The organism is Ruegeria sp. YTSA219, assembly GCF_059609985.1.
Map to the genome: position 1 here is coordinate 1 of NZ_JBXWMT010000012.1, position 54,768 is coordinate 54,768.

63 protein-coding genes (1 of these 63 only partly in view) are annotated in these 54,768 nt (G+C 58.2%); 23 read left to right on the top strand and 40 right to left on the bottom strand.

Annotation, left to right across the window (positions count from 1 at the left end):
- Positions 1-269: 269 nt before the first annotated feature.
- On the top strand, positions 270-1,082 hold the full coding sequence (map, locus tag AC2FFB_RS15365) for a type I methionyl aminopeptidase (RefSeq protein ID WP_271952408.1): 813 nt from the start codon (positions 270-272) through the stop codon (positions 1,080-1,082).
- Here the strand turns inward: map and AC2FFB_RS15370 are convergent.
- Genes AC2FFB_RS15370 through AC2FFB_RS15385 form a run of 4 tightly spaced genes read right to left on the bottom strand, consistent with a single transcriptional unit; the run spans position 1,070 to position 3,670 of the window.
- The gene (locus tag AC2FFB_RS15370) at positions 1,070-1,249 is read right to left on the bottom strand and encodes a hypothetical protein (protein ID WP_496690245.1); all 180 of its coding nucleotides are present in this window, start codon (positions 1,247-1,249) and stop codon (positions 1,070-1,072) included. The two genes, map and AC2FFB_RS15370, sit on opposite strands and share 13 nt — an antisense overlap.
- Positions 1,250-1,273: 24 nt before the next feature.
- Entirely contained in the window at positions 1,274-1,921 is a 648-nt protein-coding gene (locus tag AC2FFB_RS15375; RefSeq protein ID WP_496694336.1) for an HAD family hydrolase, read from the bottom strand.
- Positions 1,902-2,462, bottom strand: a complete 561-nt coding sequence (gene rsmD / locus AC2FFB_RS15380; RefSeq protein WP_496690247.1) for a 16S rRNA (guanine(966)-N(2))-methyltransferase RsmD — start codon at positions 2,460-2,462, stop codon at positions 1,902-1,904. Before rsmD ends, AC2FFB_RS15375 begins: the two co-directional genes overlap by 20 nt.
- The gene (locus AC2FFB_RS15385) at positions 2,459-3,670 is read right to left on the bottom strand and encodes an NAD(P)/FAD-dependent oxidoreductase (RefSeq protein WP_496875137.1); all 1,212 of its coding nucleotides are present in this window, start codon (positions 3,668-3,670) and stop codon (positions 2,459-2,461) included. The genes rsmD and AC2FFB_RS15385 overlap by 4 nt, the downstream gene beginning before the upstream one ends.
- Before the next feature lie 99 nt (positions 3,671-3,769).
- Between AC2FFB_RS15385 and AC2FFB_RS15390 the strand changes: the two genes are divergently transcribed.
- The 4 genes from AC2FFB_RS15390 (at position 3,770) to AC2FFB_RS15405 (ending at position 5,304) form a co-directional block, all read left to right on the top strand.
- On the top strand, positions 3,770-4,255 hold the full coding sequence (locus tag AC2FFB_RS15390) for a peroxiredoxin (protein ID WP_142638675.1): 486 nt from the start codon (positions 3,770-3,772) through the stop codon (positions 4,253-4,255).
- Positions 4,256-4,357: 102 nt separating this feature from the next.
- Positions 4,358-4,603, top strand: coding sequence for a glycine zipper 2TM domain-containing protein (locus AC2FFB_RS15395; RefSeq protein WP_496875138.1), 246 nt, complete (start codon positions 4,358-4,360; stop codon positions 4,601-4,603).
- A gap of 11 nt (positions 4,604-4,614) precedes the next feature.
- The gene (locus AC2FFB_RS15400; RefSeq protein WP_142638671.1) at positions 4,615-4,959 is read left to right on the top strand and encodes an EF-hand domain-containing protein; all 345 of its coding nucleotides are present in this window, start codon (positions 4,615-4,617) and stop codon (positions 4,957-4,959) included.
- Between the two features lie 33 nt (positions 4,960-4,992).
- On the top strand, positions 4,993-5,304 hold the full coding sequence (locus tag AC2FFB_RS15405; RefSeq protein WP_281973287.1) for a hypothetical protein: 312 nt from the start codon (positions 4,993-4,995) through the stop codon (positions 5,302-5,304).
- Here the strand turns inward: AC2FFB_RS15405 and AC2FFB_RS15410 are convergent.
- Genes AC2FFB_RS15410 through AC2FFB_RS15425 form a run of 4 tightly spaced genes read right to left on the bottom strand, consistent with a single transcriptional unit; the run spans position 5,301 to position 8,043 of the window.
- Positions 5,301-5,594 carry a 4a-hydroxytetrahydrobiopterin dehydratase gene (locus tag AC2FFB_RS15410; RefSeq protein ID WP_142638667.1) on the bottom strand — a complete coding sequence of 98 codons (294 nt, stop codon included), beginning with the start codon at positions 5,592-5,594 and terminating at the stop codon, positions 5,301-5,303. The two genes, AC2FFB_RS15405 and AC2FFB_RS15410, sit on opposite strands and share 4 nt — an antisense overlap.
- On the bottom strand, positions 5,591-6,778 hold the full coding sequence (locus tag AC2FFB_RS15415; RefSeq protein WP_496875139.1) for a GNAT family N-acetyltransferase: 1,188 nt from the start codon (positions 6,776-6,778) through the stop codon (positions 5,591-5,593). Before AC2FFB_RS15415 ends, AC2FFB_RS15410 begins: the two co-directional genes overlap by 4 nt.
- 45 nt (positions 6,779-6,823) lie before the next feature.
- Positions 6,824-7,591 (bottom strand): glycerophosphodiester phosphodiesterase family protein, encoded by a 768-nt coding sequence (locus tag AC2FFB_RS15420; protein WP_281995692.1) that lies wholly within the window; start codon positions 7,589-7,591, stop codon positions 6,824-6,826.
- Entirely contained in the window at positions 7,588-8,043 is a 456-nt protein-coding gene (locus AC2FFB_RS15425) for a RidA family protein (RefSeq protein ID WP_142638661.1), read from the bottom strand. Before AC2FFB_RS15425 ends, AC2FFB_RS15420 begins: the two co-directional genes overlap by 4 nt.
- 345 nt (positions 8,044-8,388) lie before the next feature.
- Here AC2FFB_RS15425 and AC2FFB_RS15430 point away from each other — a divergent pair, with 345 nt between their 5' ends.
- Together AC2FFB_RS15430 and AC2FFB_RS15435 are read left to right on the top strand one after the other, a co-directional pair.
- A complete protein-coding gene (locus AC2FFB_RS15430) occupies positions 8,389-9,159 on the top strand; it encodes an MlaA family lipoprotein (protein ID WP_142638706.1) in 771 nt (256 codons plus the stop codon).
- Entirely contained in the window at positions 9,149-9,757 is a 609-nt protein-coding gene (locus tag AC2FFB_RS15435; protein ID WP_142638660.1) for an MlaC/ttg2D family ABC transporter substrate-binding protein, read from the top strand. Before AC2FFB_RS15430 ends, AC2FFB_RS15435 begins: the two co-directional genes overlap by 11 nt.
- Before the next feature lie 2 nt (positions 9,758-9,759).
- Here AC2FFB_RS15435 and AC2FFB_RS15440 read toward each other — a convergent pair whose 3' ends face one another.
- The 5 genes from AC2FFB_RS15440 to AC2FFB_RS15460 all read right to left on the bottom strand — a co-directional run bounded on the left by AC2FFB_RS15440 (position 9,760) and on the right by AC2FFB_RS15460 (position 14,351).
- Positions 9,760-10,092, bottom strand: coding sequence for a putative quinol monooxygenase (locus tag AC2FFB_RS15440; RefSeq protein WP_281973291.1), 333 nt, complete (start codon positions 10,090-10,092; stop codon positions 9,760-9,762).
- A 91-nt stretch (positions 10,093-10,183) separates the two neighbouring features.
- A complete protein-coding gene (locus AC2FFB_RS15445; RefSeq protein WP_496694333.1) occupies positions 10,184-11,281 on the bottom strand; it encodes an ABC transporter ATP-binding protein in 1,098 nt (365 codons plus the stop codon).
- A gap of 4 nt (positions 11,282-11,285) precedes the next feature.
- Complete coding sequence (locus AC2FFB_RS15450) at positions 11,286-12,185, bottom strand: carbohydrate ABC transporter permease (RefSeq protein WP_496694332.1); 900 nt, start codon at positions 12,183-12,185, stop codon at positions 11,286-11,288.
- Entirely contained in the window at positions 12,178-13,050 is an 873-nt protein-coding gene (locus tag AC2FFB_RS15455; protein WP_142638652.1) for a carbohydrate ABC transporter permease, read from the bottom strand. Before AC2FFB_RS15455 ends, AC2FFB_RS15450 begins: the two co-directional genes overlap by 8 nt.
- Before the next feature lie 56 nt (positions 13,051-13,106).
- Positions 13,107-14,351 carry an ABC transporter substrate-binding protein gene (locus AC2FFB_RS15460; RefSeq protein ID WP_271952389.1) on the bottom strand — a complete coding sequence of 415 codons (1,245 nt, stop codon included), beginning with the start codon at positions 14,349-14,351 and terminating at the stop codon, positions 13,107-13,109.
- 214 nt (positions 14,352-14,565) lie between these two features.
- Between AC2FFB_RS15460 and AC2FFB_RS15465 the strand changes: the two genes are divergently transcribed.
- Positions 14,566-15,303 (top strand): response regulator transcription factor, encoded by a 738-nt coding sequence (locus AC2FFB_RS15465; protein ID WP_142638648.1) that lies wholly within the window; start codon positions 14,566-14,568, stop codon positions 15,301-15,303.
- Complete coding sequence (locus tag AC2FFB_RS15470) at positions 15,300-16,751, top strand: sensor histidine kinase (RefSeq protein ID WP_142638646.1); 1,452 nt, start codon at positions 15,300-15,302, stop codon at positions 16,749-16,751. The genes AC2FFB_RS15465 and AC2FFB_RS15470 overlap by 4 nt, the downstream gene beginning before the upstream one ends.
- Positions 16,752-16,755: 4 nt before the next feature.
- On the opposite strand, the gene fliP is transcribed toward AC2FFB_RS15470, so the two are convergent.
- From fliP to fliF, 4 genes are read right to left on the bottom strand one after another with little or no spacing between them, the layout of a single operon-like run.
- Positions 16,756-17,484 carry a flagellar type III secretion system pore protein FliP gene (gene fliP, locus AC2FFB_RS15475; RefSeq protein ID WP_496690251.1) on the bottom strand — a complete coding sequence of 243 codons (729 nt, stop codon included), beginning with the start codon at positions 17,482-17,484 and terminating at the stop codon, positions 16,756-16,758.
- Positions 17,484-17,771 carry a FliM/FliN family flagellar motor switch protein gene (locus tag AC2FFB_RS15480; protein WP_496875140.1) on the bottom strand — a complete coding sequence of 96 codons (288 nt, stop codon included), beginning with the start codon at positions 17,769-17,771 and terminating at the stop codon, positions 17,484-17,486. The genes fliP and AC2FFB_RS15480 overlap by 1 nt, the downstream gene beginning before the upstream one ends.
- Positions 17,764-18,360, bottom strand: a complete 597-nt coding sequence (locus AC2FFB_RS15485; RefSeq protein ID WP_281995695.1) for a FliH/SctL family protein — start codon at positions 18,358-18,360, stop codon at positions 17,764-17,766. The genes AC2FFB_RS15480 and AC2FFB_RS15485 overlap by 8 nt, the downstream gene beginning before the upstream one ends.
- Positions 18,360-19,946 carry a flagellar basal-body MS-ring/collar protein FliF gene (gene fliF, locus AC2FFB_RS15490; protein WP_281995696.1) on the bottom strand — a complete coding sequence of 529 codons (1,587 nt, stop codon included), beginning with the start codon at positions 19,944-19,946 and terminating at the stop codon, positions 18,360-18,362. The genes AC2FFB_RS15485 and fliF overlap by 1 nt, the downstream gene beginning before the upstream one ends.
- Positions 19,947-20,065: 119 nt before the next feature.
- Here fliF and AC2FFB_RS15495 point away from each other — a divergent pair, with 119 nt between their 5' ends.
- Genes AC2FFB_RS15495 through AC2FFB_RS15515 form a run of 5 tightly spaced genes read left to right on the top strand, consistent with a single transcriptional unit; the run spans position 20,066 to position 24,699 of the window.
- A complete protein-coding gene (locus AC2FFB_RS15495) occupies positions 20,066-20,563 on the top strand; it encodes a flagellar basal body-associated FliL family protein (RefSeq protein WP_281995697.1) in 498 nt (165 codons plus the stop codon).
- 9 nt (positions 20,564-20,572) lie between these two features.
- Positions 20,573-21,079 carry a hypothetical protein gene (locus AC2FFB_RS15500; RefSeq protein ID WP_496875141.1) on the top strand — a complete coding sequence of 169 codons (507 nt, stop codon included), beginning with the start codon at positions 20,573-20,575 and terminating at the stop codon, positions 21,077-21,079.
- On the top strand, positions 21,076-21,651 hold the full coding sequence (locus AC2FFB_RS15505; protein WP_496690253.1) for a MotE family protein: 576 nt from the start codon (positions 21,076-21,078) through the stop codon (positions 21,649-21,651). Before AC2FFB_RS15500 ends, AC2FFB_RS15505 begins: the two co-directional genes overlap by 4 nt.
- 46 nt (positions 21,652-21,697) lie before the next feature.
- The gene (gene motA, locus AC2FFB_RS15510; protein WP_496690254.1) at positions 21,698-22,567 is read left to right on the top strand and encodes a flagellar motor stator protein MotA; all 870 of its coding nucleotides are present in this window, start codon (positions 21,698-21,700) and stop codon (positions 22,565-22,567) included.
- Positions 22,564-24,699, top strand: coding sequence for a hypothetical protein (locus AC2FFB_RS15515; RefSeq protein WP_496694327.1), 2,136 nt, complete (start codon positions 22,564-22,566; stop codon positions 24,697-24,699). Before motA ends, AC2FFB_RS15515 begins: the two co-directional genes overlap by 4 nt.
- Before the next feature lie 122 nt (positions 24,700-24,821).
- On the opposite strand, the gene betB is transcribed toward AC2FFB_RS15515, so the two are convergent.
- A complete protein-coding gene (gene betB, locus AC2FFB_RS15520; RefSeq protein WP_496791239.1) occupies positions 24,822-26,276 on the bottom strand; it encodes a betaine-aldehyde dehydrogenase in 1,455 nt (484 codons plus the stop codon).
- A gap of 166 nt (positions 26,277-26,442) precedes the next feature.
- On the opposite strand from betB, the gene AC2FFB_RS15525 reads away from it, so the two are divergent.
- Entirely contained in the window at positions 26,443-26,772 is a 330-nt protein-coding gene (locus AC2FFB_RS15525) for a hypothetical protein (RefSeq protein WP_271952366.1), read from the top strand.
- A gap of 13 nt (positions 26,773-26,785) precedes the next feature.
- Here AC2FFB_RS15525 and AC2FFB_RS15530 read toward each other — a convergent pair whose 3' ends face one another.
- Entirely contained in the window at positions 26,786-27,289 is a 504-nt protein-coding gene (locus tag AC2FFB_RS15530; protein ID WP_281973307.1) for a potassium channel family protein, read from the bottom strand.
- Positions 27,290-27,362: 73 nt separating this feature from the next.
- Entirely contained in the window at positions 27,363-28,268 is a 906-nt protein-coding gene (gene trhO, locus AC2FFB_RS15535; protein ID WP_496694325.1) for an oxygen-dependent tRNA uridine(34) hydroxylase TrhO, read from the bottom strand.
- A 96-nt stretch (positions 28,269-28,364) separates the two neighbouring features.
- On the opposite strand from trhO, the gene pncA reads away from it, so the two are divergent.
- Positions 28,365-28,958, top strand: a complete 594-nt coding sequence (gene pncA / locus AC2FFB_RS15540) for a bifunctional nicotinamidase/pyrazinamidase (protein WP_142638619.1) — start codon at positions 28,365-28,367, stop codon at positions 28,956-28,958.
- On the opposite strand, the gene AC2FFB_RS15545 is transcribed toward pncA, so the two are convergent.
- Entirely contained in the window at positions 28,955-29,488 is a 534-nt protein-coding gene (locus AC2FFB_RS15545) for a hypothetical protein (protein WP_282022091.1), read from the bottom strand. The genes pncA and AC2FFB_RS15545 overlap by 4 nt on opposite strands.
- Before the next feature lie 165 nt (positions 29,489-29,653).
- Here AC2FFB_RS15545 and pncB point away from each other — a divergent pair, with 165 nt between their 5' ends.
- The gene (pncB, locus tag AC2FFB_RS15550) at positions 29,654-30,946 is read left to right on the top strand and encodes a nicotinate phosphoribosyltransferase (protein WP_142638615.1); all 1,293 of its coding nucleotides are present in this window, start codon (positions 29,654-29,656) and stop codon (positions 30,944-30,946) included.
- Between the two features lie 3 nt (positions 30,947-30,949).
- Here the strand turns inward: pncB and AC2FFB_RS15555 are convergent, their stop codons facing one another.
- From AC2FFB_RS15555 to AC2FFB_RS15580, 6 genes are read right to left on the bottom strand one after another with little or no spacing between them, the layout of a single operon-like run.
- Positions 30,950-32,401 carry an aldehyde dehydrogenase family protein gene (locus AC2FFB_RS15555; protein ID WP_496875142.1) on the bottom strand — a complete coding sequence of 484 codons (1,452 nt, stop codon included), beginning with the start codon at positions 32,399-32,401 and terminating at the stop codon, positions 30,950-30,952.
- A gap of 32 nt (positions 32,402-32,433) precedes the next feature.
- Positions 32,434-34,032, bottom strand: a complete 1,599-nt coding sequence (locus tag AC2FFB_RS15560; protein WP_496875143.1) for an ABC transporter ATP-binding protein — start codon at positions 34,030-34,032, stop codon at positions 32,434-32,436.
- Positions 34,029-34,844 carry an ABC transporter permease gene (locus tag AC2FFB_RS15565; RefSeq protein ID WP_496678434.1) on the bottom strand — a complete coding sequence of 272 codons (816 nt, stop codon included), beginning with the start codon at positions 34,842-34,844 and terminating at the stop codon, positions 34,029-34,031. Before AC2FFB_RS15565 ends, AC2FFB_RS15560 begins: the two co-directional genes overlap by 4 nt.
- A complete protein-coding gene (locus AC2FFB_RS15570; protein WP_282027660.1) occupies positions 34,841-35,788 on the bottom strand; it encodes an ABC transporter permease in 948 nt (315 codons plus the stop codon). Before AC2FFB_RS15570 ends, AC2FFB_RS15565 begins: the two co-directional genes overlap by 4 nt.
- Before the next feature lie 40 nt (positions 35,789-35,828).
- Complete coding sequence (locus AC2FFB_RS15575; protein ID WP_281973313.1) at positions 35,829-36,848, bottom strand: hypothetical protein; 1,020 nt, start codon at positions 36,846-36,848, stop codon at positions 35,829-35,831.
- Between the two features lie 27 nt (positions 36,849-36,875).
- Positions 36,876-38,363: an ABC transporter substrate-binding protein gene (locus AC2FFB_RS15580; protein WP_496875144.1), complete on the bottom strand. Its 1,488-nt coding sequence runs from the start codon at positions 38,361-38,363 to the stop codon at positions 36,876-36,878.
- A 170-nt stretch (positions 38,364-38,533) separates the two neighbouring features.
- On the opposite strand from AC2FFB_RS15580, the gene panB reads away from it, so the two are divergent.
- The 3 genes from panB to glpK all read left to right on the top strand — a co-directional run bounded on the left by panB (position 38,534) and on the right by glpK (position 41,761).
- Positions 38,534-39,373, top strand: coding sequence for a 3-methyl-2-oxobutanoate hydroxymethyltransferase (panB, locus tag AC2FFB_RS15585; protein ID WP_496875145.1), 840 nt, complete (start codon positions 38,534-38,536; stop codon positions 39,371-39,373).
- The gene (panC, locus tag AC2FFB_RS15590) at positions 39,370-40,212 is read left to right on the top strand and encodes a pantoate--beta-alanine ligase (RefSeq protein WP_496875146.1); all 843 of its coding nucleotides are present in this window, start codon (positions 39,370-39,372) and stop codon (positions 40,210-40,212) included. Before panB ends, panC begins: the two co-directional genes overlap by 4 nt.
- 70 nt (positions 40,213-40,282) lie before the next feature.
- On the top strand, positions 40,283-41,761 hold the full coding sequence (gene glpK, locus AC2FFB_RS15595) for a glycerol kinase GlpK (RefSeq protein ID WP_496875147.1): 1,479 nt from the start codon (positions 40,283-40,285) through the stop codon (positions 41,759-41,761).
- Between the two features lie 203 nt (positions 41,762-41,964).
- On the opposite strand, the gene AC2FFB_RS15600 is transcribed toward glpK, so the two are convergent.
- The 11 genes from AC2FFB_RS15600 to AC2FFB_RS15650 form a co-directional block, all read right to left on the bottom strand.
- Entirely contained in the window at positions 41,965-42,468 is a 504-nt protein-coding gene (locus AC2FFB_RS15600; RefSeq protein ID WP_281995559.1) for a hypothetical protein, read from the bottom strand.
- 167 nt (positions 42,469-42,635) lie between these two features.
- Positions 42,636-43,112 (bottom strand): SsrA-binding protein SmpB, encoded by a 477-nt coding sequence (smpB, locus tag AC2FFB_RS15605; RefSeq protein ID WP_271951849.1) that lies wholly within the window; start codon positions 43,110-43,112, stop codon positions 42,636-42,638.
- 46 nt (positions 43,113-43,158) lie between these two features.
- Positions 43,159-43,701: an isopentenyl-diphosphate Delta-isomerase gene (idi, locus tag AC2FFB_RS15610; protein WP_271951847.1), complete on the bottom strand. Its 543-nt coding sequence runs from the start codon at positions 43,699-43,701 to the stop codon at positions 43,159-43,161.
- Between the two features lie 199 nt (positions 43,702-43,900).
- Complete coding sequence (locus tag AC2FFB_RS15615; protein ID WP_496875148.1) at positions 43,901-44,314, bottom strand: c-type cytochrome; 414 nt, start codon at positions 44,312-44,314, stop codon at positions 43,901-43,903.
- A 113-nt stretch (positions 44,315-44,427) separates the two neighbouring features.
- Entirely contained in the window at positions 44,428-45,441 is a 1,014-nt protein-coding gene (locus AC2FFB_RS15620; RefSeq protein ID WP_496875149.1) for a P1 family peptidase, read from the bottom strand.
- An 82-nt stretch (positions 45,442-45,523) separates the two neighbouring features.
- On the bottom strand, positions 45,524-46,270 hold the full coding sequence (locus AC2FFB_RS15625) for an SDR family oxidoreductase (RefSeq protein WP_496752211.1): 747 nt from the start codon (positions 46,268-46,270) through the stop codon (positions 45,524-45,526).
- 59 nt (positions 46,271-46,329) lie between these two features.
- A complete protein-coding gene (gene arfB / locus AC2FFB_RS15630) occupies positions 46,330-46,749 on the bottom strand; it encodes an alternative ribosome rescue aminoacyl-tRNA hydrolase ArfB (RefSeq protein WP_142638575.1) in 420 nt (139 codons plus the stop codon).
- 262 nt (positions 46,750-47,011) lie between these two features.
- Positions 47,012-47,656 (bottom strand): queuosine precursor transporter, encoded by a 645-nt coding sequence (locus AC2FFB_RS15635; RefSeq protein WP_496824063.1) that lies wholly within the window; start codon positions 47,654-47,656, stop codon positions 47,012-47,014.
- Positions 47,657-47,747: 91 nt separating this feature from the next.
- The gene (locus AC2FFB_RS15640) at positions 47,748-48,632 is read right to left on the bottom strand and encodes an esterase-like activity of phytase family protein (protein WP_496875150.1); all 885 of its coding nucleotides are present in this window, start codon (positions 48,630-48,632) and stop codon (positions 47,748-47,750) included.
- On the bottom strand, positions 48,605-49,468 hold the full coding sequence (gene mepA, locus AC2FFB_RS15645; RefSeq protein ID WP_496692797.1) for a penicillin-insensitive murein endopeptidase: 864 nt from the start codon (positions 49,466-49,468) through the stop codon (positions 48,605-48,607). The genes AC2FFB_RS15640 and mepA overlap by 28 nt, the downstream gene beginning before the upstream one ends.
- Positions 49,465-50,832, bottom strand: a complete 1,368-nt coding sequence (locus AC2FFB_RS15650; protein ID WP_271951852.1) for an MFS transporter — start codon at positions 50,830-50,832, stop codon at positions 49,465-49,467. The genes mepA and AC2FFB_RS15650 overlap by 4 nt, the downstream gene beginning before the upstream one ends.
- 134 nt (positions 50,833-50,966) lie before the next feature.
- Here AC2FFB_RS15650 and AC2FFB_RS15655 point away from each other — a divergent pair, with 134 nt between their 5' ends.
- The 3 genes from AC2FFB_RS15655 (at position 50,967) to yaaA (ending at position 54,208) form a co-directional block, all read left to right on the top strand.
- Positions 50,967-51,257, top strand: a complete 291-nt coding sequence (locus AC2FFB_RS15655) for a YggT family protein (protein WP_108860000.1) — start codon at positions 50,967-50,969, stop codon at positions 51,255-51,257.
- 86 nt (positions 51,258-51,343) lie between these two features.
- Entirely contained in the window at positions 51,344-53,383 is a 2,040-nt protein-coding gene (gene recQ, locus AC2FFB_RS15660) for a DNA helicase RecQ (protein WP_496875151.1), read from the top strand.
- A 33-nt stretch (positions 53,384-53,416) separates the two neighbouring features.
- Entirely contained in the window at positions 53,417-54,208 is a 792-nt protein-coding gene (gene yaaA, locus AC2FFB_RS15665) for a peroxide stress protein YaaA (protein WP_282027662.1), read from the top strand.
- Here yaaA and AC2FFB_RS15670 read toward each other — a convergent pair.
- Positions 54,178-54,639, bottom strand: a complete 462-nt coding sequence (locus AC2FFB_RS15670; RefSeq protein ID WP_496875152.1) for a VOC family protein — start codon at positions 54,637-54,639, stop codon at positions 54,178-54,180. The two genes, yaaA and AC2FFB_RS15670, sit on opposite strands and share 31 nt — an antisense overlap.
- A 9-nt stretch (positions 54,640-54,648) precedes the next feature.
- Positions 54,649-54,768 carry the final stretch of a response regulator gene (locus tag AC2FFB_RS15675; protein WP_496875153.1) on the bottom strand. Its footprint extends 2,097 nt past the window's final position, so the window shows 120 of its 2,217 coding nt (coding positions 2,098-2,217); the start codon falls outside the window, past its right edge — the gene reads right to left on this strand; the stop codon is at positions 54,649-54,651.

Here is a 54,768-nt window from a genome sequence, read left to right on the forward strand (position 1 = left end):
GAGATCAGACATGTTCACCGCTCGTTTTTGAACCGTGAATCACGCCGCAAAACGGAAATCAATGGGTCCTGACCCTAAGCCGACATTAGCGCCCCCCTCCGACTGGGCAATGTGCTCAGAAAAAGCACGCGCCCAACAAAGGCGATCCGACCAATCCTTGAAGCCACGGCATTGATCCCCATCTTAACCCGCGACCGTGCGCCCTCTGGTACTTTCTGCACAAGCAGCGTAAAAAGGGTGCTGCGCGAAATATTTGGAGCCTCGCATCGATGAAAGAGCATCGTGGCCGTCTGACCAAGGACGGTATCCGTATCTATGAACAGGGTGACTTTGCCGGCATGCAGGCGGCAGGGGCTTTGGCTGCGCGGATATTGGATGATATTGCCGATCATGTGTTCGTCGGCCAGACCACTGGCGCGATTGACGGGCTCATAACGCAGATGGTCGAGGATGCAGGCGCAACTTCGGCCACGATTGGATATAAGGGCTATCAGCATGCCAGCTGTATCAGCGTCAATCATGTGGTCTGCCACGGCATTCCCGGCGACAAAAAGCTGAAGGATGGCGATATCCTGAATATCGACGTGACCGTTATTGTCGACGGCTGGTTCGGGGATACCTCGCGCATGTATGTAGCGGGAAAGCTGCCGCGCAAAGCCGAACGGTTGATCCAGATCACTCATGATGCCCTGTTCAAGGGCATCGAGATGGTCAAACCCGGCAACACGTTCGGCGATATCGGCCACGCGATTCAATCATTTGTCGAGGCACACCGGATGAGCGTAGTCCGCGATTTTTGCGGCCACGGGCTGGGCCGGGTCTTCCATGCACCGCCAAACGTTCTGCACTATGGCCGTCCGGGCACTGGTGCGGTTCTGGAAGAGGGCATGTTCTTTACCATCGAACCGATGGTCAATCTGGGCCGCCCCGAGACCAAGACGCTGGCCGATGACTGGACCGCCGTGACGCGCGACAAATCACTGTCGGCACAGTTTGAACACTCGGTCGGTGTAACGGCAGATGGGGTCGAGATCTTTACCCTGTCGCCAGGCGGTAAGTACCACCCGACTTATTCTTCCTGATCCGCGGCCTGTTCCCATAGCAGCTTTAGCAGCAAGGTTTCCGGCCCCCATGGCGTGACCGCATCATGGATGAAAACCGGCGCGCGCAGAGGTGTGCGCTGGGGATCGGTTGCGGTGTCAGCCTCTTGCGGAAGTGACCAATTCGACGGGGTCAGTGCACGGTCCATGCCCCGCAGGGTAACATGACAGGGTCAAATCCCCAAAAGCGCCGGGACCTGCGTCATGTCAGAGAAGACTTCGCCCCCCGCAGCGGCCAGTTTTTCACCGCCACCATGCGGCGCATAGGCCAAACAGCGCATATGTGCCCTGCTTGCTGCGGTCAGGCCGCTGAGGCTGTCCTCGATCACCACGGGGTTTACGGCGTTGAAACGCTCAGCCGCTGTCAGAAACAATGTCGGGTCCGGCTTGGCCGTTCCCAGGACATGGGCCGAAAAGGCGACATCGCGAAACCGATCCCATAACCCGTTCTGACCCAAAGTGATCTGCATCTTGTCCGGGCTGCCGTTCGAGGCGACACAGAAAGGCAACCCGTTTGCTTCGAGAACCGCCAACAGGTCCGCCACGCCGGGCATCAGCTGAACGCCAAGGCGGAGCCGGTCATAGGTTTCCGCATAGACCTCATCAACCCAGCCTGTGGGCAGCTCCGCGCCCAGCGCCCTTGCCTTGTCCCGCACCCCGGTCATGGTGCCCCCAACGAACAGCTTCATACTGTCTTCGATTGTCAGGTTCAGGCCATAACGGGCAAGATTGTCGACCAGTACCTGATTGGACAGCGGCTCACTGTCGACCAGGACTCCGTCGCAATCGAAGATCACCAGATCATGCATCCGGATCGCCATTCCACATCAGGGTGATATGCGTATCGCCATATTTGCGGCTGTTTTGCAGGACGAATCCTTCGGGCGGCTGCATGGGCGCGTTTTCCTCCCAGACCACAAGGGCGCCTTGTGCGAACCAGTCCTCTGACAGGGCAGCAATCGCCTTTTGCCCAAGGGATTTACCATAGGGCGGGTCCAGAAAGATCAGGTCATAAGGCGCTGCAGGATTGGCCCCCAACCGCGTGGCGTCGCGACGGATCAGCTCGGTACAGTCAGAACTACGGGTCAGGTCGATATTCTTGCGGATCAGGCCCTGTGACACGCGGCCATCATCGACAAAGCTCACATGTGCCGCACCGCGCGACAAGGCCTCAAGCCCCAGCGCACCGGTGCCTGCGAACAGGTCCAACACGCGCAGTCCGTCAAAATCAATCTGATGGGCCAGTACGTTGAACAGGCTTTCGCGCACCCGGTCTGTGGTCGGGCGCAGATGCGCGCCGGCGTCCCCCTTGCCGACCGAGGCCAAAGCTCGGCCTCGGAAGGCTCCGGCGATGATCCTCACGCTCTGAGCAGCGGTTTCAGGTCCGCATCCGGGTCGGCCACAATAGCAGGATCAGCTGTTTTTCCGCTTTCAATCAGACGCTTACCAACCATATAGGCACGCGGATCGTTCATCGCGTCGACCGCGATCAGCTGATCGCCCTTATAGTACCAGAAGGACACGGTCTGCCCGTCACCATTGCGGGTCACCACCCGGTCATACCCGGTGTTCAGGCCCGCGATCTGCAGTTTGACGTCATACTGATCCGACCAGAACCACGGGGTCGCAGTATAATCCTTTGCCGCGCCCAACATGTTCTGGGCAACAATCTCGGCCTGATCAATCGCGTTTGGCACGCTTTCCAGACGGATACGCCCGCCAGCATGCGGGAATGAGGCGCAATCGCCCGCCGCCCAGATCGACGGATCAGAGGTGCGCCCATGCGCATCGGTCTTGATGCCATTGTCCAGCTCAAGCCCGGCCATCTCGGCCAGTTGGGTTGCAGGAGCGATGCCAACGCCGACAACAACGAAATCGACCGCCAGTTCTGTTCCATCGGTCAGCACCGCGCCAGTGACCTTGCCGTTTTCACCCAGCAGTCGGTCCAACCCGACACCTTCGCGGATATCGGCGCCATATTCGGAATGCAGTGCTCGGAAATAGTCACTGGTTTCGGGGGCGGCGACCCGTTGCAAAATGCGGTCGGCCATTTCGACCAGGGTCACCTTGACCCCGCGCTTGGCGCAAACGGCTGCGGCCTCAAGCCCGATGTATCCCCCACCCACGATCAAAGCGCGCGCACCTTCAGAGACGAAGGGTTCCATTTCGTCCACATGGGCCAGATCGCGCACCACATGCACGCCGTCCAGATCGCCGCCAATAGCAGCGGGAAGGCGGCGCGGGTCCGATCCGGTGGTCAGGGCCAGCTCATCATAGGCAACAACCTGATCGCCCAGCGTTACTGTCTTGGCCTGCGGGTCGATGCCGGTCACGCGCTGACCAAGGCGCAGGGTGATATAGTTATCGGTATAGAAGTTTTCGGGGCGCAGGAACAGGCGCTCTAGCCCCATCTCACCCAGAAGATAGGCCTTGGACAAAGGCGGTCTCTGATAGGGCAAATGCGGCTCTGCGCCAATCAGAGTAATCTCGCCGTCGAACCCATCTTTGCGCAGCCGGGCGACAAGCGAAGCACCTGCCTGGCCGGCGCCAATCACGACAATATGGCTCATATTCCCCTCACCCTGTCGAATTCCCGTGGTCACTTTTGTTAGCTCACCTATATTGCGGCTAGGCCCGACTCTGCAAATCCAAATGACAGGAGCGAAAAAATGATTTCAACAGGTGACACTCTGCCCGACGCCACATTGACCCAAATGGGGGCAAATGGCCCTGAAGAGGTCCGCGTTTCGGACAAGACCAAAGGGCGCAAGGTTGTCATTTTCGCCGTGCCCGGCGCCTATACCGGCACGTGCACAACGGCGCATGTTCCAAGCTTTATGCGTACCAAAGACCAGTTCGATGCAAAAGGCGTGGAAGAAATCATCTGCATCTCGGTCAACGACCCCTTTGTCATGAGCGCCTGGGGCGAGTCCACCGGCGCAACTGCGACTGGCCTAACCATGTTGGCCGATGCGGCGTCTGAATTCACCAAAGCCATCGGGATGGATTTCGACGCCCCGCCCGTTGGTCTGATCGGCAGGTCCAAGCGCTATGCGATGCTGGTCGAAGACGGCAAAGTGGTCGCCATGAACCTGGAGGAAAATCCCGGCGTCTGCGAGATTTCCGCAGGTGAAGGGCTGTTAGAGGTTATCTGACCTGATCTGGCCCCAGTGCTGCTGGGGCCATTTTCGCAATTTAGCTTGCGGCACTCTCATGATGGGCGAATACTTGGTACATATTCATCAGGGAGTTTGTTTATGAACCTAAAGACATTTACCTTTCTTTTAGGTCTGACCGGCGGACTTGGCGCTTGTGGACCGGCCCCTACCCCGCAGCAACAGGCCGCACGACAGCATGAGATCGCCTGCCTGAGCGGCACAGTGGGTGGTGCCTTGTTGGGCGGTGTCATCGGCAATCAGTTTGGCGGCGGTTCCGGGAAAACCATCCTGACGGCAGCGGGTGCTGCGGTCGGCGGCGTTGAAGGTCAGAAGTTCGCATGTTGAGAGGGATGAAGATGAAAACCGCAATCGTCCTGTCGATGTTGTCCTTAGCGGGTGCCGCTACGGCCGAAACCGTGGCAGAGCTGCATGAGAATGAGCTTAAGGCCATCGACACCAATAATGACGGCTTCCTGTCGAAAGATGAGTTCGACGCCTTTTCCGACTATGCGTTCCAGACGATGGATGAGGACAAGAACGGCACATTGGGCCTGGATGAAGCCAAGCCGTTTCTGGATATAAAGCAATTCCAAAAGGTTGACCGGGACCGGGATAGTAATATTTCAAGAACGGAATACGATCAGCATATGACCGAAGATTTTATTTCTGCCGATCAGAACAGCAACGGTCAACTGGATTAGGCTCTGCGGCCCTGGACCAGACAGGAGTATGCAATGACCAAATGGAGCGCTCTTTTTGCGTTGGGGTTGCTTGCGGCATGTGATGTGCCGCAGGCCCCTATTGTGACCGGCCCTGATGGCCAACCGAGGATAGAGATCAGTACCAATGGCCTGACTTGCTATGACCGGCGTTGTCTCGACATCAACCCCGCAGCACGGTCCGTGCGCATGATCGGCAACAGAACTACCCGGATACCTGCCGAAATCGACGTTAGTGACAACCTGGTCACCCCAGCCGAGTTCAGGCGGCTGGGTCAGGTTGCCAGCCTTGCCGGTGGTGTCGGATCACGCGGTGACAGCGGCTAGACCAGGCTGTCCATCTTGCGGGCCAGTTTGGCGTCCAGCGCCGAAAGCCCGCCGACATCATGGGTGGACAGCGTCACCTCGACCGTGCGGTAGACATTGAACCATTCGGGATGATGGTTCCATTTCTCGGCAAACATAGACACTTGGGTCATCCAACCAAAGGCGTGGACGAAGTCCTCGAACATAAAGGTCTTGGTGATCGCATCCCGGTCCTTGACCATGGTCCAGCCGCTTTTGAACAGCGGGTCCAGCAAGGGGCCACGGGTCTCGGTCGACAGAAGTTCAGTCATTGGTGTTCCTCCGGGTTCGACTTTCTGAACGGGCCATAATCAGTCAGAATCTCGATTTCTTCTCCCACTGCTTGGGCCTCGGCGTCCAGATATTTTTTGATCGCATCGGCAAAGCTGGGGTCATTGACCCAGTGCAGGCTGTGCGTGCGCGTGGGAAGATAGCCGCGCGCCAGCTTGTGTTCGCCCTGCGCCCCTGCCTCGACCCGGGCCAGGCCTTGCGCAATGGCAAAGTCGATTGCCCTATAATAGCACAGTTCGAAATGCAGGCAGGCATGATGTTCGACGCAGCCCCAGTAACGGCCATAAAGCGTCTCGCGCCCGATAAAGTTCAGCGCCCCCGCAATCGGATACCCGCCGCGCTCGGCCAGAACCAATGCCATGTCATCCGCCATGGTTTCCTGAGCGATATCAAAGAATTGCCGCGTCAGATAGGGCACGCCCCATTTCCGAGCGCCGGTATCCTGATAGAACTCCCAGAACGCGTCCCAATGTTCAGGGCGCAGGTCATCACCCGTCAACGCGCGGATTTCGCCGCCAAAGGCGCAGGCCTGCGCGCGTTCCTTGCGAATGTTCTTGCGTTTGCGCGAGGATAAAGCGGCCAGAAATCCATCGAAATCCGCATACCCGTCGTTCAGCCAGTGAAATTGCTGGGAATGGCGCAGCATCAGGCCCATCTGCGCGCCAGCCAGCGCCTCATCTTCGGTGCAAAAGGTCGCGTGGACAGAGGAAACCTGATTGTCCGCCGCCAGCTGCACCGCCCCCTGCACCAAGGCGGACATGCCCACCGCCTGATATCCCGGCCGCAGCAGAAAGCGACGCCCGGTGGCCGGGGTGAACGGTACGGCAATCTGCAGTTTGGGATAATACCGCCCGCCGGCGTTTTCATAGGCATGCGCCCAGTTGTGGTCGAAGATATATTCGCCCTGACTATGCGATTTGGCGTACATCGGGGCGGCCGCGATCAACATTCCATCCAGATAAACCGTCAGGTATTGCGGCTGCCAGCCGGTACCCGGCCCGACCGACCCGCTCTCCTCCAAAGCCAAAAGAAAGCGATGAGTGGTAAAGGGATCAAGCGGACGGCCCCAATCCGCAGTCTCGGGGCAGGCACAGCTGTCCCACTCTGCCGCAGTAATCTGCGAGAGCGATCCAAGTACCCGAACCTCGATTTGTGCCTGATCCATGTGCCCTCTGCGTTTGATCTTTATCTGTGACGGAAGGGGCGCGGTTCAAGCCGGATGCGCAGCTATGTACCCTTCGAAAGTCACATTATCGGCAATCTTGCGAGCCTCGGCCTCTTGCGCGGCCGAGCGAACGGTCCAGCACAGGACCGGAACACCCTGCGCCTTCAGCTCGGCAACCCTTGGGCGGGACAAGTCTTCGACTTCGTGGCTGATGAAACTGGCCCCGACCCTTACGAAATCCGGGATGTCCCGCAGGTAATCGCACACCGCCGCAGGCAAAAGTTCGACTTTGGGCTGATACGAACAGGTCGTGATCCCCCTGGGCAAATGCGGCGCCAACCGCGCCAGTTCAGCCACCGAATTGGGGTTGAACGACATCAGCGCCACCGGACCTTCATAACCCTCAAGGGCTCGTACAGTATCGCGCTCGAGCGGGCCCACATTCGGGCCCATCACACCGTCCTGATCCTTAAGCTCGATCAGCAGGGGCACCTTGCCCGCCACGATTTCCAGCACATCATCCAGTGTCGGAATACCGTCATCAGCGTGCAACAGCTGTGTCTCGGACGCTACCTGCGCCGAAATCTGCCGAACTGGCCCCGGTCGCCCGGTCAGTCGCCCCAGGTCATAGTCGTGAAAGACCAAAGCCCGGTTGTCGGCGCTCAACTGCAGATCAATCTCAATCCCGTAACCGGCCTTAACAGCGGCACGAACCGCCGCCCGGCTGTTTTCCGGGCGGTTGTCCAATTTGTCGTGCAGGGCCCGATGTGTGATCGGGGCCTGTAGGAACGTAGCGGGCAGTACCGGGGTCATGCGATCTCGAAGATGCCTTCGATCTCAACCGCGACGCCCAACGGCAACGACGCTGCACTCACGGCCGAGCGCGAATGGCGACCAGCCTCGCCCAGCGCCTCGACCAGAAAGTCCGACGCACCATTGATCACCTGCGGCTGGTCGGTGAAATCGGCGGTTGAATTCACAAACCCTGTCAGTTTGATCACACGCACCAGCTTTTCTATATCGCCACCGCAAGCAGCCTTGACCTGCGCCAGAAGATTGATCGCGCAGACCTTGGCAGCCGCAGCACCCGCTGCAACATCCATGTTATCACCCAGCTTGCCGGTGATCAGTTCCGCATCCTTGGAAATCTGTCCTGAAACGTAGACGATATTGCCGACCCGCACGAAAGGCACATAGTTGGCGGCGGGCGCCGGCCCGTCCGGCAGACTGATTCCCAGGCTTTCCAGTTTTGCTGCGATACTCATCGGTTGATCCTCACCTGATATAGACTCGGCCGGACGCTATCCGGGATCGTTCGGCTGGAAAAGTGTGAAACCAGTAAAACTGCGGTCAGTGGCGTATTAAGCGTAACTTCTCTTATCCCGAGGTGTTGAACTTGTGTCACTTTACCTGATGCAGTCGGCCGGGTTAAACGCGAACTGTTTCAAAATGGGACCAAAACCTTTATGTGACGACAGATTGAGCCGCAAAATGGCCGCAGGCATTATTGATTGAGCGTCCAGCCCCACTCACAAAACGGCTGGCGCGTTTGGAGTTGAAATACCGTGTTGAGCAAGATCAGATTCAAGCCCCTGATTGTCGTGACCCTGATGACCGTTCTTGGCGCTTGTGCGTCCCAACCCGCCGATCAGGCCGCGCGAGGCGATACTTTCGATCCCTACGAGAATACAAACCGCGGCATTCACAAGTTCAATCTGGGCGTCGACCGGTTCCTGTTCCGTCCGGCCTCGAAAGGCTATGTGAAGATCGTGCCCGATCCGATGGTGACCAGTTTCAACCATTTTGCCGAAAACCTGACTATGCCGGGTCAGGCTCTGGATTATCTGCTGCAGGGCAATCTGAAGCAGTCGGGCAATGCCCTACTGCGGTTCCTCATCAATACGACCGTTGGTGGCGCGGGTCTGTCTGACCCGGCCAGCGAATTGAACCTGCCGCCCGTGGATACCGATTTCGGTGAAACCCTGCACGTCTGGGGTTTTGGCGAAGGTGCCTATGTGGAATTGCCCTTCTATGGTCCCTCAACATCCAGGGATGCGGTCGGCGTCGTCGTCAACCTGTTTTCGAACCCGATCAACTTCACACCAGTGCGCCCGGTTGAGAATATCGGCGTCTACGCCGAAATCGTAAGGCGGATGGGCGACCGTGGACGGTTCTCGGACACAGTCGATTCCATCCTCTATGAAAGTGCTGACAGCTATAAGCAGGCACAAACAATTTACCTGCAAAATCGACGTTTCGAACTGGCACGCGATGATGAGGACGCCTATCTGGGATTGTATGACGATCCCTATGCAGATATCGGGACCGACCCTGTCAGAGACCCCTACCTTGACCCCTACGAGGATCCATATGCCGAGTAATTATTTGAAGAGAAGAGAGTTTATTGCATCTGGCATCGCCGGCCTGGCGCTAGCCACCCTCCCTTTGCCAAGCTTTGCACAGACAGAGGCCAGTGCAAAAGCGTTGGTCGTTAGCGTTGTGGATGACATCAACCGCGTCATCAGTTCGGGAAAATCCGAAAAGAGCATGATCCGCGATTTTGAAAAGATCTTCGTGCAATATGCCGACGTTCCGATCATGGCCCGCTATGTGCTGGGGGCCGATGGCCGCTCGGCCAGTGCGTCACAGATAAAGCAGTTCACCGACGCGTTTCAGGGCTATATCTCGAACAAATACGGACGTCGCTTTCGCGAGTTCATTGGCGGCGAGGTGACCGTTCGAAATGCGCGCAAGATCAAAGCCGGATACGAGGTGCGTACCTCGGTCAAGCTGCAGGGCTCCTCGCCCTTTGAGGTGACCTTCCTGGTGTCCGACAAATCCGGCCGCGACAAATTCTTCAACATGTTTATCGAAGGCGTGAACATGCTGCTGACCGAACGTACCGAGATTGGCGCCATGCTGGACGCGCGCGGCGGTGATCTGAACCGTCTGATCAAGGATATGAAGCGAACCGGGTGAATTCACAGCGATTTGCTGCAGTCAAAACTTTCAAATCCGATCGTAGTTTCGACCAGTTCGGCCTCATAGTGTGCGATCATTGGCATTGCAATGGGTTCGATCTGGTCATTCCAGACCGCCTCACCATAGAAGCTGTCCTTTATCCTGTCGCGTTCTTCCAACGAAGAAAACGCGCGCATCCAATGCACTTTGTCAGGATTTTCCAGGTCTCTGAGCGGCCCAAACACAAGCATTCCTGCATCCCGCAACGCAGCGCGATTGTGTTTCTCAAAGAATTCTATGAACGCTTCTCGGCGGCCCGGTTTTAGTGTGTAATGTCGAATTTCCAGTATCATCATATACCCCGGGCAATCTCGTTGGCCTGACATGGCGTCAGTACTTGGCGAAATTGCCCGAGTTTAGCAAGAACAAGTCCTGCGCAGTGCGCTAGTTCAACCGCTCGCCGGTTTCCTTGGCAAAATAGGACACTTTGCTCATGTCAAAGGCCAGGTTCAGCTCTTGTCCGGCCTGGGCGCTGGTTTCCGCGTGCAGGCGCGCAGTGACCTGTTTGCCGCCCAGTTCGGACACTACATAGGTGTCAGCTCCGGCAGGTTCGACCATGTCGACCATGCAGACCGCCTCCTGCACACCGTCGCCTGCGCGGAATCCGGCCTCGGCGATATCCTCGGGGCGCAGGCCCAGAATCACGTCCTGCGGCAGCGACAGATCACGGGCATCCTTGAGAACCAGCGTTTCACCGGATGACCGCTCAATGGCGATTTCGGTGCCCGTGCCGTTCTTGGTGGCCTTTGCAGGGATCAGGTTCATCGCAGGCGAGCCCATGAAATCGGCGACGAACAGGTTGGCGGGGTTGTTATAGATCTCGGCCGGGCTGCCGATCTGTTGCACGATCCCGCCTTTCAGAACCACAATCTTGGTGGCCAGCGTCATCGCCTCGATCTGGTCGTGGGTGACATAAACGATCGAGGCATCCAGCGTCTGGTGCAGCTTCTTGATTTCGGTCCGCATCTCGACCCGCAGCTTGGCGTCCAGGTTTGACAGCGGTTCGTCAAACAGGAACAGCTTGGGGTCGCGCACCAGAGCCCGGCCCATCGCCACACGCTGCCGCTGACCACCCGACAGTTGGCTGGGGCGGCGATTCAGCAACGGCTCGATCTGCAGCAGCGAGGCGACCTCTTTCAGCTTGGCGTCCTGTGTGGCCTGATCGACGCCGCGCACCTTCATGCCAAAGGTGATGTTCTTGGCCACCGACATGGTCGGGTACAGGGCATAGGACTGGAACACCATCGCGATGTCGCGGTCTTTGGGGCTGACATGGGTCATGTCCTTGCCTCCGATCGACAGCGTCCCGCCTGAGATCGGCTCAAGCCCGGCGATGCAGTTCAGCAAGGTGGATTTACCACAGCCCGATGGGCCGACCAGCACCAGAAAGTCGCCCGGTTCGATCGAGATGTTGATATCCTTCAGGATCTCGGTTGCGCCGTAGTTCTTGTACAGCTTGTTGATATCAAGGATGGGAGCCATCATTCTATCCCTTCACAGAGCCAGCGGTCAGGCCGCGGATGAAATACTTACCGGCAACGACATAGACGAGCAGCGTCGGCAGACCCGCGATGATCGCGGCGGCCATGTCGACATTGTATTCTTTGACACCGGTGGTGGAGTTTACGATGTTGTTAAGCGCCACAGTCACAGGCTGTGTGCCCGCCTGGCTGAACGACACGCCGAACAAGAAATCATTCCAGATCTGCGTGAATTGCCAGATCACGGTTACCACGATGATCGGCAGTGACAGTGGCAGGAAGATCGACCAGAAAATCCGCAGGAACCCGGCCCCATCGACGCGAGCGGCCTTGGTCAGCTCGGCCGGGATAGAGACATAATAGTTGCGGAAAAACAGCGTGGTGAAGCCAAGACCATAGATTACGTGGACAAAAATCAGACCCGGAATGGTTCCGGCAATACCCATCATGCCCAGAAGGCGCGCCATCGGCAGCAGGACGACCTGAAACGGAATGAAGCAACCAAACAGCATCAGCGAGAAGATGATGTTAGCCCCTTTGAACCGCCACTGCGCGACAACGTAACCATTCAGAGCACCCAGCAGGGTCGAGATGGCCACCGCAGGCACCGCAATCAGGACCGAGTTCCAGAAGTAAGGCCGCAGACCTTCGCATTGGATACCCGTGCAGGCGCCCGACCAAGCGGTTTTCCAGGCCTCGAAACTCACCTCACGCGGTAACGATATCAGACTACCGGTACGGATTTCCTCAAGACTTTTGAGCGATGTCGTCAACATCACAAATAATGGCATCAGGTAATACAGCGCGAACAGGCACAGCACCACGTAAAGCAGCCAGCGCAGGACGATTTTGCTCATGTTACTTTGACTGCGGGTTTGGGTGTGGGGCATCGACAGATCAGTCATTTTTAGCCCTCAATTCTGAGTAGAGATAAGGAACCACGATGGCAAAGACGACCAGCATCATGATCATTGCAGAAGACGCCGCCTGACCGATATCGCCGCGCGAAAAGGCCATCGCATACATGTAAGTGGCGGGCAGATCGGTGGCATAACCCGGGCCGCCGCCAGTCAGGGCGATGACAAGGTCAAAGCTTTTGATTGCCAGATGCGCCAACACGATGAAAGCGGACAGGAAAATCGGGGCCATCGACGGGATGATGATCGCGGTATAGATACGCCATGTTGGAATACCATCGACCTGTGCGGCCTTGATGATCTCGCCATCGACCGAGCGCAGACCGGCCAGAAACAGCGCCATCACAAAGCCCGAGCTCTGCCAGAGTGCAGCGATCACAATAGTGTAGATCGCGTAATCGGGGTTCACCAGCCAATCGAATTCGAAGTTGGGAAAGCCCCAACCCTGCACCATGGACTCAATCCCCAGACCGGGGTTCAGGATCCACTTCCACGCCGTGCCCGTGACGATCATCGACAGCGCCATGGGGTAGAGATAGATTGTTCGGATCGCTCCTTCGACGCGGATTTTCTGATCCAGCAGGATGGCCAGCAGCAGGCCCAGCAGCATCGCGATCACGATGAACAGAGTACCAAAGATATACAGGTTGCCAATCGCCGTATCCCAGCGAGGAGAGTCGAACAGGCGCTCATACTGGATGAAGCCATGGATCTCGTATTTCGGCAGCAGTTTTGAGCGTGTAAGCGACACCCATGCGGTCCATCCGATAAATCCGTAGACAAAGATCAATACGGCGATGAACGACGGTGCCAGCACCACCTTGGGCAGGTGGTTTTCCAGCCATTCGGACATGTTTTCCTCCGGGGAAAGATGCTCTGCCCCACACCTTGGGGGCAGAGCGTATTGGATCAGTAGCTGTTGGCCACCGCGTCCGCCAGTTGCTGAACCGCGTCAGCCGAGGACATATCCGAGTTGAAATGCGCGGTCACAACATCTGTGATCGCACCAGCCTGCGACCCGCGCAGCGCCATGCCATGGGCATAAGACGGCAGCAGTGAACCACCTGCCGAGGTCGAGCCCATGTCTTCGGCCGAGATTTGCGCGCAGATGTCAAAGGCATCCAGCGACACATCGGTCCGGGCCGGGATCGAACCTTTGTTCAGGTTGAACACTTCCTGAAAGTTCGGTGCAACAATCAGCTTGGCCAGCAATTCCTGACCGGCGCGATTGTCGTCGCCCTCAACCTCGAACATGGCAAAACTGTCGACGTTATACAGATATCCATCGCCGGGGGTCGAGGCGCAGAGGAAATCCTCACCAGGCTTCTTGCCCGCTGCCAGGAATTCGCCCTTGGCCCAGTCACCCATGATCTGAAAGGCCGCTTCGCCGTTCATCACCATCGCGGTGGCAAGGTTCCAGTCGCGACCCGAGAAATTCTCGTCCACATAACCACGCAGGGTGCGCATTTGGTCAAAGACCTGGATCATTGTGTCCGAGGTCAACGCCTCGGGGTCCAGATCGACCAGGGCTTTCTGATAGAATTCCGGTCCGCCAAGACCCAGCGCGACGGCTTCGAAAACCGTGGCGTCCTGCCAGGCCTGACCGCCATGCGCCAGCGGGATCACACCGGCGGCCTGCAGTTTTTCGGCTGCGGCGTTGAACTCGTCCCATGTGGTCGGCATCTCAATTCCGTTTGCGGCCAGCACATCGGCATTGGCCCAAATCCAGTCGATGCGGTGAACGTTCACCGGCGCCGCGCACCAAGTGCCTTCGCACATCATGTGACCGGCGATCGACGCGGGCAGAACCTCGGCCCAGCCCTCGGCGGCGGCCACGTTCGAGATATCGGCCAGTACGCCCTCTTCATACCATTCCTGAATCGCCGGGCCTTTCAGCTGAACCGCTGTCGGCGCGTTGCCTGCCAGAACCCGCGCCCGCAGCGCTGTCATGGCCGCATCACCGCCGCCGCCTGCGACAGGCATATCGGTCCATGTGCCCCCGTTCGAGGCAAACTCTTCCTGAAGCACGGCCACCGATTTGGCCTCGCCACCGGATGTCCACCAATGCAAGACCTCCGCCTGTGGTTCGGCCACCACAGATGATCCGGCTGCGACGGCCAATGCGGACACAGTCGCAAAAGAAAATCGTTTCATGTTTTCTCCTCCCTGAGAATTCGGTGCCAGTCAAAATGGCAATGCCGCAATACTGTGTCCCTATCTGAGTCTGACAACGCTAAATCCGGGCCAATACCCGGGAATGGCGCAAATTTTCACCGCTTTTGTTACAGCGTGTTACGTTAGCATTGAATCTGTTTCCGTTCGTTACAATGGAAGAAGTTTGGGGCCAGAGAACAGGAGGACGAACACTGTGAGCATTCCGCGGCTGTTGGTGGTGGATGACGACCCTGAAATGCGGTCGATGATGACCCAGTTCCTGCAACAGAATGGCTTCATTGCGCTGCCCGCCAGTTCCGAAAGCGAAATCCGCGCCCATCTCAAGTCGGGTCGGATCGACCTGATTCTGTTGGATGTGATGCTGGGGGATGAAAACGGCGTTGATATCTGTGCCCGCCTGCGGGCCGAACAGGACGTGCCGATCATTCTGGTCTCGGCCTTGTCCGCCGATCATCAACGCATGGCCGGGTATGAGGTGGGCGCCGACGATTACATCGCCAAGCCTTTTAATCCGCAACTGATGCTGGCTCGCGTACGCGCCGTCATGCAACGGGCGCGTCGTACACCTTCGCTTGCCTATCGCCGCCGCACCCGCTCCTTTAGGTTTGACGGCTGGCTCTATGACGGCAAACGGGACGAAGTGCATTCGCCCGACGGATATCTGGTATCCCTGTCGCAGCGAGAAACAGCAATGCTCAAGGTTTTTCTGGCCAACCCGCATATTCCCCTGACCCGGGATGAAATCGCCGCGGCCCTGGATGTAACAGGCGCTAATGACAAGAGCGAAGGCCAGGGACGCGCCATCGACATGCTGGTCGGGCGGCTGCGATCCAAGATCGAAGCCAACCCCAAAGACCCGCAAATGCTGAAGACCGAACGCGGTGTGGGCTATATCTTTGCCGCAGAGGTGTCTGTGGACGAAACCGCATGACCGTCCGCGCCACGCGCCTGCGCAGCCTGGGCTGGATCTGGACCTGCGCCGCTTTTACCTCGGGGTTGCTGGCCGCAGGCCTTTGGTTCGCCTCGGCCCGGGCATGGCAGGAATTCCAGACCCGTGCATATGTTGCCGGGTTCGCTATTTACGAGGATTTGCGCATCGGTAAATCCCCACCGCCAGGCATCTCCATCGTACCATTGCCGCCCAAAGCAGCCAGCCTGGCGGATGCCGGGCAGTTTGAGCAACTTCCCGGGTTTTCGGATCGCAGCTTTGTCACCAACCTGTCGATCCTGACTGACAGCTCAGCACCCGTTTCAGGCCGAGAGCTGACGCTGGCTGTGATGTCAGACCGGCTGGTTTACCCGGTGTCCGACATCCTCTCCGGCATCGACCAGACCGGCCCTGAGAAAATGGGCAACCTGACCCGGCTTTTGGCGACCTATTGCAGCGAACCGATACTGATCGCCCGCTATGGGCGCGGCGCATGGCAACAGGTGGACGGGACAGATATCTGGGGATGCCGTGCAGCCCCAACCGACCTGCGTCTGCCTACGATTCTGGTCGCTATTGTCGCGCTGGCGGTGATCCTGACCTCGGTGGGCAATGTATCAGACAGTTTCACCCGCTTTTCTACTGCCTTGCGCGACCGCAAAAGGCGGGGTGGGCCGAACAGTTATGAGGCCGATGGCCCGGCCGAACTGCGCGACATCGTCTCTGCCGTGAACGAGCATCTGGACGCAGAGCGCATGCAACTGGAAAAGCGCGCCACTGTTTTATCGGGTGTCAGCCACGATCTGGGCACCCCGGCCACCCGCGTCCGGCTGCGTGCCGCATTGATCCCAGATGCCGAGCTGCGCGAAAAACTTGAGGCCGATGTCGATCAGATGACCGGCATGATCGAAAGCGTTCTGACCTACACACGGTCCGAGCTGAGCATCGAAGAACCGCGGCAGATTTCACTGACGTCGCTGGTCGAGGCTCTGGTCGCGGACTATCAGGATATGGGACTGCCGGTGACCCTGAAAAAGCTGGCCCCAGTGGCGGTACAGGGCGGCACGTCCGTTTTCATGTCGCGCCGAGGGCATGGATCCCTGCCCGAGACCCGGCGGATACTGGTCGTTGGCAGGCCAATTTCGCTAAAGCGCGCCCTGACCAACCTGATCGACAATGCGCTGAAATATGGGCGCCATGCCGAGGTTCAGCTGGAAACCGATGCCAAAATAGCAACCATCACCGTCGAGGACAAAGGGGCCGATCTGTCCGTCTCGGATATCGAAGCCCTGATGGCCCCGTTCCGGCGCGGGTCAAACTCCGGGTCTTCGGATGGGTTTGGTCTGGGACTGACAATCGCGGCGACAATCGCGGAACAGCATGGCGGCACCCTCAGCTTCGAAGCCGGAGAGCAAGGCCTGCGCGCACGTCTGCAGATCACCAGGCAGTGACGATTCATGTCATATAGCTACGCACCAGCGCGCTTGCGATCAGCGACCAGCCGTCGGCGATGACAAAGAAGGCTAGTTTGAACGGCAGCGACACTGTTGCAGGCGGAACCATCATCATCCCCATCGACATCAGCACAGCGGCCACCACAAGATCAATGATCAGAAACGGCAGGAAGATCAGAAACCCGATCTGAAAGGCCCGCGCTATCTCAGAGAGCATGAAAGACGGCATCAAGATCGACAAGGGTGCCTCGGCCGACAAGGACACAGTATCACCCCCAGGGCGTAGGGCCGCAATGGCATGGAAGGTATCGGGATCAACTCGCCCTGCCATAAAGGCACGAAACGGCTGCAACGCGCGCTCCAACGCTGGTTCGACCTCCATCGCTTCTTCGACCATGGGGCGAATGCCTGTGGCCCAGGATTCGGAAAAGACCGGCTCCATGATGAAATAGGTCAGAAACAGTGCGAGGCTGACGATCAGCATGTTGGGGGGGGATTGCTGCAATCCGATCCCTTGCCGCAAGATGGCCAGAACGGTGATCAGGAACGGGAAACAGGTAATCATGATCGCCAGCCCAGGCGCAAGGCTGAGCACGGTAATCAGCAAAATCAACTGAATGGTGCGCGCGGAAATCGACCCGCCTTCGCCCAGTGACAGCGACACCTCTTGCGCGGCGGCCAGAGACGGCGTCAGCGTCAGCAGCACCGCCACCCAATACAGGAAACGCATTACCCGATCCCGTTCTGCAGATCCGCGATTTCGGTTAGGCGCACGGCCAGTTGCCCGGCTTGATCACCCTCCATCTCTTCCAGCAGACCGCGCGCCACCAGTTGATCGCCAATATATAGGTCCACAGGATCTTCGATCCGTTTGTCCAGGATGAGAACAGCGTTTTCCCCCATATTCAGCAGATCCCGGATGAGCGGGCGCGCCCGACCGACTGACACGGTTACCTCGATCGGAATGGAATCAAACGGGCTGGCTTTTTCGGGTTTGGGGGATTGCGGGTCACTCATTGTTCAATGCCTCTTTTGCCTCATACACGTAAGCGTCAAATGCTGAACGGATTGTCTCTAGCAAGGCGCTGCTATCCACCTCTCGCTGCGAAGTACCAACCTGCAGACGCGCCTGACCGGCCCCAAGAGACGGGTCCTCGACAACGCGGGTCGGGGTGGCCAATTCGGGGGGCAACAGCCCTTCGACAACACTCACGAACCCCGAAGGCACAAAGATTTGCATCGGTTGGCCAATCTGTTCACCGGCCATTTCTGTAAGCTGTTCGACCAGCCGCGTGGCCTGCCCCCGATCCAGGGTGTTCGGCAACACCAGATTGACGAGGCTCTGGAACATGGGCTCTAACGACATTGTCATCCGGCTCGTCGCCTCATGATAAGTAAAGGACATATCCTCGAGCGCGCGGGCAAGGTTGTCTGATACCTTTCCACGACCCTGTTCCTGGGCCTGAAGGGCATCGTCCCATCCGGCGCTATAGCCGTGTTCGAAGGCACCAAGCCGCTGTTCTTCCAGCGCCTCTTCGTCCAATAAATGAACTTTGCCGCCGCCTGCCTGTACAGTGAAATCCTCAAGAAGATGAGCTATCGACATCACGCACGCTCCTCACTTTCTTCAAGCCAGCTGCGCAGGATTTCCACGGTCTCCTCCTGCTTGTCGCCGATCATGGCCCGCAGCCGATCAACCGGATCAGCGCCCGGATTTGCCGCCAGCGCGGGTACATCCCCCGGGGTATGTCCCGGAATAGCGGCGAATTGCCCGCCCTCTTCGGTCGCGATCTCACCGGTCAGAACCGCCTCGGGCTCTGGCGGTGTTCCCGCCGGCAAAAGGGCGGGGGCAAGGGCCGGTTTCATCAGGATCGGGCGGATCACGAACAATCCCAGAACCAGCATCACGATCGCCAGAACGGCCATTTGGACCAGTGACATCGCGTCAAAATGAACCTGCTGCCAGATCGAGGACGAAACCACAGTTCCGCCAGGCTCTACTGCGGGCAGATCCAGCGATTTCAGTGTGATGACGTCGCCACGTTCGGCATCGAACCCAACGGCCGAGGCCACAAGCTCAGCCAGCGCATCAAGCTCTGTCTGAGGCAACGGCACAAAGCTTTCAGCACCAGAGGCATCCACAGAACGCGTTCCATTCACCAGAACCGCAACGGTCAGGCGCTTGATCGCACCGGGTGCGGTGTGAACCTCTAACTCAGTCTCGGATACCTCATAGTTGACCCGTTCCCGTGTCTGTGTGGCATTCGAATTGGATGCATCCCCGCCCGCGCCGTCGCCATCGGGCAGGTTCGACGCAACCGTGACATCGGACGATTGGTTCCGGGCGCTGTCAGACCGTTCCTCGACATCGGTGCTGATGGCCACGCGCCCCTTAGGATCAAAGCGCCTTTCACGGATGGATTCGGTTTTAGTGACCGTATCAACACTGACCTCAACGACTGCATTTCCGGCCCCCACTCGGGCCTCAATCAGACGCAGGACCCGTTCGCGCAGCTGGCGCGACTTGTCATCCGCAGAATCTGCTGCCACCGCAGTCTCTTTTGCGCCAATGACCGCACCATTGGAATCAATCACCGCCACATTCTCGGGTGCGAGGCCGCTGACGGCAGAAGAGACCAGAAAACGGATCGCCTTGGCCTGATCCGAAGTGATATCCGCACCCGAGGACACCAGATAGACCGAAGCCGTCGGCGCGACGCTGCGCTGAAACGGGTTCGTTGACCCGTTGGCAATATGCACGCGCGCCTGACTTATGTGAGGGCTGCCGACAATCGTGCGCGCGAGCTCACCCTCTTTCGCACGCCAATAGGCCGCATCGAACATTTGCGAGGTGGTGCCAAAGCCGCTGAGTGAATCCAAAAGCTCATACCCGCGGTTTCCGTTCGCAGGCAGGCCTTCGCTGGCCAGAGTCATGCGCAATTCGTCCCGCTGCGAGCCGGGCACGTAAATCGAACCGCCTCGAATCTCATACTGTACGCCGCGCTGATCCAGTGATCGAACGATATCCCCCGCCGCGCCGCTTTCCAGCCCGGCATAGAGTAGGGTCATCGACGGCGCCGTCGCCAACCGCGACATCGCAAGGACCCCCAAAAACACCAGCACGACTGCACCGGCGACAATGATTTGCTTTCGCCTGTCCAAACTTGCCCAGACAGTTCCGATCTGCTGCACGCTCACCTCCGACTCGCCGACATTCTGCCCGGCGCATCCCCTGTTTGGACGATTGCCCTTAACAATCGGTTAGTCCCTGCCGGGTTATGACATCCCCAGACTGAATGAATGAGGACGTCATGACTGACGCGACTGCAGAACAGGCAGAAGCCCCGGAAAAATTGGGGAAAAAAGGAATGATCATCGGGGTGATTCTGGCCGTTGCCGGGGCTGCGGGCGGGTATTTCCTGACCACTTCGGGACTGCTGCCATTTGGCGGCCAACCAGCCGCGGAAGACGCCAAGGAAAAAGACAAAGGGGCCGAGGTTAAGGCCCTGCCCGAGGTTGGTTTTATCGACCTGCCGGCGGTGATCGTCTCGGTCAATGCCGGCGATTCGCGGCATCTGAAGTTCCACGCCCAGCTTGAGGTGAACAGCGGCTACGTCTCGGATGTCGAGAAGATGAAGCCTCGAATCATGGATGTGCTGAACGGGTACCTGCGGGCGGTCGAAGTGTCGGATCTGGAGGATTCGCTCGCACTGATGCGCATCCGCGGCCATCTTTTGCGTCGCATTGAAATCGTCGTCGGCGAAGGGCGCGTGCGCGATGTCCTCGTGATGGAATTCGTATTGAATTAGGAGGCCGAGATGAAGCTGATTGCAGATATTTTGCTGGTCGCAGGTGCGCTGGGCGCGGGTCTTTACTGTTTTGTGCTGTCCCGTCGGTTAAAGCGGTTCACTAATCTGGAACAGGGGGTCGGTGGCGCGGTTGCTGTCCTGTCATCCCAGGCGGATGAGCTGAAGAAGTCGCTTGATTCGGCGCGGACGGCCTCGGACCAATCGGGCCTTGTGCTTGAAGCTCTGACCCAAAGGGCGGAATCGGTTGCTCAGCGGCTCGAACTGATGATGGCTTCGATGCATGATGTCATTCCGGCCGAAGAACCCGCCAATGACATCAAGGTTGAAGATCCCAAGCCGCAAGAACCCAAGGCCGCGGAACCAACGACGGATCCTGTGCCTGAAGAGGTTCCAATCGAGGCGGTGGAAAAGCCAGAGGATCCTGCTGCGCCCAAATTTGAGGACACTCAGGAAAAGCGCCCGGGCGGGCTGATGTTTTTCCGCCACGACCGCAATAGCGGAGAGGCCGCGACATGAGCGGACACGTTGTAGAGAAACGACCAAGAAGCGGTGTCCTGACAGTTATTTCACTGTTGATGCTTGGGTCAGCCGCGATTCGGCTGGGGTTTGAGGCTGCACCAGCCCTGGCAAAAGGGGCCGAGCAGGCAGAAGCAATTCCGAAAGAGACCCAAGCAGAGCTGCCCGGAGCCCGGATATTGCTGACCGAATTGCTGCGGCGCGAAGAGGCGTTGAAAAAGCGCGAAGCCACCGCCATTGATCGGGAAAAGGCGCTGGCCATTGCCGATCAGGCCATCGAGGCCCGCCTGGCCGCCCTGCAGCAGGCAGAAGAGGCGCTGCGTGAGACGCTGGCCATTGCAGAAAAAGCGGCTGAGACAGACCTGACGCGCCTGACGGATGTCTATCAGAACATGAAGCCGAAAGACGCGGCCGCCCTGTTTGAAACGATGGACCCGACCTTTGCCGCCGGATTCCTGTCACGGATGCCGCCCGATGCCGCAGCCGGTGTTTTGGCAGGCCTGAACCCCGAGGCTGCCTATACAATCAGCGTGATTATGGCCGGGCGAAACGCTTCGGCTCCGCAGGAGTAGCCCCCATGATTTTCAACCCTGCATCGGAATTCACCGGAGACCTCTTATGATCGGAATTGTCGGAATTGTCATTATTTTCGTCATGGTGTTCGGCGGCTATTTGGCGGCTGGTGGGAAAATGACCATCATCATGAAATCCCTGCCGTTCGAGATGATGATGATCGGTGGCGCCGCGGTCGGCGCATTTATGATCAGCAATGACCTGAGCGCCGTGAAGCACACGATCAGGGATATGGCAAAAGTATTCAAAGGGCCGAAGTGGAAGCCCAATGACTACCGTGATCTACTGTGCCTGTTGTTTTCGCTGATCCGGATCGCCAAGGCCAACCCGGTCGAGGTTGAACAGCATATCGAAGACCCCGAAAACTCGCCTCTGTTTTCGACTTATCCGAAAATTCAGGCCGACAAAGAAGCCGTCGACTTGATCTGCGACACGATGCGGGCTGCCTCTTTGAATTATGACGATCCCCACCAGGTCGAAGAGGTGCTGGAAAAGCGGATGGAGGCGAATTTTCACCACGCGATGCACTCTAGCCACGCGCTACAGACTGTTGCTGACGGCCTGCCCGCACTTGGAATTGTTGCGGCAGTTCTGGGCGTTATCAAAACGATGGGATCGATTGATCAACCCCCAGAAGTGTTGGGAAAGCTGATCGGTGGCGCTTTGGTCGGGACGTTCCTGGGGGTCTTTCTGGCTTATGGGCTGGTCGGCCCATTTGCAGGAAAACTCAAATCCGTGGTGGAAGAAGACAATCATTTCTATCAGTTGATCAAAGAGGTTCTGGTTGCCAACCTGCACAACCACAACCCTGCCATGTGCATTGAGGTCGGGCGGCAGAACACTCCCACCCATAACAGGCCGGGTTTCTCAGAACTTGAAGAGGCCTTGAAAGAGCTCAAGCAGGCAGCGGCATGATCCGATACGCCCTGATGGTTTCAGCGGCGCTTACGGCCGCTGGACAGGCTGGCGCGCGCGACATTTCTGTGCGATCGGGCGAGCATGACGGATATACGCGTCTTGTTGTGCAGGTGCCCCCGGGTACGGAATGGGGTCTGAAGCAAACGAAGAATGGCGCAAGACTCAACGTGGCGCTTCCTGATGCCGAATTTCAAACCGGAGCGGTATTTCAGCGGCTGTCGCAGAACCGTCTGTCTGCGATCTCACAGACCAGCCCGGGTGATGCGTTAGAGATGGAATTCGGCTGCGACTGCTTTGCCACCGCATTTCTGCATCAAAACACGATGATCGTTGTGGATATTGCGCCGGGGGCAGCCCTTCCACCGATCAGCAGCGACATTCCACCCCCAACGCTGCCCAAAGCCGCTGTGGTAAACGCCCCGCTGCCCGGGCCACAGGCGCTTGATCCTCTGGTATTGCCGCTTTTGAATCTCAATGCGCAGGTATTTGAGGACCAGCTATCGACGCGATTGTTGCAGGGCGCTGACCGAGATCTGGTTGATCTTGAACTATCTCAGATTGGGCCCAGGAACTCGAATGGCAATCAATCGCTCGACATGCCACCGCGTATGGACCTGAACATCGCAGTTACGTCGGTACTGGACGATCTGGATGGCTTGCTGGGACCATCCATTCCACAACTGGAAAAGAAACCAGCCTGCATTTCCAGCGCCGAGCTAGGTTTTGACAGCTGGTCCGATGAGCGCCTGTTCCCCGAACAGGTGGCAGAGCTGCGCACTGGCCTTTTTCAGGAGTTTGATCGCCTTGACAAAGTACGAGCCATGAAGCTTGCCAAGCTCTATGCGTATTTCGGCTTCGGTGCCGAGGCGGTTCGCAGCCTTGGCTGGATGGGTGAAGAGACGCCGGAAACGAACCGGATTTCTGCGATTGCCGCTGTTCTGGACGACCGGCCACTGAAAGGGTCAAATCCATTCCGCGACCTACAGCGTTGCGAAAGTGACGCCGCAATCTGGGCCGCTCTGACCGAGGGTAAGCTCGCCGAAGATGCCCAGATAAGGGTTATGGAACATTCCTTTGCGCGACTACCGGATCATCTGCGCCGGCAAGTCGGACCTATGCTGTCCGACATTTTCGTTGCAGCCCAAAAACTTGAAGCCGCGCGGCGCGTCTTGCGGGCTGTTGATCGCATCGAAACCAAACCCAGCCCCGGCGCAACACAGGCCAAGGCCAGTGTTGCAAAGGCTGAAGGTAATCAGGAAAAATCCGAAACCTTGCTGAGTGACGTAGTGAGCAGCTCGGAAGCGGGGCTTGAAGCGCCTCTGGCGCTGGCGCGGTTGATTGAACAGCGGTGGGCGGAACGCGGGTCAGCCTCCGCCCGGGAGCTCGAACTTGCCGCATCTTATACGGTCGAATTGCGCCGATCTGAGATCGGGCCACTTATGCAACGGACATATGCGCTGGCACTGAGTTTGGGCCAAGAGTTCGACCAGTCTTTTGATCTGTTAGAAGATATTCCGAATTCAGCTGAAACGCTGGACCGGGCCGTTCAAATACTGACTGCGCGCGCCGACGACGATACCTTTTTGCGGCGCATCATCAACCTGCCCGAACCGATGGCACAATCGCTGACAACCGAAACCGCAATCTCCATTGCCGAAAGGTCGGCATCGCTGGGGTTTGCCCGTCCAACGCTCTTTTGGTCCAACCGACCTCAGGACACTATCAGGCGAAAGGACCGAGCCCTTTTGCGCGCGCAGGCCGCATTGTTGTCCGGCCAGCCACACAAAGCCTTGCTGGAGTTAGGGGATGACCCCTCGGACAAGGCCATGTCACTGCGGGCGCAGGCCAATCTGGATATAGGTGAGTTTGAAAATGCAGGGCGGGTACTGTTGCAGTTTGACAGGGTGAACGAAGCAGAAAGATTGTTCTGGCTTTCTGATATGGAAGACGTCCCGCAGCCTGAGGCCGACCAAAAATTTGGACAGGTCAGGCGGGCGACTCTGGCATTGGCAGAACCTGTAACCAGGATTGAAGAACGACCATTGGCGGATGCAACTGCCCTGCTTGAAAACAGCGCCAACGCCCGGGAGAATATCGCTCAGCTTCTCGCACTTATGAGGGCAGACTGAAACGTCTGGGCAAAACTCAGGGTGGCCACCCAGTCAGGGCTGATCTCCTGACGAACCGCGGCATCCAATGCCCTGTTCCCGAGGGAAAACCTCATGAACAGAGCCTGAATTGGTGGGTTTAGTCAGTAAGGCGCCTCGACGTCATTCATCGAGACATAAACCGTTTTCATCTCGCTGAAATGATTGATTGCCAATTTCGAGTTTTCCCGCCCGACCCCAGACATTTTTGACCCGCCAAACGGGGCTTCAACCGGTGCGAGGTTGTAAGTGTTGATATAGCAGGTGCCCGCCTCGAACGCGGCCGCGATACGATGGGCTCGGGTCAGATCTTTGGTGAACACACCGGCTGCCAGACCGAATTCGGTGTTATTGGCGCGGGCCATCACCTCTTCCTCGGTTTCGAAATCCAACACTGACATAACCGGGCCGAAGATTTCCTCGCGCGCGATGGCCATGTCATCGGTCACATCGGCAAAGACGGCGGGCTGAATGTAGAACCCGTCGCCTTCGATACGCGCACCGCCATAGACCAAACGCGCACCTTCTGCCTTGCCTTTTTCAACATAACCCAGAGCGATATTCATCTGGTTTTCGCTAACCATCGGACCGAAATTAACCTCTTCATCCATCGGGTCGCCGATTTTCACATTCGCCAGACGCTGGGACAGGCGATCGAGGAAGGCTTCTTTGATGCCTTTGTGTACAAAAACGCGGGTGCCATTGGAACAGACCTGACCCGAGGAGTAGAAATTCCCCAAAATGGCGCCAGACACGGCGTTTTCGATATCCGCATCGTCGAACACGATCATGGGGGACTTGCCGCCTAGTTCCATCGTGACATGCTTCATGCCATCGGCTGCTGCGGCATAAACCTTGCGCCCTGTCGGTACCGATCCGGTCAGCGAGACCTTGGCAACACGGGGGTCCGTCACAAGTGATGCGCCCACATCGCCATAACCCTGAATTACGTTATAGACACCCTTTGGTGCCCCGGCCTCGACCAGGATTTCGGCCACTTGCAGAGCAGACAAGGGCGTGGTCTCGGAAGGCTTGAATACCATCGTGTTGCCGCAGGCCAAAGCAGGCGCGCCTTTCCAGCAGGCAATCTGGGTTGGATAGTTCCACGCGCCGATTCCGACGCAAACCCCAAGCGCCTCACGGATCGTATATACGAAATCCCCACCACCCAGCGGGATATGCGCGCCGGTCAGCGAGGCCGCCAGACCTCCGAAATATTCCAACGCATCGGCTCCGCTGGTAGCATCGGCAACCAACGTTTCCTGCAGCGGTTTTCCAGTATCGTGGGTTTCGATGATCGACAGATCACGATTGCGTTCGCGCATGATGTCCGCGGCGCGGCGCAGAACACGGCCCCTTTCGGTCCCAGACATCGCGGCCCAGTCTGCCTGTGCCGATTTTGCACTGTTTAGAGCCTGATCTATGATCTGCGGAGTAGCAGAATGCAGCCGTGCGATCACTTCCCCTGTTGCAGGGTAGATCACGTCTATGGGTGCTCCGGTCGTGTCGTCGACATATTCACCGTTGATGAAATGGCTCGCCTTGGGCTGAAATCTCATTGTGGGGATTCCCTGATCAGAAGCTGTTTCCTCCGCGTTTATATTTTATTGACTCAGCAGTCAATAAAACTGATCCAGAGCGATTTCCTGCCAATTCCAACAGGCCGTGGCTTGAAATTTTCGGTAAATGTTCTATTTATGTTCTACATAGTCAGAGGATCAACCGATGGCCCATTCATTGCGAAACACCGCCCCGCACGGCCCGACAAACGACTATCACCTGCTGCCCGCCACCGATCGGCAGATACGCTATGCCCGCGCCATCGCGGAGCAAACTGCACTTGAGATTCCGGTCGAGGCGCAGCGCGACCGTCAGTCCATGTCTGCCTGGATTTCCAAACACAAACCTGATGATCCCTCGCCATTTGCAAATTACCCGACCGGCAAGCAGGTTGCCTTTGCCGAACGTATCTCGCGCAGCAAACGCCGCCCAATCCCGTCGGAGTGCTTTCGCGACAAACAGATGATGTCGCGTTGGATAGATCAAAACAAATAGACGAAATCAGAGCCTAATCCGGACTATGATTGCGGGCATACAACGCCACCGCCGCCGCGACGAACAGGCCCAGTAGGATATAGCCGGTCACCGCCTCGGCCACGGCCAGGGCGCGGCACAGCCCGGTTGGGGACATATCGCCGTACCCAACGGTGGTGAATGTAACATAAGAAAAATACAGGATATCAGCGGGCCCTTGCGCCCCGATGACGCAATTATCCTGGTACCCGAATGCGCCATAGGCAGCGGCGAACAGGAACGGAACGACCTGAATAAAGGACACACCCATCAAAAACAGAATGCGGCGCGGTGATTTCACCTGAGTCATATAGAACCAGGATTGAGACACCATCCACACAACCAGCCCCACAGAGGCGATCGTACCGATCGTGTCACCTGCAGTGCCCTCGCTCAGACGGGACAGACCGAACCATGCGAGGAAACTGGCAACCACCATTGCGGCTGCCGCCAGCAGCGTTGATTTCCATTCTTCCAAAGTCGTGGGTTTTCGGGACATGGAACCTCCAACGCGCTGAAATCTCCGGGATTATCCGGTGGACTGTCCTGCGTGGCAACCAGATTTCAGCAAATCAGTCTGCGCCCAGATGCTCCTGTCCCCGCTGACGTGCCAGCAGGATCTGTTTTTGACGTTCCCGGAACCGGGTTTTGTCGACCTCAGAGGTTTCCTCTATGCATTGATGGCAGGACACGCCGTGTTCGTATTCGGCACGTTTCACATCCTCGGGAAGGATCGGGCGACGGCAGCCATGGCACAGGTTGTGCGGCCCTTCGACCAGCCCATGCCCAACAGATACGCGGTTGTCGAACACAAAGCATTCGCCCTGCCAGGTGCTGTTCTCGACGGGCATTTCCTCGAGGTATCGCAAGATGCCACCTTTCAGGTGATAGACATCCTCGACCCCCTGACCCAACAGGTAATTGGTGGATTTCTCACACCGGATGCCACCCGTGCAAAACATCGCCACACGCTTATTGTGGAACCGGTCCTTGTTTTCTTCCCACCAGGTGGGGAATTCACGAAAACTGCTTGTTTCAGGGTCTAACGCGCCCTCAAACGTACCGATTGCCACCTCGTAATCATTTCGGGTGTCGATCACCACCACATCATCCGAGCGGATCAGATCATTCCAGTCTTCGGGCTCGACATAATTGCCGACACGGGCGCGCGGATCGATATCCGGTTGGCCCATGGTCACGATCTCTTTTTTCAGGCGTACCTTGATCTTGCCAAATGGCGGTTGGTCAGACGTGGCCTCTTTCCACTCCAGATCAGCACAGCCGGGCAGCGCACGGATATGGGCCAAAACCGCGTCAATGCCAGCGCGGGGTCCGGCAATAGTGCCATTGATCCCTTCCTGTGCCAGCAAGAGCGTCCCTTTGACCGATTGCGCGCGGCACAGCTCAAGCAAGGGCTCACGAAGGGCTTCGTGGTTGGCGAACCGGGTGAAATGATAGAGAGCAGCGATCGTATACATGCGCGCGGTCTAAACCCGCGCGGACAGAGTCGCAAGAGACCGGATTGACGCCCCTTGTCGCGCCCACTACCGATAACGCAACCGAAGGAGGTCCCCATGACCCATGCCCTTATTGTGATCGATGTTCAGAACGATTTCTGTCCCGGCGGTGCGTTGGCGGTTCCCGGCGGAGATGAGATCGTGGCTCCGATCAACGCGATGATGCCAGATTTTGACGCGGTGATCCTGACTCAAGACTGGCACCCTGCGGGGCATTCGTCCTTTGCCAGCAGCCATGCGGGCAAAAACCCCTATGACATGACCGAGATGCCTTATGGGCCTCAGGTTTTGTGGCCAGATCACTGCGTGCAGGGAACAAATGGGGCAGCATTTCATGCGAACCTGCGTACGGATGGCGATCTGATCCTGCGCAAAGGGTTCCGCAGCAACATCGATAGCTATTCGGCGTTCTTTGAGAACGACCAGACCACGCCCACCGGGTTGGAAGGGTATCTGCGCACCCGTGAAATCGAGAGACTGACACTCGTCGGACTGGCCACGGATTTCTGCGTCTACTACTCTGCGGTTGACGCAGCGCGGCTGGGTTTCGACGTGTCAGTTCAGATGAGAGCCTGCCGGGCAATTAATCTGGATGGGTCATTGGCCTCGGCAGAGACCGCGATGAAAGATGCTGGCGTTCGGCTGATTTAAGGGGTTGCCCCCGCAGCCGCCAGATACTTGAGCAGTGCAAAGATAATCACCGCCAACCCCAAAGCAAACCCAACCCGGCCTGGTACAGTTCGGCGCTTTGGTCCGACCGATTCCGCCTGCTGTGGCCTGGGTTTCCACATCGGAACCTCTTTGGGCAACCCGGCGCGCGGCTTGGCGGCTTTTACATCGTTCATGAACTTCAGGAAATCAAACTCGCCGCAATATTCGCCTTTGACTCCCGTCGTCCGGATATTGTGAAACAAGGCTCGCAGAATGCGATCCCTGTCCGCCGTATCCTGTGGACGGTAATATCCATGGGTAATCTCGCTGCGCGTCGAATCCAGACCAAAACCGGCATCATGAAAAATTTTGCGTATTTTGGGTGACGCTGCCCGCAATGCATCGGCTGTTTTCACATTCCGAAACAGCGCACGCACCTTGCGTCCGTTTTGCGCCCCTGACGGGGTCGTCTCCGGATCGTTTTCCCCCGAAGCGATCGTTACAATATCAAAGTCGTACTCGAGAACCATTCACTAACTAAACCTCGACTATCCATCCCCCTCTTTCCACTAACCGGTGAAAAGACCCCACAATATGCTCGCATTGTGACTTGACCTTGTCATTGTCATCAATTTAGCGACTCTTGCCATTCCACGCACCTATTGATCTAACAACGGAAATCGCAGGAGTTCCCAATGGTCGATATTGCGACGCGAGTATACAATCACAAATGGAAGATTGACCCGATTGTCCGGTCTTTAATCGACACAGACTTCTACAAACTGCTGATGTGCCAGTCAGTGTTTCGAAATAAGCCCCAAACGGATGTGGTGTTTTCACTTATTAACCGGTCGAATCACATTCCATTGGCTGAATTGATTGATGAGGGAGAGCTGCGCGAACAGCTGGACCACATTCGGTCACTCAGCCTGAGCCGGGGGGAAAGCACTTGGCTGCGCGGCAATACCTTTTATGGCAAACGTCAGATGTTCCGTTCGGATTTCATGGGGTGGTTCGAGAACCTGCGACTGCCGCCCTACCACCTTGAACGCAAAGGTGATCAGTACGAATTGACCTTTGAAGGCAAATGGCACGAGGTCATGCTGTGGGAAATTCCCGCATTGGCAGTCCTGATGGAGCTGCGATCCCGCTCGGTGCTGAATGCGATGCGGCGGTTCGAGCTACAAATTCTCTATGCTCGTGCGATGACCCGTGTATGGGAGAAAATCGAACACTTACGAGGGATTCAGGGGCTGGGCATCGCCGATTTCGGCACTAGGCGGCGGCATTCCTTTCTATGGCAGGACTGGTGCGTCCAAGCCATGATCGAAGGTCTGGGCCCTGCATTTACCGGCACCTCGAACTGCCTGATCGCCATGCGGCGCGAGGTCGAGGCCATCGGCACCAATGCCCACGAGTTGCCCATGGTTTACTCTGCGCTGGCTGATACTGATGAGAAACTGGCGCAGGCACCCTATGATGTGCTTAGCGATTGGCACGAGGAACATGACGGCAACCTACGGATCATCCTGCCTGATACCTATGGCACCAAGGGTTTTCTGGACGACGCGCCAGATTGGTTGGCGGGATGGACCGGCATCAGAATCGACAGCGGTGATCCGGCAACCGGTGCAGAAACTGCGATCAAATGGTGGCAATCGCGCGGTGAGGATCCCAAACAGAAACGCGTGATCTTTTCTGACGGTCTGGATGTCGGCAAAATCCGCGAACTGCAAAGTCAGTTTGCAGGCCGCACCAAAGTATCCTTCGGCTGGGGCACGCTGCTGACCAATGATTTCAGAGGGCTGGTTCCCGATGACGCGCTGGCACCCTTCTCGTTGGTCTGCAAGGCGGTTTCGGCCAATGGTCGCCCGACGGTTAAACTCTCGGACAACCCGGAAAAAGCGATGGGTCCGGCGGATCAGATCGAGCGCTACAAACGTGTCTTTGGCGTTGGCGTGCAACAGCCAATCGAGGTCATCGTTTAGGCCCTAACCATGGAAAGCAGCTACCGTTTTCACCTGTGAGAACCCGTACAGCGCCTCGAACCCTTTTTCGCGACCATGGCCGGATTTCCCGACACCGCCAAAGGGCAGCTCCACACCGCCGCCAGCGCCGTAATTGTTGATAAACACCTGCCCCGACCGCAACTTCTTCGCCAGCCGCATCTGCCGCGCGCCATCGCGTGTCCAAATGCTGGCAACCAGCCCGTAATCGGTGGAATTGGCGATCTGCAGGGCCTCTTCCTCGGTCTCAAAGGGGATCAGCACTTGGACTGGGCCGAAAATCTCATCCTGTGCCAAAACATGATCAGGGGGTACGTCGGCAAACAGGGTCGGTTGCACATAGGCGCCAGACTCGGGTGCGTGGCCAACAATCGGCCCCTGGCCCACGATATTCAGATCTGCGCCTTTGTCGATAAATCCAGTCACGATGTCCTTCTGGCGCGCTGAAATCAGGGGCCCCAGGCGCAAATCTTCGGACGCGGGCCCAACGGTCAACTCGGAATAGGCCGAGGCCATGCGCGATTTGACCTGCTCATACACTCCGCGTTGCACCAGAACGCGGGAGGAGGCCGAACAGGTCTGCCCTGCGTTCTGAACGCCCGCATTCACCAGAAATGGCAGGGCCGCATCCAGATCTGCATCGTCGAACACCAGCTGCGGGGATTTCCCGCCCAGCTCCAGCGTCACTGGCACCACGTTATGCCCAGCGGCCTGTTGCACCAACGCGCCGGTGGCAACGGAGCCGGTGAAGGACACATGCTGAATCCCCGAATGCGCCGACAGCGCCGCCCCGGCCTCGGCCCCCAGCCCCGGAACCACGTTCAAAGCGCCCACCGGCAACCCGGCCTGCTGCGCCAGATGGGCAAAGGCAAGCGCGGTCAAACAGGCCTCTTCCGCTGGTTTCAGCACACAGGCATTGCCCATCGCCAAAGCCGCCCCGACAGAGCGGCCGATGATCTGCATAGGGTAATTCCACGGCACAATGTGGCCCGTCACACCATGCGGTTCACGCAGGGTATAGACGGTATAGCCATCCAGATAAGGGATCGTTTCGCCCATCACCTTATCCGCCGCGCCTCCGTAAAACTCACAATACCGCGCCAGTGCCACCGCATCGGCGCGCGCCTGTGTCAGGGGTTTGCCGACATCCATCGCCTCCAACGCGGCCAGATCATCGACACGCTCCAGCACCATCTGACCCAACCGGGTCAGAATGCGCCCGCGCTCTAATGCGGATTTGCGGCCCCAGTCCCCATCCAACGCTTTTTGGGCCGCGGCCACGGCTGCGTCGATGTCACCGGCATCTCCGCGCGCGATCCGGCAAAGTTCAGATCCGTCCGAGGGGTTGATCAGCGGCAGATCGGCCTGCGAGGCTGGGCGCTGCCATGCGCCGCCAATCAGGCACAAGCTGGGATCGAACCACAAGGGGTTGGTCATGTCAGGCTCCATTTCGTCTCTAACATTGAAGTTTACGCCACATCCTGACCGATATCCGGCAGGATAGGTGCAGCGGCAATCAGAGTTTGGGTATAATCGTGCTGCGGGTTGGAAAAGACCTGTTCCGTCTCGCCCTGCTCGACAATCTGCCCTGCCTGCATCACCAAAACCCGGTCGGTGATCGTACGCACGACGCTTAGATCATGGCTGATGAACAGATAGGTTAGGTCATAAGCAGCGCAGAGCTCGGCCAGCAGATCCAGAATTTGCGCCCGGACAGAAACATCAAGGGCCGAGACCGCCTCATCAAACAGGATCAGCTCGGGCCGGATGATCAGGGCACGGGCGATGGCAATACGCTGCCTCTGCCCGCCCGAGAATTCGTGAATATACCGACCCGCGTCATCGGGGCTGAGACCTACGGCTGTCAGAATCTCGGCGATCCGATCCTGCCGCTCGAACCCGGTTGGGGGATGTTCGAGCAGGTGAAACGGCTCGGTGATCAGGCGCGTGACCCGGTGTCGGGGGTTGAAGCTGCCATAGGGGTCCTGGAACACAACCTGCATCTTACGCCGGACGGCCAGATTGGGTTTGTGCCCCGTGAATACTGGCTGCCCGTCCAGCAGAATCTGGCCGCTCTGCACCTCTTCCAGCCCCAGGACAGCCCGTGTTAGGGTCGATTTTCCGCACCCGGACTCTCCGACCAGGCCTAAGCGCTCGCCTTTGTTCAGTGTAAAGCTGACCCCAGCCACAGCCCTGTGGTGTCGCGGCGCATCAAACAAGCCCTTTCGGGGCAAACGGTAATCCCGGACCACCTGTGCAACCTCAAGCAAAGGCTGTGCCGGTTTGAGTTCCGGCAGGTCGACCTGATGGCCCGAAGCCCGGAACAGCATGCGTGTATAGGGGTGCTGCATGTTCCGCAGCAAGGGTTCGGTGGCGCCGGCCTCGACGACTTCGCCATAGCGCATGACGATGATCCGGTCGGCCATATCGGCCACAACCGCCAGATCATGGGTGATCATTAGCAATCCCATGTCGTATTCGCGCACCAACCCCGTGAGCAGGTCTAGAATCTGCGCCTGCGTAGTGACGTCCAGCGCCGTCGTAGGTTCGTCCGCGATCAACAACCTTGGGCGCAACGCGATGGCCATGGCGATCACCACGCGCTGACGCTGACCACCGGACAGCTCATGCGGATACCTGGACAGAGGGAACCTTTCGGGCGGAAGGCCGACGCGCGTCAGCACTTCTTCGGCACGGGACCGGGCCTGTGCAGTAGGCATGGCTTTGTGGATCAAGATTGTCTCCATCACCTGATCCCCGATGGTTTTGACCGGGTTGAGCGCGGTCATGGGTTCCTGAAACACCATCCCGACCGAGGCGCCACGCAGGGCGCACATCTCATCCTCGGAACAGTTCAGCAGGTCCAGCCCGTCCAACCGGATCGCGCCCGCGGCATCCGCACCGTTTGGCAGCAGTTGCATCACCGCCAACGCCGTCATTGACTTGCCCGAACCGCTTTCACCGGTGACGGCGACGATCTCACCCGACGCAACAGACAGGCTGACCTGTTTGAGGATGTCCATGCCATGAATCGACAGGTTGAGATTTTCGATTTCCAGCAAGCTCATGCGCGCGCCACCCGTATTCGGGGGTCCAGCCAATCCCGCAAACCGTCGCCCAGCAGGTTCAGCCCCAAAACAGTGACAATGATTGCAAGCCCCGGAATCAGAGCCAAATGCGGGGCAAAACTGACCATCGTCTGCGCATCTGCCAACATCCGGCCCCAACTGGGCGTAGGCGGTTGCGCACCCAACCCGACATAGGACAGGCCTGCCTCGGCAAGAATCCCAAGGCTGAACTGGATGGTGCCCTGTACGATCAGCAAGTTCGCCACATTAGGCAGGATATGTTCCGCCGATATCCGCGCCGCACCCTTGCCCGAGACCCGGGCGGCCAGGATGAACTCTCGCTCCCACAGGGACAGCGCAGCGCCACGGGTGATACGGGCAAAGACCGGAATGTTGAAGATACCGATGGCAATGATGGCGTTGACCGCCCCGGCACCGAAAACGGCAGTGATCAGGATGGCGATGACCAACGACGGGAAAGCAAAAACCAGATCGTTGCCGCGCATGATCACCTCATCCAGCCACGCGCCTTTGCGCGCCGCTGCCGCCAGACCAAGTGGCACGCCCAATGTCATGCCGATCCCCACCGCCACCAAGGCCACAGCGATTGAAGTGCGCGCACCCACCATGATCATTGAGAACATGTCCCGCCCAAAATGATCGGTGCCAAACCAGTGCTGCGCATTGGGTGGTTGCAGCTTGGCGGGAATATTCAGCGCGGCGTGCGCGTAGGGCGTCCAGACAAAGGAAAGTGCAGCCGCCAAGACCACCAGCGAGGAGAGTACTGCACCAAGGATGAGGTTGCGGCTCATGTCCTGCTCCTCAGACGGGGGTCAACGGCGGCATAGGCGAGATCAACCAGAAAATTTACCGTGATCACTGCAAAAACCAGTAGCATGACCACGGATTCCACCACGATCAGATCGCGGGCCGAGATCGCTTGAAACACCAGCCGCCCGAGGCCGGGCAGGTAAAACACCTGTTCGATAATGATGGACCCGGCCAGAAGAAAGGAAAACTGCAGCCCGATGATGGTCAACACCGGGATCAGCGCATTGCGCACCCCGTGACGCCACAGCGCCTGTCGGCGGGACAGGCCCTTGGCCCGTGCGGTGCGCATGAAATCCTCACCCAGAATATCCAGCAGGGCCGACCGCATGACCCTTGCAAGAATCGCCGCCTGTGGCAGAGCCAGCGCTATGGCTGGCAGGGTCAGCGAGTGTAGACCGGTCCAAAACCCATCGTCCCAGCCTGCGAACCCTCCAGCGTTGAACCAGCGCAGATTGATGGCAAAGACCAGCACCAGCATCATGGCAAACCAGAAATTTGGCACGGCGATGCCGAGCTGTGTGGCCCCCATGACCGCCACATCGCCGGGCCGCCCCCGGCGCGCAGCAGCGTAAATCCCTGCGGGAAAGGCGATCAGGGTTGAAAGGGTCAGTGCATAAAGCGCCAGCGGCAGCGACACCCAAAGTCGGTCCGCAATCATCTGCGACACCGGCGTGCGATAGGTGTATGAAGTGCCGAAATCCCCGACCAGCATTCCGCTGACCCAGTTGAAATAGCGCTGCGGTTTGGACACATCCAACCCCAGCTCGGCCCGCAGCGCGGCCAGCGTGTCCGCCTGCGCGTTGACGCCAAGCATGAAGGATGCCGGATCGCCCGGCGCGACCTCGATCACTGCAAAAATGACCACCGAGGCGATAGCCAGGCTGATCACCAGCGAAATCAGACGTTTGAGGGCATAGCGTAGCATTACAAACAGGTTACGGGTGCGAGCGGCGCCTACGCAACAGCTACTTGTAGGACTGCTGCTCTTGCCGGACCAAATCAGTCGCGCAGGTCGAAAGCTTCGCCGCGGGTGCGCTGTCCACCAGCGTTTCCAGATTTGTCTCGGTCCGGGCCAGTGCCGCCCGACGAAGGACCATCAGGCGCGCGCGAGGACTGTCCAGAAACTGCTCCTGCGGGATGAGCGTTTCCAGCGGGCTGTCGATGCGGATGACCTCGAAATAGCCGCCAAACAGGGCAAGGAAGGCAAAGGCGCAGTTTGGTGCCTCGGCCCCGCATTGGTCAGAACAGAGCTGCGCGATGGGGCGGGTCGACTGGGATGTCATCAACCAGTTTTCCACCGCCGGGCGCCAGCTATTGTCCACAGACAGATCGCCATATCCCAGCCCCAGGGCCAGCAACCCCGCCATGCCCAGCGCCTGATCGGAATTCATGTCAACTGGATCAGGCTGAATGTGGCGCAGCGCTGCCAGACCGTCGCCGCGCGGCTCGGGATCGACCGTCAGATAACTCAGATAAGGTTTGAGGTCCTGCATCAGCTGCCCATCCGCCAACAGATCGCCGCGCATTTCTGGATCGCCATAGAGCGCCACAATTCGCGTCGGGTAGTCCGTAGCTTGATGTTCTCCCAACGCATTGAGCTGTGCAATCAGCTTCGGGTCTGGTGTGGGGCGTTTGGCATCCAACAGCGCTTGGGCAAGCTCATTTCCACCTTTCGCCTCAACCAACAGCCAGGATCGGCCAAAGGCCGTCAGGTCTTTTTGACGAAACAGCTTGCGCGAACCCTTTCGGCCCAGCGATTGGCGGAACGGAGATGGTCCAAGATCGGCGGTTTCAATTCGCCCCAACAGCAGACGTGCCTGCGCGTCACCATCAGCCGCCAGTTCTGCCAGCAGAGGCAGAGCGCGTTCATCATCGCCCTCCAGCCACAGTGTCACCGCCTGTTCAAGCGGCGTATCCCCTTTGGCGACCGGCGCAATCACGGCTAAAACCGCGATCATCAACGCAACGAGGGTTGATCTTCTCATGCGCCGGTCTCCTCTCTGGAACTGGTCTTATTCCGCCCAACTGATGGCGGTCAGGTCGATGGCCGCTGTGGGTGCGTTTTCCCAAAGGCCCTGAACGCCAGCCTTGGCAACGCCAAGCTTGGCCAGCTGGAACAGATACCCGTTGACGTAATCATTTGCGATCAGACGCTGCGCTTCGCCCAACAGGCGGGTACGCTCATCAGGGTCGGTGGTGGCGTTCAACGTCTCCATCAGCGTCTGAAAGTCGATGCTGTCATACTGGAAATAATAGTCGGGCCGCGCATAGATGCCGATATCCATCGGCTCGGTATGGCTGACGATAGTCAGACCAAAATCCTTGCCCTTGAACACCGATTCCAGCCACTGCGCCCATTCGACATTGATGATTTCAGCCTCAATCCCGACCTCGGCCAGTTGTGCGGCGATGATCTCGCCTCCGCGGCGAGCGTAAGAAGGCGGCGGCAGGTGCAGAGTGGTCTTGAACCCTTCGGCATAGCCCGCATCGGCCAGCAACTGCGCGGCCTTCTTGGGGTCATACGCCGAATTGCCGGTCAGATCGACATAGGCCGGGTTGTGCGGGGCAAAATGCGTTCCGATGGGCGTGCCATAGCCGAACATCGCGCCGTCAATAATTGCCTGACGGTCGATGGCATGGGCCAGCGCCTGCCGCACCCGGATGTCGTCAAAGGGCGGCTGCTTGTTGTTGGTGGACAGAATCGTCTCACCCTCGGTCGAGCCGACAAGCACCTGAAAGCGCGGATCAGCCTCGAACTGCGGCATGTTCTCCGGCGCCGGGAAAATGTCGAACACATCCACATCCTCGGCCATCATGGCGGCAAAGGCGGCGGTCGGGTCCGAGATGAACTTGAATGTAGCAGACTCTAACGCAGGCTGATCACCCCAATAGTCGGGGTTTCGCGTCAGCGTGATGCTGTCCCCCTGCACCCAGTCCCCAAAGGCAAACGCGCCGGTGCCGACCGGGTTGGTCTTGATCGTCTCTATGCTTTCGGGGGCGACAATCACCGCATCCCCCCAGGCCATATTGAACAGGAAATTCCCGTTTGGTCCTGACAGGGTGACCCTGACGGTCAGCGGATCCACGACCTCTACGCTTTCGATCCCGGCAAACAGGGCCTTTTGTGCATTGGCGCTGTCTTCAGCGCGGGCCCGGTCAAGGCTGAATTTGACGTCCTCGGCATCCATGGTGGTGCCATCGTGGAAGGTCACACCATCGCGCAGCTTAAAGGTATAGACGGTGCCGTCGTCTGATATCTCCCAGCTTTCCGCCAGCCCGGGCACGACCGATCCGTCGCCCATGAACCGGGTCAGACCTTCGAAGATATTGGTATAGACAACCGAATCGATGGCCTGTGCCGCAGCGCTGGTCGGGTCCAGATGCGGCGGCTCAAGCTGCATTGCGATGGTGATGTCGGATTTGGCCAGGGCTTGGGTGGCTATCAAACTGCCTCCAATCGCCAGCGCCGATGCAAAAGACCGAAACATCTGCTTTGTCATATCGTTGTCTCCCCACTGAAACTGCGTGGTCCTGCATGTCGCGGACCGGTCTGCGGACCAATGTCCCTTTAAACCTTAGGTCAATCAAGGAAATGTTCGCGCAACCGGACTATCTTTGGCCCGGCCCAATCTGCTATGCCGCACCGCAACATGAACCGCGAGGAGCGAGCATGAGCGCCACCGCCCGCAAAAGAGCCCCGAATGCCGTGGATATTCGCGCCCGAAAAGGTGGCGAGCCACTGGTCAGTCTGACCGCATATACAACTCCGATGGCCCGACTGATGGATGATCATTGCGACTTTGTTCTGGTCGGTGACAGTGTCGGCATGGTGCTACACGGGTTGGAATCCACCCTTGGCGTGACGATGGAGATGATGATCCTGCATGGTCAGGCTGTTGCTCGCGGGCTGGACAAGGCGATGATGGTCATCGACATGCCCTTTGCCAGTTACGAGGAAAGCCCCGCACAGGCGTTCCGCAATGCTGCCCGCCTGATGGCCGAAACCGGTGCCGGTGCCGTCAAGCTTGAGGGCGGTGTCGAAATGGCCGAGACCATCCGCTTTCTGGTCAAGCGCGGCATCCCGGTGATGGCGCATATCGGCCTGACCCCACAGTCGATCAACACGCTGGGTGGATACAAGGTGCAGGGCCGTGATGATCAGGCACAGACGGTACTGGCCGATGCCCATGCCGTGGCTGATGCAGGCGCCTTTTCCCTTGTGTTAGAGAAGGTCCCGCAGAGTCTAGCCAACCAAATCACTGCCGAGGTCGCCATCCCTACTATCGGCATTGGCGCGTCCGCCGGATGTGACGGGCAAATACTGGTGGTGGACGACATGGTCGGCTTTTTCACCGCTTTCAAACCGAAATTCGTCAAACGATATGCCGAGCTGGGGCCACTGGCCGAGGCCGCCATCGCCGAGTACGCCGCCGAAGTGCGCGCACGCGCTTTCCCCGCCGATGAACATGTCTTTGCCAATCAGGCTCCGTCACAGGGCACAGCTAAATGACCGCTCCGATCCTGCGTCGCCTCTCCGATCTGCGCGCCTTGACCGCCAACTGGCGCAAGAATGGTGAGGCAATCGGCGTCGTCCCAACTATGGGCGCGTTGCATCCGGGGCATCTGTCTCTGGTTGAGGCGGCCAAAAATGGCACCGACCGAGTTATCGTGACGATTTTCGTGAACCCAACGCAGTTTAACAACCCCGAGGATCTGGCCAATTATCCGCGCACCGAAATCGAAGATGCTCAGAAACTGGCCCCCTATGGCGTTGATGCAATTTATGTGCCGGACCCGGACGAGATCTACCCGCAAGGCTTTGCCACCACCGTATCTGTAACTGGCCTGACCAGTGTGATGGAGGGCGAATTCCGCCCCGGCCATTTCGATGGCGTCGCCACTGTGGTCGCCAAACTGTTCCTGCAAACCCAGGCAGACAGAGCCTATTTTGGGGAAAAAGACTATCAACAGCTGCTGGTCGTGCGCCGCATGGCGCGCGATCTGGATATCCCGATCGAAGTGATCGGCTGCCCCACGGTGCGTGAACCCTCGGGTCTGGCCATGTCCTCGCGCAATCAGCGCCTCTCGCCCGAGGGGGTGGAGATTGCAGCGCACAAACACCGCATCATGCTGGATCTGGCCAACGCGCTAAAGAACGGCGCCCCGTTCGACACACTGGCAGCACAGGCCTGTACCGATCTTTTGGCCGCAGGTTTTACACAAGTGGAATATATCCAACTGCGCTGTGCGGAATCTCTGAACCCGCTGACACATGCCGACCGACCCGCCCGCCTGTTTGCCGCGGCCTGGGCGGATGGAGTGCGTCTAATCGACAATATTCCCGTCTGAACACTCTGGTACGCAACCGACTGTTTGCGCTAAAGTCTCGCAAAACCAAATGCGAAGGGGGGGCGCAGGCGTGACCTATATTCTTGCCATTGATCAGGGCACCACATCATCACGGGCCATTCTGTTCGACGCGGACATGCAACGGGCAGGCACCGCGCAGCATGAATTCACGCAGCATTTCCCACAAGAAGGCTGGGTCGAACACGATCCCGAGGAAATCTGGGACAGCGTCCTACGTGTCTGCCGCGAGGTGATGCAGAGCGTTGGCGCAACCCCCGATCAGATTGCCGGTATCGGCATCACCAACCAGCGTGAAACAACCGTGGTCTGGGATAAACAGACCGGCGAGCCTATCCACAACGCAATCGTCTGGCAGGATCGACGCACCGCCGATATCTGCGCCCGCTACAAGCAGGCCGGTTGCGAGGATGACGTGACCCAGCAGACCGGGCTGTTGCTGGACCCGTATTTTTCGGGCACCAAAGTAAAATGGCTACTGGATAATGTCCCCGGCGCCCGCGACCGCGCTGAGGCAGGCGATCTACTGTTCGGCACCATCGACAGTCTCCTGATCTGGCGCCTGACCGAAGGCCGCAACCATGTGACAGACGCCACCAACGCTGCCCGCACACTGCTGTTCGACATCCACAAAGGCTGTTGGAGCACCGAGATCTGCGATCTGTTCGATGTGCCCATGTCCATGCTGCCCGAGGTACAGGATTGCGCCTCGGATTTCGGAAAAACGACTCTGATTGGGGGAAAAATCCCGATTCTGGGTGTTGCGGGCGATCAGCAGGCCGCGACTATCGGGCAGGCCTGTTTTCAGCCCGGCATGATGAAATCGACCTATGGGACAGGCTGTTTTGCGCTGTTGAATACCGGGCCACAGCCGGTCGCCTCGAAGAACCGCCTACTGACGACGATCGCCTATCAGTTGGACGGACAAAGAACCTATGCACTTGAGGGTTCGATTTTTGTCGCAGGCGCAGCAGTCCAATGGCTGCGCGATGCGCTGCAGATCATCGAAACCGCCCCGGAAAGTGGCGAGCTGGCGCAGCAGGCCGACCCGAACCAGCATGTTGTGCTGGTGCCTGCGTTCACCGGATTGGGCGCGCCCTATTGGAAACCCGATTGCCGGGGCGCGGTCTTTGGGCTGACCCGCAATTCCGGCCGGGCAGAATTTGCCAAGGCAACACTGGAAAGCATCGCCTATCAGACCCGAGACCTGTGGCATGCCATGCAGGGCGACTGGGGCGCAGATACCGATGTCATCTTACGCGTCGACGGCGGTGCCAGCGCATCCGATTGGGCGATGCAAGGCCTGTCGGATTACCTCGGCGCCGAGGTCGACCGACCCGTGATGCAGGAAACCACCGCTCTGGGCGCGGCCTGGCTGGCCGGTATGCGCGCGGGCATCTACCCCGACCAACAGGAATTCGCAGAAACCTGGGCGCTGGATCGCCGGTTCGAACCCAAACTCTCCACAGAGGAACGCGACGCCGCCTATGACCGCTGGCAACGCGCTGTTCAGGCGGCCATGGCGTTCTGATCGCTGCCGCATTTGGGCTCTGCTTTGTTCAAGGTTGGGTTTTTTGGGGCCACCTGTGCGAACGGTGAATTTCTACGGCAAGTCAGTGCTGCGAGTTAGGCTGATGGTCAATGTCGGTAGAGCGGACAAAACTGCCATTGCCATTAGGCCCAATTGTGTTTGCTTTCTAGCCCTGCATAAGCGGATAACATCTTTGGCGGATGTCACAGGCCACCCAACATTTTGAGTGTTGATTGGAGCCGCGCAACACAAGCATCAGAAGCAAGCTCGTCCGCATTATAAGGCAGATGTAGTCTGGTAACGTCAAATTTTCCGATAAAACCGCGACCCGAGCTACAATACCTCGTTCGGAATCGCGAATTCTGATCAACGTTGTTCTCGAGCTGCACCAGTTGGGCCTCTACGAAAGTCACTGCTTTTACAGTTCCTTCTGGAACATCCATTTTTAGACAATTGAAAGCATTACCGTCGTCTCCGACAAATAGGATAATTTGCTTGTGCCCTCTAGCAGATTGCACTTGCGAATGAAGTTGTTCGACGACTTCTTGCCACGAACCTTCACACGGATTGCCAGCATTTTCTGACGCTTGGTCTGCGAAACTTGGACTAACCGAAGCGGCTACGATTGATAACCAGATAGCAAAGTCTGTTGCACGCAGCCAACTGTATGAACCCCGTGGCTCTTTAGTTTTTAATTTTTGCGTCACAGCTTTTGCCTGGCTTTGAGATGAACAAGCCTTAACATCGCTGAACTATAGGACCACTGCAATGACCGGTTAGGGCTCGAACCGGATATCTGCCGTATCTGTAGTCCCGGTAGCCTGATTGAGAACGCGAGGATCAAATCCATCTGACAACCGATAATCGAGCGCCTTTAGCTGTGATCTTTCAGCAAGCGTTGCTTTTGCCGTGACCAGTCGCGCTTGGCCTGGGTTTCGCGCTTGTCGTGGTTTTTCTTACCCTTGGCGATGCCGATCTTAATCTTGGCCAGGCCCTTGTGGTTGAAATACAGGACCAGCGGCACAAGCGTCATGCCTTTGCGTTGGGTCGCGTTCCACAGATTTGACAGCTCTTTGCGCGACACCAACAACTTACGGCGACGACGTTCTTCGTGTTTGAAGACCTTGGCCTGTTCGTAAGGGGCGACATAGCTGTTGACCAACCACAGCTCTCCGTCATCAACCGTGGCATAGCTTTCGGCGATGTTCGACCCGCCTGCCCGCAGGGATTTGACCTCGGACCCGTGCAGAATGATGCCGCACTCGATATCCTCTTCGATCGCGTAATCGAAGCGGGCGCGCCGGTTTTCGGCGATGACTTTGTAATTCGGGTCTGTCTTCTGCTTGGCCATGACGGGTTGATTTATGCCCCTTGGGCGGACCTTGCAAGCAGGTGCATCAGGATTTGGCCGAGATAATCAGATCGGGGCCGAAAATCGTGTCGGCGTGGTTGTGCAGATAGATTTTCAGCCAAGGCGTAAACCGGTCAGGATGGCGCTGCACCTCGGCCAGCAGATCGTGGTAGTCGATCCAGCGGATATCCATCACTTCCTCGGGGTTCGGCTCGATCTTCAGTGGCCCGCGGACATGAGCGAGGAAAACATCCACCACCTCATGCTCGATCAGCGAATTGCCGACATCGGCGTGATATTCCAAACGGTGACGATATTCGGGATACAGCCCAGTGATCCCCAGTTCCTCTTGCAGGCGGCGGACGGCACAGACCGAGGGCATTTCACCCCAGTCAGGATGGGTACAACAGGTGTTCGCCCACAGGCCGGGCGTGTGGTATTTGCCCATCGCCCGGCGCTGCAGCAAAATCTCGGTGCCGCGCACAACAAAGACCGACACCGCTTTGTGCCGCAGACCCTTTTCATGGGCTTCAAGCTTTTCAACGGGGGTCAATTCACCATCAACCCAGGCCGGGATCATGATTCCCATTTGTCGTCTCCTGCTGCCGATCCGCCTGTGCGACCGGGAATTCCGGAATAGCTTTGGCCTGATAGGCTTGGCTGTGGTGCAAAGCGGGCAATGCACCACGCGATTCCAAACTGGCGTCTATTGATCCGGTTATCAACCGCACGAAAGGCCGCAGGGGCTGCGGCCTTTTCTGGTCTTACCGATTGCGTGGTTTCCCTGGTTATTCGCCCGAAACACTGACGATATAGGCGTAAACGTCCTCAGCGCCCTTTTTCAGCTTGAAGGTCATTTTGGACTTGGCCGAGGTCTGATCCAGATAGGATTGCAGGAAGGCTTTGGGGTCCTGAGCATATTCGACAAAGGTTGCCTCGTCCCAGACCAAGCCGTTTTCACCAGCTTCGACAATGCTGTCACCGTATTTAAACCCTTCAACCGTCCCAGCAGTACGGCCAGCAATCCCATAGAGGTTCGGGCCGGTTTTTCCGCCCTTTACGATCACCTCGCCATCGGGATCAGCAATCAGATGGCAGGATTTGCATTTGTTGAAGGCTTTCTTGCCAGCTTCGGTGTCACCTTCAGCATAGACTGGAAGGGCCAGTAGGCCGGCAATTGCGGTCGCGAGGATACGATTCATAACTTTTGCTCCGATACGAATTGGCTGCACAGAAAGGACCTCTGGCGCAGCAGAGAGTCAACGCGCAGATTGCCGCGCGATGGCACTGTGTCACAGCTGGGATCGGGTCGTCCTTAACTTAAGTCATGTACGTCTGCCCAACAGGGCAGAAGATCGCCTGCACTGGGTGATGCCAGATAAATCGCACGGGCGATCGCCCGCGACAGGCAAACCGAGGCTGCATGCGCGATCATAGGCAGCACGCTTGGGTCAACAGCTTGACCGGAAGTGCTGATGCCGAAAACCAGATCACCATCTTGTGAAGTATGCGCAGGCACAATCGCGCGAGCGATGCCATCATGAGCTGTCACCGCCAGGCGGTGGCATTGTGTCTTGGTTAACGCGGCATCAGTTGCGACAATTGCAATGGCCGTGTTGGCCCGGTCTGGGTCAACCTGCCCCATAGCTAGAGCTTTGCGGCTTTGCTGAATCTGTGCTTGACCCGATGAGAGGTCTGGCCCCAGGCCGCCAAATTCGTTGTCGATCTCGAATGGCGCCGCCCAGAAGTGGCGATCCCCAGGTGTCGTGACGCTGCCAACCGGATTGGCTGCCACAAGCGCGCCTACAGTGATGCCGTCGTCCAGAACCAACGATGCAGAACCCAGGCCACCTTTTTGCATAGCCGCCAATGCGCCGGTTCCTGCCCCGACTGAACCGAGCGCAAAACTTTCTGCGGCAGCGTGGTAGGCTGCCTTTCCGAGAGCGCGGTATGGATTCTCGGACCAAGTTTTATCGCCGCCATTGAGTAAATCGAACAGAATTGCTCCCGGCACGATGGGCACAATCGCATTCCCGACAGCAAAGCCGCGCCCGTCGGCCCGCAAACCATCCGTAACCCCTGAGCAGGCGTCCAACCCGAAAGCCGAGCCACCAGACAGCGCGATCGCATCGATTTGATCAACGGTTTTGTCCGGTGCCAACAAGTCAGTTTCACGCGTGCCCGGCGCGCCCCCCATTACATGGACAGAAGCAACAAAGGGTTTGTCCGCCGTCAGAACAGTTGTGCCCGATTTCAACGCCTCGTCCTGCGCGTTGCCGACCTTCAGCCCTGGGACATCGGTGATCAGGTTTTTGGATCCGGGAGTCATCGAAACCTCTGACGTTGGGCAGGGAAGCGCGCCTCGGCGCGCTGCCTCTGGCGGAGATATTTTGAGCCAAATGAAGTCCGGATCAAATGCATCGGCCCCCGTCCACTTCGAGCGTGGTGCCCGTAATCATACTGGCTTCATCCGAGCACAGAAAGCAGGCGGCGTTGGCCATGTCTTCGGGAGTCGAGAAGCGACCCAATGGGATGGTCGACAGGAATTTGGCGCGAATCTCGGGGGTGTCTTCGCCCATGAAGGATTTCAGCAGCGGCGTTTCCCCAGCCACAGGGCAGATCGCGTTGACACGCACGCCGGACGGAGCAAGTTCTACCGCCATGGTCTTGGTTGCGGTGATCATCCAACCCTTGGACGCGTTATACCAGTTCAGGTTGGGGCGTGGGGACAGCCCGGCGGTTGAGGCGACGTTCAGGATCGCCCCGGTTCCGCGTGCCTTCATCATCGGCACAAAGGCGCGGGCAGTCAGATAGACGGATTTCATGTTCACGTTGAAGACACGGTCGAAATCCTCTTCGGAGACGTCCTCCAGCGGGGTAGGCAGATGGGTCACTCCGGCATTGTTGACCAGGATGTCGAGCCTGCCAAAGGCGTCGTGGGCGGTGTCCGCCATTTCCTGAACCGATGCCGTGCTGGCCACATCAACCTGCTGCGCGATAGCCTGCGCGCCCAACGTTTCTGCCATTTCGCGGGCCGCAGCGCCGTTGATATCCGCGATCATCACGCGTGCGCCCTCTGCAATGAACTTCTGCGCGATACCGGCCCCGAACCCGGACGCGCCGCCGGTTACGATTGCGGTTTTTCCCTCCAACCTCATGGCTTTGCCTCCTTGTCGCCTGTCAGGGCAGAGTAGCAAGGCGCAAAGAAGTTACCAGATCAATCTTCGTCGACCCTGCCGCGCAGAGATTTGACATCCGAACGGGCCTTTTTGGCGGCCAATCGACGTTTGACCGAGCCATAGGTGGGCTTGGTGGCGATACGCCGTTTGGGTTTGACCAGCGCGCGGGTGATCAGTTCGGCCAATCGCACCCGCGCAATCTCGCGGTTGCGGGCCTGGCTACGCGTTTCCTCGCACTGGATGATGATCGCGCCCTCTTTGGTCCAGCGCCGCCCAGCCAACCGTTTCAGCCGCGCCTTGACCGGATCAGGCAGTGAGGGCGAGCGCGCCGCTTCGAACCGCAACTCGACTGCGGTCGAAACCTTGTTCACGTTCTGCCCGCCAGGGCCGGAAGAGCGCACAAAGCTTTCGGTCATTTCCCAGTCTTGCAGGGTGATATCGTCATTGATCCGCAACATGGGGCGGACCTTACAAGTGCTGTGCGGAAACAAAAAGGGCCGCCCTAGCAGGACGGCCCTTCGAAAGTTCAGGAGGTTGGGTCGGTTAGATCAATCGACCAGCCGGAGCGAGCGCTCCACCAAGGGCTGCCCTAACGGGCGATCCCCCCGGTTGTTCCAACACCTCTCTCCAATCTCTTTCTCGACACTGGATCACCTCCTTTTCTATCTGTTGCGGTTAACTAGGATGGTGACACAAGCTGTGCCATTCTCAAAGCGTTTTTTACACGGGCTGCGCGGTCAGGCGCGCAACGATCACCTTGAAGGGGATCAGCGCCACCAGCGCCAACGACAACTTTACCAGCCAGTCGGCAAAGGCCAGCGTGACCCACAGGGGTGCCATCGGGCCAGACAGCATGAAGGGAACAGGCTCCCACGCCCAGCTGATCGCAGCGTCGGCATTGGCGCCGAAGATCGCGATCGAGGCAGAAAAGGCGATAGTGAAGAACAATGCTGTATCCAGCGCCGAACCCACTAGGGTCGAGACCAGCGGTGCGCGCCACCAGCGACCCCCGCGCATTGCATTGAACACGGTGACATCGGTCAGCTGGGCGATCAGGAAAGCAGTGCCAGAGGCAACAGCGATCCGCAGCGGCACAGCGGCATAGGTGAACCCGTCGCCCTGCAGCATGATCTGGCTGCCGATCAGCGAGCAGACGATGCCGGTGACAAACCCGGCCAACACGACCTTGCGGGCGGTGGCCACGCCATAGACGCGGTTCATGATGTCGGTGACCAGAAAGGCCAGTGGATAGGTGAAAGCACCCCAGGTCAACAGGCCGTCAAGGATCAGGAACTGGACCAGAATGTTCGAGGCCACAACGATGGTGGCCATGGCAAGAATGCCGGGAATAAAAGCGCGTTGCATATTTTGATGCCCGTTTTGACAAGGTAGCGGCGACTTGGCCAAGGGACCGTCCCAAGGCAAGCCGTGCGTTTAGACCTTTGTTTCAGGCCTGTCAATCGGGCAGCAGATATTCCACCAGTTCCGTCCGCTGAAGGGCCAGAAAATTGTCATCCGAAATCATCGTAACCCGCAACCTTCCCTGATCGTCACGCCAGACCGACAGGCCTTCGAGGTTGTCATGCGTCCCACGCGCGGTTTGCAGCAAGATCTCTTCGGATTGCGGTGTGTCACCATTCAGTTCCCAACGCCTGAGCTGCGACCGAAAGCCTGTCAGGGACACCGATCGTTCCAGCACATAGAACCGCCCGTCGGGGCCGAAATCCGCCGCCACTGGCAGGAACTTGCCCCGTTGCGGGAGGACAAAAGGTGTCGACCAGGCCTGACCATCCCAACGATACACCGGTATGTCCCCCGATACGGTACGGCTCTTTTCGGTCAGGGTGTACAGCCGCCCAAGCCCGTCAATGGCCAGCCCCTCGAACGAGCCGTTATGGTCCAGACCCGAAAAGGCCTTGGGGCGTGGCAGAACCTGCGCCGGGCCGGTCGGATCGGAATAATAAGCCACCCGGTGCACACCCTCGAATGAGATATAGACCCCACCGTCAGGGGCGATTGCCAAGCCTTCGGAATCGCCAGCAGTGCCCACCAGAACCTTGCCGGTGCTGGACAGGATGGGCCAGTGCCGCTGTATCTCGATGCCGGTAATCTCATCCTCGCTTCGATCAATACGAGCGTCCAACATCGTTGCACGATCACTCAGCGCGATCATGCGGGTGCCACCGTCAAAGATGTGAATTCCGGAATATCCGCCGAACCAATCCGCCTGATGTCGCCAGACAAAATTGTTCAGCAAAGCGGCAGGCTTTGCTCCCTCGGCCCAGACCATACCTGTCAGCAGCAGCGCCGCGATCAGTTGGATTGCAAGACGTTTGTGCATTGCTTGGGCAGATCGGCCATCCGGTATTCGCGTCGCTTCTTGGGTGCTGGCGCGTTTGGATCGGGCGGTGGTGGGTTGAGGATGTTGTTCACCCATTGCTGTGCTTCGGCGCAACCATCACCCTTGGGCGGCGGATCCTGGTTCACGCAGCCGCTTGATCCCCTTGGGCAGGCCAACCGCACGTGGAAATGATAGTGATGGCCCCACCACGGCCGGATTTTACGCAGGTAAGCGCGGTTTCCCTTTTCGTCGTTGCACATCTGCACCTTGGCCCCGGGAAAGACGAAAATCCGCGCCACACGCTTGTCCTTTGCCGCCGCACGCAGGACGGCGTGATGCTGTTTGGACCAGTTGCCGTTGACGAAGGCGCCATTGGAACGGCGCAGGGAAATCGAAGAGATATTCTCGCGCGCCTTGCGGGAAAGACGCATGTTGTCACCGGGCAGCATCCAGATATCGATGTCCAGACCCAGCTGGTGGCTGCGGTGGCCCGATGTCATCGGCCCGCCGCGCGGCTGGCTGATATCGCCTATATAGAGACCATTCCATCCTGACTGCTTAGCCGCAAACCGGCTCAGATCCTGGACATAGTCGATCGCCTGCGGATGGCCCCAGTTGCGGTTGCGTGACAGGCGCATAGCCTGCCATGTGGGTCCGGTTTCGGGCAGTTGTACCGCCCCCGCCGCACAGCCGCGCGAATAACTGCCGAAAGCGGCCGGTTTTTGTTGTGAACTTTGCTTTTGGCCTCCGAATAACTGCTTGGCCAGCGGCTCTGAACCTGCGGTACCGGCGAATGTGATTGCCGCAATGACCGCGAAAAAACGTAATAAAATCATCTGCTCTGATCCCCTTCCGGTTTCACCCAGCGCATTAGGAACAGTCCCAGAATAAACAACAGAACTATGGGTGACACCCCCAGTCGCGCACTACCGGTCAGGGTTGTGGCAATCCCGATCAACAACGGGGCCGCAAATGCGGTGGCGCGGCCGGACAAGCCATACAGGCCAAAGCTCTCGACCGGGGCAACGGGATCGGTGTGGCGCACCATCAGAGAACGGCTGGCCGATTGCAGGATGCCCCCCATGCCGCCGATCAGAACACCGCAACCAAAGAACACCAGATCCGGCAGGCCCGACCCTTCGGGCAGGGTGATGCCGTAGATCTGGGTCCGGTCCATCATCACGACGGTGATACAGACAAAGATCAGTACCCAGATCGCAACCAGAATGACAGGTTTGGGGCCGTATTTCTTGTCCAGCTTGCCGCCAAGCCAGGCAAAGGCTGCCGCAGCCAGAACGCTGACAATCCCGAATACGCCGATCTTGATCAGATCCCATTCCAGCACCAGCCGGGCATAAACGCCGCCAAATGTATACAGCCCGTTCAACGCGTCACGATAGAACATGGACGAGCCCAGATAGCTGGCGAGGCTAACGCGATTGCGCAGGTTAGAGACTGATTTGACCAGCAGCTGCAGCGCCTCTTTGACGCTGCCTTTCTTTTCGACATCTGGATCGTCGCGCACCCACAGGAAATAGGGGATCATGAACAGAATGAACCACACGGCGGTGAACGGCCCGACAAAACGCGTGCCTTCGCGTGCTGCGGCGTCCAGACCAAAAACAGGGTCCACGCCGATCAGGGTCTTGCCATTACCCTGCTCAACAAACAGGGCCAGCATGATCGCCAGCGAGATAAGCCCGCCGAAATAGCCAAAGGCAAATCCCGAACCCGATATCTCGCCCACCTCACTGTCATCACCCAGATCGGGCAGCTGAGAATTGGCGAAGATCAGCGCGTATTCCGCCCCGACAAAACCCAGGCCAAAGGCCGACAGCATCAGCCACATGTTTGACCCGTCCGGCAACGTGTACCACAGCGCAGCAGAGCCCACCGCGTACATGATCGAAAAGCCGAATATCCACGGAATCCGACGGCCCGAAACATCTGCCATCGCCCCCATCAGCGGGGCACCGAAGGCGATGATCAGCCCCACGATGGTCATGCAGTTCGCCCACACCGTCTGCGCCCGTGCGTCTGCGGCATCGGAACCCAGCCCGGCGTTCAGATAATACTCGGCGGCTACTCCGGCAAAATAGGGCCCAAAAACAAAGGTCACCAACAGCGTGTGATAGGGCTGACTTGCCCAGTCGAAGAACCACCAGCCCCAGATACGTTTGCGCTTGGAAATCTCTGCCATACCTGCCCCGTTTTTTATTGTTGGCGTCATAAGACGGTTCTTTGGCCTATTTCGCAAGGGTTCTGTTAGCGCGCACTTGCTCTTTGCTGCGCTAGCCACTACCTCTCCCGAAACGTGACTTGGAGTATACGAATATGATGGCAATTTTCGGCCCGATCGACTTGGTATTGAGCATCGCCTATTGGTTCGTCTTGATTCAGGTCATAATGAGCTGGCTGATTAACTTTCAGGTTCTGAACCTTCACCAGCAATTCGTTGCCCAGATTTGGTACGGGTTGAATCGGATCCTGGAGCCGATTTATCGCCCTATTCGCAAAGTGCTGCCCGATCTTGGCGGCATCGATCTGACGCCTCTGGTCGTGTTGATCATCATCATTTCACTGCGAAGCTACGTCCTGCCGGAACTCTTTCTGGCCCTGAGCTGAGGCTGATCCCTCTTGTTCAGTGAATCTTAGTATGTGATTGTCCTGTCTTAAGAGCAGATAAACCTTAAAACAGGGCACCCCCGCACATGTTTGACGCCGCGCCCTTGCTGCGAGATGTCTTTGGATTCGACGACTTCCGCCCCGGTCAGGAAGAGATCGTCGATGCCGTGACCGCAGGCGAAAACGTGCTGGCCATCATGCCGACGGGCGGTGGTAAATCCCTGTGTTTCCAACTGCCTGCGCTGATGCGTGATGGGGTCACAGTGGTGATCTCTCCGCTGATTGCCCTGATGCGCGATCAGGTGCGCGGCTTGCAGGAAGCAGGCGTCGAGGCCGGCGCGCTAACATCCGGCAATACCCCCGAAGAAACCGATGCCGTGTGGGAGGCGTTGGAGGCCGGACGGCTCAAGCTGCTGTACATGGCTCCCGAACGTCTGGCCGCCGGATCGGCGCTGGGCATGTTGCGGCGGATCAATGTCAGCCTGATTGCGGTGGACGAGGCTCATTGCGTCAGTCAATGGGGCCATGATTTCCGCCCCGACTACCTTCGGATCGGAGAGCTGCGACGTGCGCTGGATGTGCCTTTGGCCGCTTTCACCGCCACAGCAGATGCGGAAACGCAGGACGAGATTGTCGAAAAGCTGTTTGACGGTACGGCCCCGCGCAAATTTCTGCGCGGGTTCGACCGGCCCAACATCCACCTGGCCTTTGCCGCCAAGGATGGGCCCCGCAAACAGGTCCTGGATTTTGCCGCCGCGCGCAAAACCCAATCCGGCATTGTCTATTGCGGCACCCGTAACAAGACCGAGGTTCTGGCACAGGCCCTGCGTGCCGAAGGCCACACCGCCTGTCACTATCACGGCGGCATGGATCCCGAGGATCGCCGCATCGTCGAGACCCGCTTTGCGCGCGAGGATGGTCTGATCGTGGTGGCCACGGTTGCCTTTGGCATGGGCATCGACAAGCCCGATATCCGCTGGGTCGCCCATGCGGACCTGCCCAAATCCATCGAGGCCTATTATCAGGAAATCGGCCGCGCCGGGCGTGATGGCGCCCCGGCAGAAACCCTGACCCTTTTTGGGGCAGATGACATTCGCCTGCGCCGGTCACAGATAGACGAGGGGCTTGCTCCCTCTGACCGGCGGATGGCCGATCACGCCCGTTTGAACGCCCTGCTTGGCTTGGCCGAGGCGCTGGCCTGCCGCCGTCAGACTTTGCTGGGTTATTTCGGTGAACAGACCGAACCCTGTGGCAAATGCGATCTGTGTGACAGCCCGCCGGAAGTGTTCGATGGCACCACCCCGGTTCGTATGGCCCTGTCAGCGATCCTGCGCACCGAGGAATGGTTCGGCGCAGGCCATCTGATCGACATCCTGCTGGGCAACGAGACCGACAAGATCCGCGCCCGCCGCCATGATGCGCTGTCCACCTACGGTATCGGCAAGGACTGGTCGCGGCCCCAGTGGCAAGCGATTTTCCGGCAGATGATGGGCCATGATCTGGTCCGTCCTGATCCCGACCGCCACGGTGCGCTGCGCATGACTGAGGCCGCCAAGCCGATCCTGAAAGGCGAGGCGCAGATCAACCTGCGTAAGGACACGATCCGCAAAGCAACCCGTCGGCCTGCGGTCAAAGAGATGGTATCCGAAGAAGACGCACCGCTGCTGAGCGCACTCAAGGCGAAACGCCGTGCGCTGGCCGAATCCGCGCGGGTCCCGGCCTATGTTATTTTTCCCGATCGCACGCTGATCGAAATGGCGGAAACCCGCCCTGCAACGCTGGATGATATGGCCCGGATCAGCGGGATCGGTGCTAAAAAGTTGGAACGATACGGGGCCACGTTTCTGGAGGTTCTGACCGGCGCGGTCGAAGAACTGCACCCGGCCCGCCGCAAACTGGCCGGGCGCGATCAGGGTGAGATTTACGACCGCCTGCTCGAAGTTCAGTCGCAACTGTCGCGCGGCCCTGATGGAATCGACAAGCCGCTGACCTGTACCGCCTCGCAACTGGCAAAGGTGGCGCAGTTGCGATCAGACGACCCGCGCGCCATCGAACAGGTTCTGGGTGACCGCCGTCACGAAAGGTTTGGAGCCGCCTTTCTGGACGTGCTGCGTATGGCAATCTAGATACCCACCAACAGGCAAGAAACGAGGGCGACTATGCTGGTAGTGATTTCCCCGGCCAAACGGCTGGATTGGGCAGAACGGAATGTTGAGGTCACGCAACCCGACTTTCAGGATGACGCGATCCGCCTGTCGAAAACCGCCCGCAATCTGACGCTGGGCGACCTGAAAAAGCTGATGGATCTGAGCGATGATCTGGCCCGCCTGAACCGCGACCGTTATCGCGCCTTTTCGGACGCCCCCGATGCTGTGGCGACACGCCCGGCCGCACTGGCCTTTGCCGGAGACACCTATCAGGGGCTCGAAGCGACTTCGCTGGATGTGGAAGAGATGGCCTGGGCCCAGGATCACCTGCGCATCCTGTCCGGACTGTATGGCATATTGCGTCCGCTGGACGCCATTCAGCCCTATCGGCTTGAGATGGGCAGTAGGCTGAAGACCCGGCGCGGCAAGAACCTGTACGATTATTGGCGCGACCAACTAAGCAAGGCGCTGAACGCTCAGGCAGCCGGGACCGGTAGCGATGTGCTGTTGAATTGCGCCAGTCAGGAATATTTCGGTGCAGTAGACCCCAAAGCGCTGAAATTACGGGTCATCACACCGGTCTTCATGGAAGACAAGGGCGGCACGCCAAAGATCGTCAGCTTCTTTGCCAAAAAGGCACGCGGGGCGATGGCACGCTATGTCATTCAACACCGTCTGTCCGATCCCGCCAGCCTGACGGAGTTCGACTCGGGCGGCTATGAATACCGCCCTGACCTGTCAGAGAACGACAAGCTGGTCTTTATCCGGCCCTATCAGGCCTCAGCCAGCATCGACGGGTCGTAAGAGACCAGTTCAACTGTGTTGCCTTCCGGGTCTTCGGTGAAAATTCCGCGCCAACCAACCCATCCGAACTGCTCGATGCGATAGGGTTGGCCGATCTTGTCATACCAACTCATGACCGCCGCCTGCTCGTCGAAGGGCAGCGACAATGCGATATGATGCAGCGACGATCCCGCTCCTGTTTCGGGACCTTCTGCACCGGCCCGATATTGCCCCGGTCGTGGCGCGGTGCTGTGGTGAAACAGGGCCAGAACTTGCGTATGGCCGCCAAACCCCTCGGCTATCCGGAAGAAGGTTATAGCGTTGTCATGATCACCGCTCAGACGCTGCAGGCCGATCACCTGTTCATAGAACTGCACCATAGCGGCCATATCTGCGCAGCAAATGGCAATCTCGCCCAGCGCGCGGGGGTAAAATCCACGGTCATCAGTCATATCGGCAGCCTAGATCGCTCGGGTTTCGTCATCAAGAACCGGTTGCGTCCCGTCTGGCCGATGGTCAAGGATCATCTGGTGGATTTTCTGTTTTTGCAACGGTTTGGTCAGGTAGTAGTCCAATCCAGC

Bases quoted from the DNA above. Each gene is read 5' to 3' on its own strand.
- map (WP_271952408.1), top strand. From the start codon at position 270: ATGAAAGAGCATCGTGGCCGTCTGACCAAGGACGGTATCCGTATCTAT.
- AC2FFB_RS15370 (WP_496690245.1), bottom strand. From the start codon at position 1,249: ATGGACCGTGCACTGACCCCGTCGAATTGGTCACTTCCGCAAGAGGCT.
- AC2FFB_RS15375 (WP_496694336.1), bottom strand. From the start codon at position 1,921: ATGGCGATCCGGATGCATGATCTGGTGATCTTCGATTGCGACGGAGTC.
- AC2FFB_RS15385 (WP_496875137.1), bottom strand. From the start codon at position 3,670: ATGAGCCATATTGTCGTGATTGGCGCCGGCCAGGCAGGTGCTTCGCTT.
- AC2FFB_RS15390 (WP_142638675.1), top strand. From the start codon at position 3,770: ATGATTTCAACAGGTGACACTCTGCCCGACGCCACATTGACCCAAATG.
- AC2FFB_RS15395 (WP_496875138.1), top strand. From the start codon at position 4,358: ATGAACCTAAAGACATTTACCTTTCTTTTAGGTCTGACCGGCGGACTT.
- AC2FFB_RS15400 (WP_142638671.1), top strand. From the start codon at position 4,615: ATGAAAACCGCAATCGTCCTGTCGATGTTGTCCTTAGCGGGTGCCGCT.
- AC2FFB_RS15405 (WP_281973287.1), top strand. From the start codon at position 4,993: ATGACCAAATGGAGCGCTCTTTTTGCGTTGGGGTTGCTTGCGGCATGT.
- AC2FFB_RS15410 (WP_142638667.1), bottom strand. From the start codon at position 5,594: ATGACTGAACTTCTGTCGACCGAGACCCGTGGCCCCTTGCTGGACCCG.
- AC2FFB_RS15415 (WP_496875139.1), bottom strand. From the start codon at position 6,778: ATGGATCAGGCACAAATCGAGGTTCGGGTACTTGGATCGCTCTCGCAG.
- AC2FFB_RS15420 (WP_281995692.1), bottom strand. From the start codon at position 7,591: ATGACCCCGGTACTGCCCGCTACGTTCCTACAGGCCCCGATCACACAT.
- AC2FFB_RS15425 (WP_142638661.1), bottom strand. From the start codon at position 8,043: ATGAGTATCGCAGCAAAACTGGAAAGCCTGGGAATCAGTCTGCCGGAC.
- AC2FFB_RS15430 (WP_142638706.1), top strand. From the start codon at position 8,389: ATGACCGTTCTTGGCGCTTGTGCGTCCCAACCCGCCGATCAGGCCGCG.
- AC2FFB_RS15435 (WP_142638660.1), top strand. From the start codon at position 9,149: ATGCCGAGTAATTATTTGAAGAGAAGAGAGTTTATTGCATCTGGCATC.
- AC2FFB_RS15440 (WP_281973291.1), bottom strand. From the start codon at position 10,092: ATGATACTGGAAATTCGACATTACACACTAAAACCGGGCCGCCGAGAA.
- AC2FFB_RS15445 (WP_496694333.1), bottom strand. From the start codon at position 11,281: ATGGCTCCCATCCTTGATATCAACAAGCTGTACAAGAACTACGGCGCA.
- AC2FFB_RS15450 (WP_496694332.1), bottom strand. From the start codon at position 12,185: ATGACTGATCTGTCGATGCCCCACACCCAAACCCGCAGTCAAAGTAAC.
- AC2FFB_RS15455 (WP_142638652.1), bottom strand. From the start codon at position 13,050: ATGTCCGAATGGCTGGAAAACCACCTGCCCAAGGTGGTGCTGGCACCG.
- AC2FFB_RS15460 (WP_271952389.1), bottom strand. From the start codon at position 14,351: ATGAAACGATTTTCTTTTGCGACTGTGTCCGCATTGGCCGTCGCAGCC.
- AC2FFB_RS15470 (WP_142638646.1), top strand. From the start codon at position 15,300: ATGACCGTCCGCGCCACGCGCCTGCGCAGCCTGGGCTGGATCTGGACC.
- fliP (WP_496690251.1), bottom strand. From the start codon at position 17,484: ATGCGTTTCCTGTATTGGGTGGCGGTGCTGCTGACGCTGACGCCGTCT.
- AC2FFB_RS15480 (WP_496875140.1), bottom strand. From the start codon at position 17,771: ATGAGTGACCCGCAATCCCCCAAACCCGAAAAAGCCAGCCCGTTTGAT.
- AC2FFB_RS15485 (WP_281995695.1), bottom strand. From the start codon at position 18,360: ATGTCGATAGCTCATCTTCTTGAGGATTTCACTGTACAGGCAGGCGGC.
- AC2FFB_RS15495 (WP_281995697.1), top strand. From the start codon at position 20,066: ATGACTGACGCGACTGCAGAACAGGCAGAAGCCCCGGAAAAATTGGGG.
- AC2FFB_RS15500 (WP_496875141.1), top strand. From the start codon at position 20,573: ATGAAGCTGATTGCAGATATTTTGCTGGTCGCAGGTGCGCTGGGCGCG.
- AC2FFB_RS15505 (WP_496690253.1), top strand. From the start codon at position 21,076: ATGAGCGGACACGTTGTAGAGAAACGACCAAGAAGCGGTGTCCTGACA.
- motA (WP_496690254.1), top strand. From the start codon at position 21,698: ATGATCGGAATTGTCGGAATTGTCATTATTTTCGTCATGGTGTTCGGC.
- AC2FFB_RS15515 (WP_496694327.1), top strand. From the start codon at position 22,564: ATGATCCGATACGCCCTGATGGTTTCAGCGGCGCTTACGGCCGCTGGA.
- betB (WP_496791239.1), bottom strand. From the start codon at position 26,276: ATGAGATTTCAGCCCAAGGCGAGCCATTTCATCAACGGTGAATATGTC.
- AC2FFB_RS15525 (WP_271952366.1), top strand. From the start codon at position 26,443: ATGGCCCATTCATTGCGAAACACCGCCCCGCACGGCCCGACAAACGAC.
- AC2FFB_RS15530 (WP_281973307.1), bottom strand. From the start codon at position 27,289: ATGTCCCGAAAACCCACGACTTTGGAAGAATGGAAATCAACGCTGCTG.
- trhO (WP_496694325.1), bottom strand. From the start codon at position 28,268: ATGTATACGATCGCTGCTCTCTATCATTTCACCCGGTTCGCCAACCAC.
- pncA (WP_142638619.1), top strand. From the start codon at position 28,365: ATGACCCATGCCCTTATTGTGATCGATGTTCAGAACGATTTCTGTCCC.
- AC2FFB_RS15545 (WP_282022091.1), bottom strand. From the start codon at position 29,488: ATGGTTCTCGAGTACGACTTTGATATTGTAACGATCGCTTCGGGGGAA.
- pncB (WP_142638615.1), top strand. From the start codon at position 29,654: ATGGTCGATATTGCGACGCGAGTATACAATCACAAATGGAAGATTGAC.
- AC2FFB_RS15555 (WP_496875142.1), bottom strand. From the start codon at position 32,401: ATGACCAACCCCTTGTGGTTCGATCCCAGCTTGTGCCTGATTGGCGGC.
- AC2FFB_RS15560 (WP_496875143.1), bottom strand. From the start codon at position 34,032: ATGAGCTTGCTGGAAATCGAAAATCTCAACCTGTCGATTCATGGCATG.
- AC2FFB_RS15565 (WP_496678434.1), bottom strand. From the start codon at position 34,844: ATGAGCCGCAACCTCATCCTTGGTGCAGTACTCTCCTCGCTGGTGGTC.
- AC2FFB_RS15570 (WP_282027660.1), bottom strand. From the start codon at position 35,788: ATGCTACGCTATGCCCTCAAACGTCTGATTTCGCTGGTGATCAGCCTG.
- AC2FFB_RS15575 (WP_281973313.1), bottom strand. From the start codon at position 36,848: ATGAGAAGATCAACCCTCGTTGCGTTGATGATCGCGGTTTTAGCCGTG.
- AC2FFB_RS15580 (WP_496875144.1), bottom strand. From the start codon at position 38,363: ATGACAAAGCAGATGTTTCGGTCTTTTGCATCGGCGCTGGCGATTGGA.
- panB (WP_496875145.1), top strand. From the start codon at position 38,534: ATGAGCGCCACCGCCCGCAAAAGAGCCCCGAATGCCGTGGATATTCGC.
- panC (WP_496875146.1), top strand. From the start codon at position 39,370: ATGACCGCTCCGATCCTGCGTCGCCTCTCCGATCTGCGCGCCTTGACC.
- smpB (WP_271951849.1), bottom strand. From the start codon at position 43,112: ATGGCCAAGCAGAAGACAGACCCGAATTACAAAGTCATCGCCGAAAAC.
- idi (WP_271951847.1), bottom strand. From the start codon at position 43,701: ATGGGAATCATGATCCCGGCCTGGGTTGATGGTGAATTGACCCCCGTT.
- AC2FFB_RS15615 (WP_496875148.1), bottom strand. From the start codon at position 44,314: ATGAATCGTATCCTCGCGACCGCAATTGCCGGCCTACTGGCCCTTCCA.
- AC2FFB_RS15620 (WP_496875149.1), bottom strand. From the start codon at position 45,441: ATGACTCCCGGATCCAAAAACCTGATCACCGATGTCCCAGGGCTGAAG.
- AC2FFB_RS15625 (WP_496752211.1), bottom strand. From the start codon at position 46,270: ATGAGGTTGGAGGGAAAAACCGCAATCGTAACCGGCGGCGCGTCCGGG.
- arfB (WP_142638575.1), bottom strand. From the start codon at position 46,749: ATGTTGCGGATCAATGACGATATCACCCTGCAAGACTGGGAAATGACC.
- AC2FFB_RS15635 (WP_496824063.1), bottom strand. From the start codon at position 47,656: ATGCAACGCGCTTTTATTCCCGGCATTCTTGCCATGGCCACCATCGTT.
- AC2FFB_RS15640 (WP_496875150.1), bottom strand. From the start codon at position 48,632: ATGCACAAACGTCTTGCAATCCAACTGATCGCGGCGCTGCTGCTGACA.
- mepA (WP_496692797.1), bottom strand. From the start codon at position 49,468: ATGATTTTATTACGTTTTTTCGCGGTCATTGCGGCAATCACATTCGCC.
- AC2FFB_RS15650 (WP_271951852.1), bottom strand. From the start codon at position 50,832: ATGGCAGAGATTTCCAAGCGCAAACGTATCTGGGGCTGGTGGTTCTTC.
- AC2FFB_RS15655 (WP_108860000.1), top strand. From the start codon at position 50,967: ATGATGGCAATTTTCGGCCCGATCGACTTGGTATTGAGCATCGCCTAT.
- recQ (WP_496875151.1), top strand. From the start codon at position 51,344: ATGTTTGACGCCGCGCCCTTGCTGCGAGATGTCTTTGGATTCGACGAC.
- yaaA (WP_282027662.1), top strand. From the start codon at position 53,417: ATGCTGGTAGTGATTTCCCCGGCCAAACGGCTGGATTGGGCAGAACGG.
- AC2FFB_RS15670 (WP_496875152.1), bottom strand. From the start codon at position 54,639: ATGACTGATGACCGTGGATTTTACCCCCGCGCGCTGGGCGAGATTGCC.